57 protein-coding genes, 2 pseudogenes and 1 riboswitch (2 of these 60 running past the window's edge) are annotated in these 55990 nt (G+C 59.0%); of the genes and pseudogenes, 29 read left to right on the top strand and 30 right to left on the bottom strand.

The genetic code is table 11. From position 1 onward, the window contains the following. Positions 1-256, bottom strand: the 5' portion of a protein-coding gene (locus HW452_RS11810) for a hypothetical protein (RefSeq protein ID WP_224106301.1). 173 nt of this gene lie to the left of the window's left edge; 256 of the gene's 429 nt are visible here — the first part of the coding sequence; its start codon is at positions 254-256; its stop codon lies beyond the left edge, outside the window. Between the two features lie 17 nt (positions 257-273). Further along, the gene (locus tag HW452_RS11805) at positions 274-1209 is read right to left on the bottom strand and encodes a DnaJ domain-containing protein (protein WP_224106300.1); all 936 of its coding nucleotides are present in this window, start codon (positions 1207-1209) and stop codon (positions 274-276) included. Between the two features lie 112 nt (positions 1210-1321). On the opposite strand from HW452_RS11805, the gene HW452_RS11800 reads away from it, so the two are divergent. After that, positions 1322-2773: a hypothetical protein gene (locus HW452_RS11800; RefSeq protein ID WP_224106312.1), complete on the top strand. Its 1452-nt coding sequence runs from the start codon at positions 1322-1324 to the stop codon at positions 2771-2773. 70 nt (positions 2774-2843) lie between these two features. Here the strand turns inward: HW452_RS11800 and HW452_RS11795 are convergent, their stop codons facing one another. The 8 genes from HW452_RS11795 to HW452_RS11760 all read right to left on the bottom strand — a co-directional run bounded on the left by HW452_RS11795 (position 2844) and on the right by HW452_RS11760 (position 10960). Further along, positions 2844-3968 (bottom strand): aminotransferase class V-fold PLP-dependent enzyme, encoded by a 1125-nt coding sequence (locus tag HW452_RS11795; RefSeq protein ID WP_224106299.1) that lies wholly within the window; start codon positions 3966-3968, stop codon positions 2844-2846. A gap of 165 nt (positions 3969-4133) precedes the next feature. Next, positions 4134-4553 (bottom strand): cytidine deaminase, encoded by a 420-nt coding sequence (cdd, locus tag HW452_RS11790; protein WP_224106298.1) that lies wholly within the window; start codon positions 4551-4553, stop codon positions 4134-4136. A 24-nt stretch (positions 4554-4577) separates the two neighbouring features. Further along, positions 4578-5303, bottom strand: coding sequence for a purine-nucleoside phosphorylase (deoD, locus tag HW452_RS11785; protein ID WP_224106297.1), 726 nt, complete (start codon positions 5301-5303; stop codon positions 4578-4580). 32 nt (positions 5304-5335) lie between these two features. Beyond that, positions 5336-6580 carry a phosphopentomutase gene (locus HW452_RS11780; protein ID WP_224106296.1) on the bottom strand — a complete coding sequence of 415 codons (1245 nt, stop codon included), beginning with the start codon at positions 6578-6580 and terminating at the stop codon, positions 5336-5338. A 28-nt stretch (positions 6581-6608) separates the two neighbouring features. Continuing rightward, entirely contained in the window at positions 6609-7937 is a 1329-nt protein-coding gene (gene deoA, locus HW452_RS11775; protein ID WP_224106295.1) for a thymidine phosphorylase, read from the bottom strand. Between the two features lies 1 nt (position 7938). Further along, positions 7939-8730 carry a deoxyribose-phosphate aldolase gene (gene deoC / locus HW452_RS11770; protein ID WP_224106294.1) on the bottom strand — a complete coding sequence of 264 codons (792 nt, stop codon included), beginning with the start codon at positions 8728-8730 and terminating at the stop codon, positions 7939-7941. Positions 8731-8803: 73 nt separating this feature from the next. Beyond that, entirely contained in the window at positions 8804-10087 is a 1284-nt protein-coding gene (locus HW452_RS11765; RefSeq protein WP_224106293.1) for a NupC/NupG family nucleoside CNT transporter, read from the bottom strand. Positions 10088-10123: 36 nt separating this feature from the next. Continuing rightward, on the bottom strand, positions 10124-10960 hold the full coding sequence (locus tag HW452_RS11760) for an outer membrane protein OmpK (protein WP_224106292.1): 837 nt from the start codon (positions 10958-10960) through the stop codon (positions 10124-10126). A 266-nt stretch (positions 10961-11226) separates the two neighbouring features. On the opposite strand from HW452_RS11760, the gene HW452_RS11755 reads away from it, so the two are divergent. The 6 genes from HW452_RS11755 to cyoE all read left to right on the top strand — a co-directional run bounded on the left by HW452_RS11755 (position 11227) and on the right by cyoE (position 17086). Next, on the top strand, positions 11227-12021 hold the full coding sequence (locus tag HW452_RS11755) for a DeoR/GlpR family DNA-binding transcription regulator (RefSeq protein ID WP_224106291.1): 795 nt from the start codon (positions 11227-11229) through the stop codon (positions 12019-12021). A 276-nt stretch (positions 12022-12297) separates the two neighbouring features. Beyond that, positions 12298-13287 (top strand): ubiquinol oxidase subunit II, encoded by a 990-nt coding sequence (cyoA, locus tag HW452_RS11750; protein ID WP_224106290.1) that lies wholly within the window; start codon positions 12298-12300, stop codon positions 13285-13287. A 2-nt stretch (positions 13288-13289) separates the two neighbouring features. Continuing rightward, positions 13290-15266: a cytochrome o ubiquinol oxidase subunit I gene (gene cyoB, locus HW452_RS11745; protein ID WP_224106289.1), complete on the top strand. Its 1977-nt coding sequence runs from the start codon at positions 13290-13292 to the stop codon at positions 15264-15266. Further along, positions 15266-15880: a cytochrome o ubiquinol oxidase subunit III gene (gene cyoC, locus HW452_RS11740; RefSeq protein ID WP_224106288.1), complete on the top strand. Its 615-nt coding sequence runs from the start codon at positions 15266-15268 to the stop codon at positions 15878-15880. Before cyoB ends, cyoC begins: the two co-directional genes overlap by 1 nt. Position 15881: 1 nt before the next feature. Then, complete coding sequence (cyoD, locus tag HW452_RS11735) at positions 15882-16205, top strand: cytochrome o ubiquinol oxidase subunit IV (RefSeq protein WP_224106287.1); 324 nt, start codon at positions 15882-15884, stop codon at positions 16203-16205. Continuing rightward, complete coding sequence (gene cyoE, locus HW452_RS11730) at positions 16163-17086, top strand: heme o synthase (protein ID WP_224106286.1); 924 nt, start codon at positions 16163-16165, stop codon at positions 17084-17086. The genes cyoD and cyoE overlap by 43 nt, the downstream gene beginning before the upstream one ends. Before the next feature lie 89 nt (positions 17087-17175). Here cyoE and pta read toward each other — a convergent pair whose 3' ends face one another. Both pta and HW452_RS11720 read right to left on the bottom strand, forming a co-directional pair. Next, positions 17176-19368, bottom strand: coding sequence for a phosphate acetyltransferase (gene pta, locus HW452_RS11725; protein WP_224106285.1), 2193 nt, complete (start codon positions 19366-19368; stop codon positions 17176-17178). Next, positions 19365-20549: an acetate/propionate family kinase gene (locus HW452_RS11720; RefSeq protein ID WP_224106284.1), complete on the bottom strand. Its 1185-nt coding sequence runs from the start codon at positions 20547-20549 to the stop codon at positions 19365-19367. The genes pta and HW452_RS11720 overlap by 4 nt, the downstream gene beginning before the upstream one ends. A 153-nt stretch (positions 20550-20702) precedes the next feature. Here HW452_RS11720 and HW452_RS11715 point away from each other — a divergent pair, with 153 nt between their 5' ends. The 5 genes from HW452_RS11715 (at position 20703) to HW452_RS11695 (ending at position 24814) form a co-directional block, all read left to right on the top strand. Further along, positions 20703-21623 (top strand): EamA family transporter, encoded by a 921-nt coding sequence (locus tag HW452_RS11715; RefSeq protein WP_224106283.1) that lies wholly within the window; start codon positions 20703-20705, stop codon positions 21621-21623. A 77-nt stretch (positions 21624-21700) separates the two neighbouring features. Beyond that, positions 21701-22210, top strand: a complete 510-nt coding sequence (locus tag HW452_RS11710; protein WP_224106282.1) for a porin family protein — start codon at positions 21701-21703, stop codon at positions 22208-22210. Positions 22211-22418: 208 nt separating this feature from the next. Beyond that, positions 22419-23480, top strand: coding sequence for an HlyD family secretion protein (locus tag HW452_RS11705; RefSeq protein ID WP_224106281.1), 1062 nt, complete (start codon positions 22419-22421; stop codon positions 23478-23480). After that, positions 23470-24531 carry a DUF2955 domain-containing protein gene (locus tag HW452_RS11700; RefSeq protein WP_224106280.1) on the top strand — a complete coding sequence of 354 codons (1062 nt, stop codon included), beginning with the start codon at positions 23470-23472 and terminating at the stop codon, positions 24529-24531. Before HW452_RS11705 ends, HW452_RS11700 begins: the two co-directional genes overlap by 11 nt. Positions 24532-24562: 31 nt before the next feature. After that, the gene (locus HW452_RS11695) at positions 24563-24814 is read left to right on the top strand and encodes a CsbD family protein (RefSeq protein ID WP_425348109.1); all 252 of its coding nucleotides are present in this window, start codon (positions 24563-24565) and stop codon (positions 24812-24814) included. Positions 24815-24897: 83 nt separating this feature from the next. Here the strand turns inward: HW452_RS11695 and HW452_RS11690 are convergent, their stop codons facing one another. The 3 genes from HW452_RS11690 to HW452_RS11680 all read right to left on the bottom strand — a co-directional run bounded on the left by HW452_RS11690 (position 24898) and on the right by HW452_RS11680 (position 28017). Next, complete coding sequence (locus HW452_RS11690; protein WP_224106279.1) at positions 24898-26586, bottom strand: hypothetical protein; 1689 nt, start codon at positions 26584-26586, stop codon at positions 24898-24900. A 176-nt stretch (positions 26587-26762) separates the two neighbouring features. Continuing rightward, a complete protein-coding gene (gene tenA, locus HW452_RS11685) occupies positions 26763-27431 on the bottom strand; it encodes a thiaminase II (RefSeq protein ID WP_224106278.1) in 669 nt (222 codons plus the stop codon). Positions 27432-27517: 86 nt separating this feature from the next. Continuing rightward, positions 27518-27666, bottom strand: a riboswitch (TPP riboswitch). Between the two features lie 69 nt (positions 27667-27735). Then, positions 27736-28017: a site-specific integrase gene (locus HW452_RS11680; protein ID WP_224106277.1), complete on the bottom strand. Its 282-nt coding sequence runs from the start codon at positions 28015-28017 to the stop codon at positions 27736-27738. A gap of 201 nt (positions 28018-28218) precedes the next feature. On the opposite strand from HW452_RS11680, the gene HW452_RS11675 reads away from it, so the two are divergent. Both HW452_RS11675 and HW452_RS11670 read left to right on the top strand, forming a co-directional pair. Then, a complete protein-coding gene (locus tag HW452_RS11675) occupies positions 28219-29271 on the top strand; it encodes a GmrSD restriction endonuclease domain-containing protein (protein ID WP_224106276.1) in 1053 nt (350 codons plus the stop codon). Further along, on the top strand, positions 29261-29860 hold the full coding sequence (locus HW452_RS11670) for a HEPN domain-containing protein (RefSeq protein WP_224106275.1): 600 nt from the start codon (positions 29261-29263) through the stop codon (positions 29858-29860). The genes HW452_RS11675 and HW452_RS11670 overlap by 11 nt, the downstream gene beginning before the upstream one ends. 116 nt (positions 29861-29976) lie before the next feature. Here HW452_RS11670 and HW452_RS11665 read toward each other — a convergent pair whose 3' ends face one another. From HW452_RS11665 to HW452_RS11650, 4 genes are all read right to left on the bottom strand, one after another. Continuing rightward, the gene (locus HW452_RS11665; protein WP_224106274.1) at positions 29977-30231 is read right to left on the bottom strand and encodes a Txe/YoeB family addiction module toxin; all 255 of its coding nucleotides are present in this window, start codon (positions 30229-30231) and stop codon (positions 29977-29979) included. Beyond that, the gene (locus tag HW452_RS11660) at positions 30228-30479 is read right to left on the bottom strand and encodes a type II toxin-antitoxin system Phd/YefM family antitoxin (protein ID WP_224106273.1); all 252 of its coding nucleotides are present in this window, start codon (positions 30477-30479) and stop codon (positions 30228-30230) included. The genes HW452_RS11665 and HW452_RS11660 overlap by 4 nt, the downstream gene beginning before the upstream one ends. 265 nt (positions 30480-30744) lie before the next feature. Continuing rightward, complete coding sequence (locus HW452_RS11655; RefSeq protein WP_224106272.1) at positions 30745-31512, bottom strand: SDR family oxidoreductase; 768 nt, start codon at positions 31510-31512, stop codon at positions 30745-30747. A 110-nt stretch (positions 31513-31622) separates the two neighbouring features. Next, on the bottom strand, positions 31623-32114 hold the full coding sequence (locus HW452_RS11650; protein ID WP_224106271.1) for a TspO/MBR family protein: 492 nt from the start codon (positions 32112-32114) through the stop codon (positions 31623-31625). Positions 32115-32307: 193 nt separating this feature from the next. On the opposite strand from HW452_RS11650, the gene HW452_RS11645 reads away from it, so the two are divergent. From HW452_RS11645 to HW452_RS11635, 3 genes are all read left to right on the top strand, one after another. Further along, complete coding sequence (locus HW452_RS11645) at positions 32308-32772, top strand: pyridoxamine 5'-phosphate oxidase family protein (protein WP_224106270.1); 465 nt, start codon at positions 32308-32310, stop codon at positions 32770-32772. Between the two features lie 481 nt (positions 32773-33253). Continuing rightward, entirely contained in the window at positions 33254-34030 is a 777-nt protein-coding gene (locus HW452_RS11640; RefSeq protein ID WP_224106269.1) for a hypothetical protein, read from the top strand. Positions 34031-34187: 157 nt separating this feature from the next. After that, positions 34188-34748 carry an NADAR family protein gene (locus HW452_RS11635; RefSeq protein WP_224106268.1) on the top strand — a complete coding sequence of 187 codons (561 nt, stop codon included), beginning with the start codon at positions 34188-34190 and terminating at the stop codon, positions 34746-34748. A gap of 22 nt (positions 34749-34770) precedes the next feature. On the opposite strand, the pseudogene HW452_RS11630 reads toward HW452_RS11635, so the two are convergent. Further along, positions 34771-35777 (bottom strand): annotated as a pseudogene (locus tag HW452_RS11630) (IS3 family transposase). 234 nt (positions 35778-36011) lie between these two features. Beyond that, positions 36012-36500, bottom strand: a complete 489-nt coding sequence (locus tag HW452_RS11625; RefSeq protein WP_224106267.1) for a TspO/MBR family protein — start codon at positions 36498-36500, stop codon at positions 36012-36014. Positions 36501-36645: 145 nt separating this feature from the next. Here HW452_RS11625 and HW452_RS11620 point away from each other — a divergent pair, with 145 nt between their 5' ends. From HW452_RS11620 to HW452_RS17660, 7 genes are all read left to right on the top strand, one after another. Continuing rightward, a complete protein-coding gene (locus tag HW452_RS11620; RefSeq protein WP_224106310.1) occupies positions 36646-36867 on the top strand; it encodes a VF530 family DNA-binding protein in 222 nt (73 codons plus the stop codon). A gap of 101 nt (positions 36868-36968) precedes the next feature. Next, positions 36969-38003: an alpha/beta fold hydrolase gene (locus tag HW452_RS11615; protein ID WP_224106266.1), complete on the top strand. Its 1035-nt coding sequence runs from the start codon at positions 36969-36971 to the stop codon at positions 38001-38003. A 109-nt stretch (positions 38004-38112) separates the two neighbouring features. Continuing rightward, on the top strand, positions 38113-38745 hold the full coding sequence (locus HW452_RS11610; RefSeq protein WP_224106265.1) for a hypothetical protein: 633 nt from the start codon (positions 38113-38115) through the stop codon (positions 38743-38745). 308 nt (positions 38746-39053) lie between these two features. Continuing rightward, the gene (gene katG / locus HW452_RS11605; RefSeq protein WP_224106264.1) at positions 39054-41255 is read left to right on the top strand and encodes a catalase/peroxidase HPI; all 2202 of its coding nucleotides are present in this window, start codon (positions 39054-39056) and stop codon (positions 41253-41255) included. 142 nt (positions 41256-41397) lie between these two features. Then, the gene (locus HW452_RS11600) at positions 41398-41874 is read left to right on the top strand and encodes a DUF6985 domain-containing protein (protein ID WP_224106263.1); all 477 of its coding nucleotides are present in this window, start codon (positions 41398-41400) and stop codon (positions 41872-41874) included. 23 nt (positions 41875-41897) lie between these two features. Then, positions 41898-42557, top strand: coding sequence for a DUF2268 domain-containing putative Zn-dependent protease (locus tag HW452_RS11595; protein ID WP_224106262.1), 660 nt, complete (start codon positions 41898-41900; stop codon positions 42555-42557). 99 nt (positions 42558-42656) lie between these two features. Then, complete coding sequence (locus tag HW452_RS17660; protein ID WP_317986348.1) at positions 42657-43562, top strand: acetyltransferase; 906 nt, start codon at positions 42657-42659, stop codon at positions 43560-43562. Here the strand turns inward: HW452_RS17660 and HW452_RS11580 are convergent. The 6 genes from HW452_RS11580 to HW452_RS11555 all read right to left on the bottom strand — a co-directional run bounded on the left by HW452_RS11580 (position 43555) and on the right by HW452_RS11555 (position 48290). Further along, the gene (locus HW452_RS11580) at positions 43555-44118 is read right to left on the bottom strand and encodes a manganese efflux pump MntP family protein (protein WP_224106261.1); all 564 of its coding nucleotides are present in this window, start codon (positions 44116-44118) and stop codon (positions 43555-43557) included. The genes HW452_RS17660 and HW452_RS11580 overlap by 8 nt on opposite strands. Before the next feature lie 227 nt (positions 44119-44345). After that, the gene (modC, locus tag HW452_RS11575) at positions 44346-45434 is read right to left on the bottom strand and encodes a molybdenum ABC transporter ATP-binding protein (protein ID WP_224106260.1); all 1089 of its coding nucleotides are present in this window, start codon (positions 45432-45434) and stop codon (positions 44346-44348) included. A gap of 4 nt (positions 45435-45438) precedes the next feature. Continuing rightward, complete coding sequence (gene modB, locus HW452_RS11570; protein WP_224106259.1) at positions 45439-46137, bottom strand: molybdate ABC transporter permease subunit; 699 nt, start codon at positions 46135-46137, stop codon at positions 45439-45441. After that, positions 46134-46961: a molybdate ABC transporter substrate-binding protein gene (gene modA, locus HW452_RS11565; protein WP_224106258.1), complete on the bottom strand. Its 828-nt coding sequence runs from the start codon at positions 46959-46961 to the stop codon at positions 46134-46136. Before modA ends, modB begins: the two co-directional genes overlap by 4 nt. Positions 46962-47101: 140 nt before the next feature. Continuing rightward, on the bottom strand, positions 47102-47464 hold the full coding sequence (locus tag HW452_RS11560; protein WP_224106257.1) for a winged helix-turn-helix domain-containing protein: 363 nt from the start codon (positions 47462-47464) through the stop codon (positions 47102-47104). A 97-nt stretch (positions 47465-47561) separates the two neighbouring features. Further along, the gene (locus HW452_RS11555) at positions 47562-48290 is read right to left on the bottom strand and encodes a CDP-alcohol phosphatidyltransferase family protein (RefSeq protein ID WP_224106256.1); all 729 of its coding nucleotides are present in this window, start codon (positions 48288-48290) and stop codon (positions 47562-47564) included. 306 nt (positions 48291-48596) lie between these two features. On the opposite strand from HW452_RS11555, the gene HW452_RS11550 reads away from it, so the two are divergent. The 4 genes and pseudogenes from HW452_RS11550 to HW452_RS11535 all read left to right on the top strand — a co-directional run. Continuing rightward, positions 48597-49586 (top strand): zinc-dependent alcohol dehydrogenase, encoded by a 990-nt coding sequence (locus HW452_RS11550; RefSeq protein WP_224106255.1) that lies wholly within the window; start codon positions 48597-48599, stop codon positions 49584-49586. Positions 49587-49604: 18 nt separating this feature from the next. Next, positions 49605-50003 carry a 6-pyruvoyl trahydropterin synthase family protein gene (locus tag HW452_RS11545; protein ID WP_224106254.1) on the top strand — a complete coding sequence of 133 codons (399 nt, stop codon included), beginning with the start codon at positions 49605-49607 and terminating at the stop codon, positions 50001-50003. Beyond that, complete coding sequence (locus HW452_RS11540; protein WP_224106253.1) at positions 50000-51964, top strand: glycosyltransferase; 1965 nt, start codon at positions 50000-50002, stop codon at positions 51962-51964. The genes HW452_RS11545 and HW452_RS11540 overlap by 4 nt, the downstream gene beginning before the upstream one ends. Next, positions 51897-52832, top strand: a pseudogene (locus HW452_RS11535) (lysylphosphatidylglycerol synthase transmembrane domain-containing protein); the annotation flags it as partial. The gene HW452_RS11540 and the pseudogene HW452_RS11535, both read left to right, overlap by 68 nt. Positions 52833-52895: 63 nt before the next feature. On the opposite strand, the gene HW452_RS11530 reads toward HW452_RS11535, so the two are convergent. Beyond that, entirely contained in the window at positions 52896-53561 is a 666-nt protein-coding gene (locus tag HW452_RS11530; RefSeq protein WP_224106308.1) for a RibD family protein, read from the bottom strand. Between the two features lie 244 nt (positions 53562-53805). Between HW452_RS11530 and ribA the strand changes: the two genes are divergently transcribed. Beyond that, entirely contained in the window at positions 53806-54912 is a 1107-nt protein-coding gene (gene ribA, locus HW452_RS11525) for a GTP cyclohydrolase II RibA (RefSeq protein ID WP_224106252.1), read from the top strand. Between the two features lie 12 nt (positions 54913-54924). On the opposite strand, the gene HW452_RS11520 is transcribed toward ribA, so the two are convergent. Together HW452_RS11520 and HW452_RS11515 are read right to left on the bottom strand one after the other, a co-directional pair. Next, positions 54925-55701, bottom strand: coding sequence for a creatininase family protein (locus HW452_RS11520; protein ID WP_224106251.1), 777 nt, complete (start codon positions 55699-55701; stop codon positions 54925-54927). 56 nt (positions 55702-55757) lie between these two features. After that, positions 55758-55990 carry the 3' portion of an FkbM family methyltransferase gene (locus tag HW452_RS11515; RefSeq protein ID WP_224106250.1) on the bottom strand. It continues 556 nt past the right edge of the window, so 233 of the gene's 789 nt are visible here — the last part of the coding sequence; its start codon lies beyond the right edge, outside the window; its stop codon occupies positions 55758-55760.

Raw genomic sequence — 55990 nt, 5'->3', positions numbered from 1 at the left:
CCGGTGGCCGGGAGAAGTCGTTGGCCACATCGCCTTGCCAGTGCGCGCCGTGGGTAAGGCCTAGTCGCGCGCGCAGCTGGCCGATGTCGTTCAAGGTCTCGAGTGCTTGATGGTAGCTCTGACGATGGCTGGCCACGCCAAAGACGGCCTCGGCGTCCTGGCGCAGCGCGCTATTGGGGCAGCGGGCCACGGCTTGTTTCAGTTCTTCGTCGTTGGCCTCGGGTGATACGCCAAGGCGTTGGTAAAGGTCGCGCATGGAAGTAGGCCGGTTTTTTATTGATAGGTGTGCATCAGGTAATCATAGGCGCTCTTGATGCGCTGAAAACGTGCCGAAGCGAGCGCAATTCGGTGTTCGCTTTCAGTATAAAAGCGGTCCGGGTGGTGCATCTGCGCCATGCGCCGGTACGCCTTGCGCACTTCCAGCTTGCTCGCGCCGGGCATCAGCCCCAACACGGCCAGCGCTCGCGTGGTGCGGTCCGGCGGTGTGGCGCGGTAGGGCTGCTCGTGGTTGTGCTTCTTCTCCTGGTGTGACTGCCGATGGCGCCGGCTGCGTTCGCGTTCATGCTGCTGTTCGCGCTGACGGGCCTTTTCACGCTCAGCCTGCTCGCGGGCCTGATCGGCCTCCTGCTGGCGCTGTCTGGCCTGCTCGGCTCTTTGCTGTTCCTGCCGGGCCTGTTGGCGGGCGGCTTCGGCCTGGCGAGCCTGCTCGGCCTCGTACTTGGCATAGTGCTCGGCATCATGTATCCGCCAGTAGGCATCGCGGCTGGGGTCTTCAGGAGCGGTCAAGGCACGGCCCGTCAGTTCCTGAAACAGGGTAGCCAGTGTCGCCGGAGGAACATCGAACAGGTCGGCAAGAAAGCGCAGGATATAGTGATTGGCCAGCGACAGCTCGCCGGTATCGGTCGCGACCGCAATGGCCTGGTGCATCACGCCAAGGCCGTGCTCCCTGGAGCACTCCCGACGCAGCACCTCGGCGGCCAGCTGGATCGCCTGAAGATCCTGCTGCTGGGCAATCTGCATCACCGGTGCCAGCTCGTGGCCGTGGCGAAAGTGCACGGATACCTGGGCCAGGCGGCGTCGCCGCTGACCTTCGGACACCTGCTGGCGGTGGCATAGCACCCAGGCCAGCAGCAACAGCTTTGCCGTATCCACTTGGCTACGGCTTTTCAACAGCAGCAGCTCGAAGGGTGAAAAACGGGCAATGGACATTCCCAGGCTCCAGAAACGAAGAGGCGGGCCAACCCCGCGCTAAATGGCTCACCATGCTATTGAGTGCCATGGTATATCATCGTTGAAGGCAATAAAGCAGGAGATTGAGCAGGTGATCAGCGTCGAGCGCAAAAACAGCTTCCAGCTGCGCCTTACCCGGCGCCTCAAGGAAGAGACATCGCATAGGCTTGACGTCTATCTTTTCATGCCGGCGGAGCTGGGTTTGAACGCCCATGTCATTTCCGAAGAGGCATTTTATCACGCCTCGATCAACGTCTCGCGGACTTACTACAGCGATGCCTACCACCTGCCGCTGGTGCATAGCCGCCTTGCCAGCCGCAACCAGCTGGGCAGTGAATCCTACCGGTTGAACCTGAGCCTTTACGCCTATCAGTACGTCGTCGCCATGGAGCGCACGACCCAGGAACTCCTGATGGGCGAGCGCAAGCTGCGCGATGAGCGCCAGAAAGCGTCGGATGAGAATCACAAGAGCAGCCAGGCGCTTTGCGAACAGCTAAACGAGATGTGCGATCTCAGCGAGAGCATCCTGAAAAGGATGCGCCGTCACCAGCCGGCCGATGAGCGTCTCTACAAGTATTTTGCCAACATCGATAATTACCTCTCCTGGTTTACCGAACAGCAGCTGCTTGCCCTGGTGGCGCATATGCCCAGAGGCGGTGACTTCAGCGATATCAAGCGACGCTTCATCAGCATCTGTGAACATGAAGACGAGTACCGTCGCGAGCAGCAGTACAACGCCGAACGGGTCATGACGGACCCCACTCGCATGTCCAACAAGATGCGTTTGCTGCGCCGACTGATCGAGTATCCGATTACCCTCAAGCAGGAGTCGCTGGAACTTGGTAGCGGCGAGCAGAAAGCGGTCAAGGCACTGGCCACCGCGGTGGTCATGGCATGTGTCACGCTAGGCGTGCTGCGCGTGCGCGAAGTGGTGGGCGATATCACCGCACTGTTCGTGCTGGCCATGGCGCTGCTTTATGCCCTGCGCGAGGTGTTCAAGGATGATCTACGCAATACCCTGTGGCGCTGGCTGCGCCGCGGACGACCCAAGTGGCGGCGCCAGTACGTCGACCCTACCCGCAATGCCACGGTGGGCCGTCAGCTGGAATGGTTCGACTACAAGCGCTATGCCGCGCTCGACAAGGATATCCAGCAGATGCGGCGGCGTACGGTGGCCCAGCGCGAAGAGATGGTGCTGCACTACCGCTCCAGCTCGCGAATGTTGCCGACCCGGTTTTTAAGCGGCTATGAGCATACCCGGGAAACGCTGCATATCGATCTTTTGACCCTGACCCGCCTGATGAGCAAGGAGAAGCATCACATCTACCGGCTCAAGGATGGCCAGGCAGTGCGCGAAAGCGTGGAGCGCCGTCATCTGTTCAACCTTATCGTGCGTGAGACGGGCAGCGAAGATCACCCCTATCTGGCGCGCTGGAAGGTCGTGGTGAGCCGTTCGGGCATTGTCGATGTGGAAAAGGTCGCCGATAACATCCCCGGTGAGGAAGCGGCCAAGGAGTCCGTCACCGCAAGCCCGTCTCCATGAGCCCACCATGAAAAACCGCCTGGGCGGGGTAAGCGCGCCAGGCGGTTGATCAAACAAGCACAAAGCGCCGTCAACCGAGCGCGTTGACCGCCTGCTCAAGATTGGCGACGCTGCGCTTCGTCTCGTGCAGCTTGTCCAGGCCGAACAGGCCGATCCGGAAGGTCTGGAAGTCGTCGCCCTCATCGCACATCAGCGGCACGCCGCCAGCGATTTGAACGCCCGCCTGGGCAAACTTGCCCACAAGCCCCGCATCATCGGTGTAGCTGACCACCACGCCGGGCGCTTCAAAGCCTTCCGCCGCCACGCTGACGAACCCATGGCGCTTGAGCATGGCGCGTACTTCTCGGCCAATGGCTTGCTGCTCCTCTTTTACCTTCTCGAAGCCGTAATCGCGGGTTTCCTGCATGATATCGCGCAACTGGCGCAGCGCATCCGTGGGCATGGTGGCGTGGTAGGCATGACCGCCGTTCTCGTAGGCCTGCATGATGGCGTGCCACTTGGCTAAATCGCAGGCGAAGCTGTTGCTCTGGGTTTTTTCCAGGCGCTCCAGGGCGCGCTCGGAGAGCATCACCATGGCGCAGCAGGGCGAACCGCTCCAGCCTTTCTGCGGGGCGCTGACTACCACATCCACACCGAGATCCTGCATATCCACCCACAACGTACCGGCGGCAATCGCGTCCAGCACGAACAGGCCGCCAACCTCGCGGGTCGCCTGGGCCACGGTGCGGATATAGTCATCCGGCAGCAGCAGGCCGGCCGAGGTTTCCACCTGTGGGGCGAACACCACGGCGGGCTTCTCCTCGCGGATACGCGCGGCGGCTTCCTCGGCGGGCACCGGGGCGAAGGGTGACTGGCGGTCCGCCGGGTCGACGCGGCGCGCCTTGAGCACCGTGTGCTGGTCGGTCAGCCGGCCCATATCGATGATCTGGGTCCAGCGGTAGCTGAACCAGCCATTGCGAATCACCAGGGTGTTCTGGTCCAGGGCGAACTGGCGCGCCACTGCTTCCATGCCGAAGGTGCCGCTGCCCGGCACGATCACCACGGCATGCGCGTTGTAGACCTCCTTGAGCGTGGCGGAAATGTCGCGCATCACGTGCTGAAACTGTTGCGACATATGATTGAGCGAACGGTCGGTGTACACCACCGAGTATTCGAGCAGGCCTTTAGGGTCGACGTTGGGCAGTAGGGCCGCCATGGCGTTCTCCTTGATCAATGGGCGCCGGGAAAGCGCAGGGAAGTGGCGCACAGGATACGAGGAATCGTAGGGGGAGGCCAGCGGCGCCCGGGGGACGCCGGAGCAAACAAAAGCCGCCGTCAAAGACGGCGGCAGGCATTACCATGCACCCAGCATGCGGCTTATCTATTGCTGGCCCTGGTGCTTGGGCAGCTGTTCCGGGCCGAAGGCATCCGGCAGCAGCGTCTGCATGGTGTAGGTCTTGAGGACCTCGCCCTGGCGGGAGAGCACCATGATCTGCGTGTCAGGCGTGGCGAACTCGCGAATACGCTGACGGCAGTCGCCGCAGGGCGTGCACAGGTGCTCGCCGGGGCCCATGACATACACCTTGGCAAGCTCGCGCTGGCCGGCGCTGATCATGGCGCTGATCGCCGAGGCTTCCGCACACAGCCCCTTGTAGTGGGCAACTTCCACGTTGCTGCCCACGAACTGCTGGCCGTTCGGGCTTTCCATTACCGCCGCGACCGGGTGGTCGGAGTAGGGCGCATAGGCGTTGGCCAATGCGCTCAGCAGTGTCTCGACCAATGCAGGCTCTGCCTGGCTCATAGGTGACTCCTTTAGGTGATTCACTCAGGCGCTGGCCGCGTCATCGCGCAGCACGGTATCCAGCGCAATCACCATCATGTCGTTGAAGGTGGTCTGGCGGTCGGCGCTGGAGAGCGCTTCGCCCTTCAGAATATGGTCCGAGACGGTGCAGATGGTCAGCGCCCGGGCGCCAAACTCGGCGGCCACCCCGTAAAGACCGGCGGCTTCCATCTCGACCCCTACGATGCCGTAACGCTTCATCAGTTCGGCCATGTCGGCCTGCGGGTTGTAGAACAGGTCCGCCGAGAAGATGTTGCCCACCTTGACGGGCACGTTGCGTGCCTTGGCAGCGGCCACGGCGTGGCTTGTCAGCTCGAAATCGGCAATCGCGGCAAAGTCATGGTCGTTGAAACGCATGCGGTTCACCTTGGAATCCGTGCACGCGCCCATGCCGATCACCACATCGCGCACGTTGACGTCATCGCGTACCGCGCCGCAGGAGCCCACGCGAATGATCGACTTGACGCCGTAATCGGTAATCAGCTCCTTGGCATAGATCGACACGGATGGAATGCCCATGCCGTGGCCCATGACCGAGATCTGGCGGCCCTGGTAAGTGCCGGTATAACCCAGCATGCCGCGCACGTCGTTGACCTGGCGTACGTCGTCAAGGTAGGTGTCGGCAATGTACTTGGCGCGCAGTGGGTCGCCGGGCATGAGCACCGTATCGGCGAAATCACCCTTTTCAGCACTGATATGCGGAGTAGCCATAAAATGTTCCTTTTACACAGTCAACGGCACCATCAGGCCGCGTGGGATAGAAAGCTTTCGCCATCGGCCATGGCAGGCAGGTCGAAATAGTCTGCCAGGGTCTGGCCGATATCGGCAAAGGTGTCGCGCGCCCCCATGGCGCCTGGGGCGAATCCGGCACCGCTGACCATCACGGGGACATACTCCCGGGTGTGCTCGGTGCCTTCCCAGCTCGGGTCGCAGCCGTGATCCGCGGTCAGAATCAGCAGATCGTCGTTGTTCAGTGCAGCGAGCAGCTCCGGCAGGCGAGCATCGAAATGCTCGAGTGCGGCGGCATAGCCCGGCACGTCGCGGCGGTGGCCGTAGACCGAGTCGAAATCGACGAAGTTGGTCATGATCATGGTCGGCCGGTCGCTGGTGTCGGCTGCGGTGCGTGCCACTTCACCCAGCGTGGCGTCCATCAGCGCGTCATGGCCGCTGGCCTTGACCTTGTGGGTGATACCGCAGTGGGCGTAGATGTCGGCAATCTTGCCAATCGACACGACTTCACCGCCAGCCTCCTGAAGCTTCTGCAGCACGGTAGGCGACGGCGGCTCGATGCTGTAGTCGCGGCGATTGCCGGTGCGCGCGAAGCTTGTGCTGTTCTCACCCACGAACGGGCGGGCGATGACCCGACCGATGTTGTAAGGCTCTAAAAGCTCGCGCACGGTTTCGCACAGCGCATAGAGGCGCTCGAGGCCGAAGTGCTCTTCGTGAGCGGCGATCTGGAAGACCGAATCTGCCGAGGTGTAGACGATCGGCTTGCCGGTCGCTACGTGCTCGTCACCCAGCCGGGCGATGATCTCGGTGCCCGAGGCGTGGCAGTTGCCGATCACGCCGGGCAGGTCCGCTTCCTGAACGATCTTGTCCAGCAGTTCAGCGGGGAAGCTGTCGGTCTTGTCGGTGAAGTAGCCCCAGTCGAAGCGCACCGGCACGCCGGCGATTTCCCAATGGCCGGAGGGGGTGTCCTTGCCGCTGGAGACTTCTTGCGCGTGGGCATAGGCGCCTTCGAGCACGTCTGGCAGGGTAACGCCTTCGGCCACCGCGCCGGTGCTGTCCCGGTGGGCGTGAAACAGGCCGAGCCTGGCCATGTTGGGCAGCTTCAGGGGACCTGAGCGTTCTGCGGTATCCGCCTCGCCGCGCGCGCAGGCCGCCGCGATGTGGCCCAGCGTGTCCGAGCCTTCATCGCCGAAGGCGGCGGCGTCGGCGGCACTGCCGATGCCGAAGGAGTCGAGTACCAGCACAATGGCACGTTTCATAGCAGTTACCTCTTCATCAGTCGGCTGATTAAAGTGCTTCACCGCGATAGGTTTTCTGGAGCAGCTCGTCCACGCTCGCCTCGCCTTCACCGAGAGTGAACGCATCGCGCAACTGCTGGGCGGCGCGCTCGGCGGCGTCTTCGCTGCGGGCGTGCACGTAGGCGAGCGGCTGCTGGCGGTCCACCTGAGTGCCCAGTTCGACGATCGCGCTGAAGCCCACGCTGTGGTCGACGTCGGCATCGTTGCGCAGGCGGCCACCGCCCAGTTCCACGACACTCATGCCGACCGCGCGGGTATCGATACGCTGCACGGTACCGGCCTGCTCGGCGTACACGGGTTTGACCACATTGGCCTTGGCAAGGTAGCTGTCCGAGCGCTCCATGAAATCACTCGGGCCGCCCAGCTCGCGTACCATGCGGGCAAATACTTCCGCGGCGGCACCGGAGGTGAGGGCTTTGTCGAGCTGGCTCAGGGCGTCGTCACGGCTGGTGGCCAGTTTGCCGGCCATCAGCATTTCCACGGCAAGCTCACGGGTGACCTGCATGACGCGGCTGTTCGGGCGCTCGCCGCGCAGAAGTTCGAGAGTCTCGACGATTTCCACGGCATTGCCCGCGCACGGGGCCAGCGGCTGGCTCATGTCGGTGAGCAGCGCCGTGGTGGGCGTGCCTGCCTGGGTGGCAACGGAGGCGATGCTCTTGGCAAGCTCGTGGGACTTTTCCGTGGTGGGCATGAAGGCACCGCTGCCGACCTTGACGTCCATGACCAGCGCATCCAGGCCCGAGGCAAGCTTCTTGCCCAGAATGGACGCGGTGATCAGCGGGATCGACTCGACCGTGGCAGTCACGTCGCGCACGCCGTAGATGCGCTTGTCTGCCGGTGCCAGGTTACCGGTCTGGCCGATGATCGCCACGCCCGTGGACTTGACCACGTCGCCAAAGCGCTCCGGGGCGGGGTAGGGGTCATAACCGGGAATTGATTCGAGCTTGTCCAGCGTGCCGCCGGTGTGGCCAAGGCCTCGGCCTGAAATCATGGGAACGAACGCGCCGCAGGCCGCTACCCAGGGCCCGAGTACCAGCGACACCAGATCGCCCACGCCGCCTGTCGAGTGCTTGTCCACCACCGGGCCTGGCAGGTTGAGCGAGTCCCACTGCATGACATGGCCGGAGTCGCGGGTGGCGGTGGTCAGCGCAACCACTTCTTCACGGCTCATGCCGTTTAGAAAGACCGCCATGGTGAAGGCGCCGATCTGGGCGTCACTGATGCGGTCATCGGCAATGCCCTGGATGAATGTCTTGATATCCGAGGCTGCCAACGGCTGGCCGTCACGTTTTAAACGAATCAGTTCTTGCGGGAGCATATCAGTAGCCTCCTTGAGGGGCCGCGCTTTCCGCGCCACCCAGGGTGTTCAATAGATTGGCAAGCAGGCTCGATGCACCAAAGCGGAAGTGCGCGGGGGTCACCCAGGCGCTGCCCATGATGCGATTGGCCAGCGCTAGATAGTCTGCTGCCTCTTCGGAGGTGCGTACGCCGCCTGCCGCCTTGAAGCCTACGTCCTTGCCGCTTGCCTTGATGGCATTGAGCATGATCTCGGCGGCTTCAAGGGTGGCGTTGGTCGTCACCTTGCCGGTGGAGGTCTTGATGAAGTCTGCGCCGCCTTCGATGGCAAGCTCGCTGGCGCGTTTGATCAGCGCCGGGTCCTCGAGTTCGCCGGATTCGATGATGACCTTTAAGAGCGCCTGGCCTGCGCACGCGGCTTTGCACATTTCGACCAGTTCGAGGCCGGTGGCCTCGTCGCCGGCGATGAGCGCGCGGTAGGGGAAGACCACATCGACCTCATGGGCGCCCGAGGCAACTGCATCGCGGGTTTCACGAGCGGCGCTCATGATGTCGTTGCCGCCCGCCGGAAAGTTGGTGACCGTGGCGATCTTTACCAGCTCATCGAGCTTGTGGGCCGTCAGCGCCCGCTGGGCGGTAACGATGAACTGAGGATAGACGCAGACAGCGGCCGGGCTGCCGTAAGGTGTCTTGAGCTGCTGGCAAAGCGCTTCGATGGTCGCGTCGGTATCGCTGTCGTTCAGGCTGGTCAAGTCCATCAGAGAGAGCGCCTGGCGGGCAGCCTGGTTAAGTTCAATCGAGGTAGCAGCGGTCATGAAGTTCTCGCAAGTCAGGAAATATAAACGGGCACTGCGCAAGGCTGCGCAGTGCCCGGGACGTCAGACAGCATCAACTGGTAACGCTGCTCAACGCGATGAAAAAGCCGGCAATGGACGCAGACATCAGGTTGGACAGCGTGCCGGCCAGCACGGCCTTGACGCCAAAGCGGGCGATTTCCGCACGCCGCGTGGGTGCAATGCTGCCCAGGCCGCCCAGCAGAATGGCAATCGAGGACAGATTGGCAAAGCCGCACAGGGCGAATGACAAGATGGCCATGGTATGGGGCGTCATCAATTGACCCGTCGCAGCCACTACCTGTTCCCCGTCGATATAGGGGGCGAGGTTGATAAACGCGACGAACTCGTTGACCACCAGCTTCTGGCCGATGAAGGAGCCGGCAAGGGTTGCCTCTGCCCAGGGCACGCCGAGCATGAAGGCGAGCGGGGCAAACAGCCAGCCAAGAATCATCTCGAGGCTCAGCGCATCGAACCCGAACCAGCCGCCCACGCCGCCCAGAATACCGTTGATCAAGGCAATCAGACCGATGAAGGCCAGCAGCATGGCACCCACGTTGGCAGCCAGCATCAGGCCGGACGTTGCGCCTGAAGCCGCAGCGTCGAGCACGTTGGTGGGTTTGTCTTCTTGCTCCTGAAGCTCTTCATCCACCTTGGAGATGCTGTCGCTGTCGGTGGCGTCCTGGGTTTCCGGCATGATCAGCTTGGCGAACAGCAGTCCGCCGGGCGCGGCCATGAAGGACGCTGCCACCAGATACTCCATCGGGATACCCAGCGCCGCGTAGCCCGCCAGCACCGAACCCGCCACCGAGGCCAGGCCACCACACATCACCGCAAACAGCTGGGAAGGGGTCATGCGGGCAATGAAGGGGCGTACTACCAGCGGCGCTTCGGTCTGGCCCACGAAGATGTTGGCCGTGGCGGAAAGCGATTCGGTCCGCGAGGTACCCAGCGCCTTTTGCAGCGCGCCACCCAGGATGCGGATGACCCATTGCATGATGCCAAGGTAGTAAAGCACCGCAATCAGCGAAGAGAAGAAGATGATGACCGGCAGTACCTTGATGGCAAACACGAAGCCGACGTTATCGACTTCCGCCAGTCCACCAAACAGAAAGCCGATGCCATCGTTGGCGTATACCAGTACCTGGCTTACCCCGGCGGAGATGGTCTGCAAGACCGCCTGGCCAAACGGCACGTAGAGAACGAAGGCGCCGATACCCGCCTGGATGGCGAAGGCACCCAGTACCGTACGCAGGCGGATCGACTTGCGATCATAGGAGAAGATCAGGGCGATGATCACCAGCGTGACCATGCCAACCAAGCTCATAAGGAGTGTCATATGGGGATCCTTTGAGTCCGCGAGGCGCGCCTCGGGTTAGAGTAAGTTGAGCTTGACGGAGTAGATCATCGCATTCTGATAATCGTTGGGCGTACCCAGCTTGTTATCGGAGTAGCGGTACTGTACGCCGGTGGTGATCAGATCGGTCGGGTGCCACCACAGGCTCAGCGCGCCGTTGGTGCCCACGCTTCCTGCCTTGTCGCCGACATAGTTCTGCTCCAGGTAGTCATCGTCGCGGCCGAAGGTCTGCTCGTGCCAGTTGGTCACGCTGAAGTTCTGGTCGAGGGCGGCAAAATCATAGCCCGCGACCCAGCCGGCCATGTAACCGTTCATGCCGGTATAGGCATCGCTTTGCACGCGTGCAGCACCAATGAAGGGTTTGAACCACAGGCCGTTGGCGAACGTGGCGCGATACCCCAGGCCCAGGATCTGATCCTGCTCGCGGCTGTCATAGCCGTAGTCGCGGAAATCGTACACGTGGGCGTAGAGTGAAAGCGGGCTGTCGCCCAGGTAGATGTGCGAGGTGACCTTGCCGGCAGTGCGGAAGTTGTCCTTGCCGCCGCTCGATTCATCGAACTGATCGTTGGTCGGGTTTTCGAAGTCAAAGAATCCGTAGAACTCGCCCCAGCTGAAGCCTGCGCCACCCTCGATCTCAACGTAGGTAAAGTCACTCTTGGCCGCGTTGCTGGCGGTACGGCGCTCGGTGCCGTTGGACCAGTCGAGGTAGTTGACCGAGACGTTGGCAAAGGACCATAGCCGATCGAGCGGCTGCGGCGCGGGCTCGTTGGCCAGCGCCGGGGTCGTGCCCGCCATTAATACGCCAGCACTGAGGGTGACGAGAGAAAAAGTACGCATACGGGTTGGAGCAGTCATGTAAACCTCAAGGAATGATCGCGATCTAGTGTCAAGTTGGAATTGTGTGGGCTGGCGTGAGTGTGAGAATTATAACATTACGTGTTATTTTTTTAACGCCGAATTATAACAATACTGGCTAACGTTATTTAAATGCGGTTGTTCAGGGTCAGATGAGGCAAGAGGATTGCCCCTTGAAAAACTGCCCTTGAAAGAAGTGGTAATTGCGCGGCTGCTCACGCAGCATGCTAAAAAATGCATAATAATGCCCAGTAAGGAGAGCCTGCATGAACGACCGCAGTGCCCAGCGTCTGGATCTGATCGAGCAAACGCTGGCCAGCGGCGGTACGCTGCATCTGCGCGACGCCGCCATTTTATGCGGTGTTTCGGAAATGACCATACGCCGCGACCTTTCAACGCAGCCTTCGGCCCTGGCGCTGTTTGGTGGCCGATTGGTGATGACCCGTTACCCGGGCGCCCCGGTGTATGATCTCGATGAACAGCAGGCCAGTTACCATGCGGTGAAGCGTGCCTTGTGCGAGCGGGCAGCAAGCGTCATTGAAGAAGGCGATACGCTGTTCATCGACTGCGGCTCGACGCTCATTCTCCTGGTGAGCCAGCTTGGTCGTTTTGACGACCTGACGATCGTCACCTATGCGCTCAATGTCGCCTCGGCGGTTGCCGCTTTGCCCAATGTGCGGCTGGTCCTTCTCGGTGGGGTCTACTGCGGTGCGTCTCAGTCCTTCGATAACGATGACGTGGAGAGCGCCATCGAGCGAATCGGCATCAACAAGGCATTTATCTCGGCCGCCGGGGTCGATGGGGAGCGTGGCGTGAGCTGCTTCCATTTCCATGAGGTCGCGCCCAAGCAGGCAGCCATTGCCTCGGCCCAGCAGCGTTTCCTGGTCGTGGATGCGAGCAAGTTCGGCGTTGTTCGTCCGGCCTGCTTCGCGTCATTGAACGATTTCGATACGATCGTGACTAATGAGGGGCATATGCCCGAGCTGCTCGCTCGTTTTACCGGACAGACGCTTCTGGTCGGCTTGCCTCCTGCCTCAACCTGCCCGATGTCTCACTGCTAGGTCGCACCTGGGTGCGTCAAATCGTCGCTTTGCTTCACTGTTTGGTTAAAAGGAAAATACGTCCGCTAGAACTGGCCTCCTTAGATGTTAGGATGTTGGCTCATTCCGCTACCTGCTTCCTACCCGGTAGCGCATATTTTTCCCGGAGCAAGGCCAGTTCATGCTGGCAGCGTGTTCTGGGAAAAGTATGGGGTGATAGTTAGTTGGCATATGGCATATCGTTTGGCTTGCTGTGTGGCGACTAGTTTTGTAACGCAACTCTGACGAGATCGCACCATGCAACAACCTTCCTACTGGCGCAGGACAGGCACTCTGGTGCTCATTGCGCTTTGCTTGCTGCTCGCAGGCTGTAGCTCGGCCTTGATGGACCCGAAAGGCGTGATTGGTGAAACGCAGCGTTCACTGATCCTGAGTTCCTTTGGCCTGATGCTGATCGTGGTCATCCCCGTTATTGTCATGACGATAGTGTTTGGCTGGTACTATCGCCGTAGCAATACGATGGCTGAATACCTGCCCGATTGGGCGCACTCCAACTGGATCGAAGCGATCGTCTGGCTGGTTCCGGTCGTTATTGTCGCTATCCTCGGCATGATCGCCTGGAAGAGCTCTCACGATCTCGATCCTCACCGCGCGCTCGAGAACGAAGAAGTGGCCGAGCTCGAGATCCAGGCCGTGGCGCTCGACTGGAAATGGCTGTTCATTTATCCCGAGCAAGGTATTGCAACGGTCAATGAAGTCGCCTTCCCGGTGGATACGCCCGTTCGTTTCCGGGTGAGCTCGGGGTCTGTCATGAACTCCTTCTTCATTCCTCAGCTGGGTAGCCAGATCTACGCCATGGCGGGAATGGACAACGACGTTTATCTTGAGTCCAACGAAATCGGTACCTACAGTGGTCGCTCGACCAACTATAGCGGTGCTGGCTTCTCGGGCATGGTCTTTGACGCCCATGTCACTTCAGAAGCGGATTTCGAGGCCTGGGTTGCTGAAGTTGCGCAGTCACCCGATACGCTGACCTACCCGGAGGGTTACTCCGAACTGGCGGAGCGTTCGTCGTTCCACCCTGTCGAGTACTTCTCCGACGTTACACCTGAGTTCTATGAGCGCCTGGTGTCGAGCTTCCATACCGGCAGCGACCCTGACACCGACACTCAGGATGCGCCTCGCGCGCCCGCAGTCGATAGCAATGAAGCCTATCAAACGACCGACAACCAAGCAGATGGCGAGGCCGAGGATGGCCAGGCCGTCAGCAATGAGGCGGGAGAATAACCGTGTTCGGTAAACTAAGCTTAGAGGCTTTTCCTCTCCACGAACCCATTCTAGTCATATCGGCTATCGTGGGGATCATAGGCGGTGCTGCCCTGTTGGGTGCGCTGACCTATTTCCGTAAATGGGGCTGGCTGTGGAACGAGTGGTTCACGTCAGTTGACCATAAAAAGCTCGGTATCATGTATTTCATCGCGGCGCTCATCATGCTGCTGCGCGGTTTTGCCGATGCCTTGATGATGCGTACCCAGCAGGCGATCGCGGCGGGTGGCTCGGCGGGTATTCTGCCACCGGACCACTACGACCAGATCTTTACCGCTCACGGCGTCATCATGATCTTCTTTGTGGCCATGCCGATGGTCATCGGTCTGATGAACCTGGTCGTGCCGCTGCAGATTGGTGCGCGCGACGTTGCGTTCCCGTTCCTGAACAACCTGAGCTTCTGGCTGTTCGCGGTATCGGCGGTGCTGATCAACATCTCGCTGTTTGTCGGTGAGTTCGCAACTACCGGGTGGTTGGCCTATGCGCCATTGTCGGGGATAGAGTACAGTCCCGGGGTAGGGGTCGATTACTGGATATGGGCATTGCAGATATCCGGTGTGGGTACCACGCTGACGGGTATCAACTTCTTCGTCACCATCTTGAAAATGCGCACCAAGGGCATGACCCTGTTCCGCATGCCGATCTTTACCTGGACCGCCCTGTGCTCCAACGTAATTATCATTGCCTCTTTCCCGATCCTGACCGCTACCGTGGCCATGTTGACCCTTGATCGTTACCTGGGGATGAACTTCTTCACGAACGACATGGGCGGCAACGTCATGATGTACGTCAACCTGATCTGGGCGTGGGGCCACCCCGAGGTCTACATCCTGATCCTGCCGGCCTTCGGTGTATTCTCTGAAGTCATTGCCACCTTTGCCCGCAAGCGCCTGTTCGGTTACCACACCATGGTATGGGCAACGATTGCCATTACCGTCCTGTCGTTCATCGTCTGGCTGCACCACTTCTTCACCATGGGCGCCGGTGCCAACGTCAACGCCTTCTTCGGCATCATGACGATGATCATCGCGATCCCGACCGGTGTGAAAGTCTTCAACTGGATCTTCACCATCTTCCGTGGTCGTCTGGAGTTGACGTCACCGGTACTGTGGACGCTTGGCTTCATCATCACCTTCACCATTGGTGGTATGACCGGTGTCATGCTGGCCCTGCCGGCGGCCAACTTTGTACTGCACAACAGTCTGTTCGTCATCGCTCACTTCCACAACGTCATCATCGGCGGCGTGGTGTTCGGCATGATGGCCGGTCTGACCTACTGGTTCCCGAAAGCCTTCGGCTTCGTGCTGGACGAGAAGTGGGGCAAGCGGGCCTTCTGGTGCTGGCTCATCGGTTTCTACGTTGCGTTCATTCCGCCGTACATCCTGAGCTTCTACGGTGCCGTGCGTCGCATGCAGTCCTATCCGAATGCTGAGTGGCAGCCGTACATGATCATCGCGTTCATTGGTGCGCTGATCATTGCAGCGGGTATTGCATGTACCCTGATCCAGGTCGTCGTGAGTGTTCGCAACCGCAAGGCCTATGAAGACGTGACGGGCGACCCGTGGGATGGCCGTACGCTCGAGTGGTCTACCTCCTCACCTGCACCGTTCTACAACTTTGCGCACCTGCCGGTGGTTGGCGATATCGACAGCTTCTGGACGCAAAAGCAGCGCAGCAACGAGCAGGCAGAGAATACGCCCTACACCGATATCCACATGCCGAAAAACACCACGGCTGGTCCGATCATCAGTGTCTTTGCGCTGATCTTTGGTTTCGCCATGGTATGGCACATCTGGTGGCTTGCGGCATTCGGCGCCGTCGGCATGCTGGTAAGCTTCCTGGGTCGTGTATTCAATGACGATATCGATTACTACGTACCGGCTGCCGAAGTCGAGCGGATCGAGCGTGCCCATCAACAACGTGTGGAGGCGCAAGCGTAATGGCGACTGAAACGCTACATCACGATGCTCATGCCGATGAGCATGAACACCATCATGATGCCGGTGCTACCAAGGTATTTGGTTTCTGGGTCTACCTGATGAGCGATCTGGTGATCTTCGGATCACTGTTCGCCACCTACGCCGTGCTCATGAGGGGCACGGCGGGCGGGCCGACCGGTGCGGACATTTTTGAACTGCCGCTGATTCTTTTCGGCACCTTTGCCCTGTTGATCAGTAGTTTCACCTTCGGCATGGGCGTGCTGGCGATGAACGCCAACCGTGTCGGCCAGGTGAAGATGTGGCTGGTGGTCACCTTCCTGCTGGGTCTGTGCTTTCTGGGGATGGAGGTCTATGAATTCCATCACCTGATCCATGAAGGCTACGGCCCGGACCGCAGCGGCTTCCTGTCGGCGTTCTTCACGCTGGTAGGTACCCACGGTCTGCACGTGACCTTCGGCATGATCTGGATTCTGGTCATGCTGGTCCAGCTGTCCACCAAAGGTCTGAATGACAAGACACGCCCGCGTATCCTGTGCTTGAGCCTGTTCTGGCACTTCCTGGATATCGTCTGGATCTGTGTATTCTCCTTCGTCTACCTGATGGGAGTGCTGTGATATGAGTTCTTCTAGCCAACCGTCCGGTCACGGATCGGTAAAGTCCTACGTCACGGGCCTTATCCTGTCGCTGGTACTGACCGTCATTCCCTTTGGCGCTGTCATGCTGGGCTCGTTCAGCCTGCCAGTGAACGTGGGCATTATCGTTGTAACGGCCATCTTGCAGATCCTGGTTCAGCTGGTCATGTTCATGCACCTGGACTTCAAGACTGAAGAGGGTTGGAACATGCTGTCCTTCGTCTTCACGGTGGCGATTCTCGCCCTGGTGGTAGGAGGTTCGCTGTGGATCATGCAGCATCTGCATCTCAACATGATGATCGGCTAACTCGCATGCCCAACCGGTGGCACGATCTGCTTGAGTTGACCAAGCCAGGCATCATTGGCGGCAATCTGATTGCCGCCCTTGGCGGCTACTTTCTCGCCGCGCATGGTGAGTTCGACCTGGTGACGTTCGCCTCGGTCATGCTGGGGATTGCACTGGTCATCGCGTCAGGTTGTGCGTGTAACAACGTGATCGACCGCGATATCGATGCACTGATGGCGCGTACGCGCCATCGTCCCCTGGTACGCGGCAGCGTGTCGATCACTCAGGCACTGGGTCTGTCTGCGCTGCTGGGTATCAGTGGTGTGGTCTGCCTGGCGTTGGGTACCAACGGGTTGACCGTGGCACTGGCAGTGATTGGCTGGGGCGTTTATGTCGGGGTGTATAGCCTCTACATGAAGCGCCACTCCGAGTACGGCACGGTGGTAGGCAGCCTTTCCGGCGCCATGCCGCCGGTGGTGGGTTACTGCGCAGTAACCGGCACCTTCGATAGCGGTGCCATCGTTCTGCTGCTGATCTTCTGCCTGTGGCAGATGCCGCACTCCTATGCGATTGCGATCTTCCGCTATGCCGACTATCAGCGCGCCTCGATTCCGGTGCTGCCGGTAGTGCACGGCATCAAGCGGGCCAAGCATCACATCCTGGGCTATATCGTGGCGTTCATTCCGGCGTCGCTGGCCCTGGTGCTTGCAAGCCAGGCGGGTACCGGTTACCTGTGTGTCGCGCTGACCATGGGCGGCTACTGGCTGTATCTTGCCATCTGCGGCTATCGCCTGGATGACGACGTGCGCTGGGCCAAGCGCGTCTTTGGTGTATCGATCCTCACCATCACGGCAATGAGCCTGGTGATCGTGCTGGAGTCCATGGTGCCGATGTGGACCTGATCGATTCACACCGCTAGGCGGTTGAATCAAAAAGCCCCGGACAGCTTGGCTGTTCGGGGCTTTTTCTTGCCTTGAATCTTGCCTGAACGTTACTCGTCAGCCATCGCTTCCCGCTGGCTTGCCTGAATGGCGGTCAGCGCGATGGTGTAGACGATGTCATCCACCAGCGCGCCGCGGGAAAGATCGTTCACGGGCTTGTTCAAGCCTTGCAGCATGGGGCCCACACTTACCACGCGAGCGCTGCGCTGCACCGCCTTGTAGGTAGTGTTGCCGGTATTGAGATCCGGGAACACGAATACCGTGGCACGGCCTGCCACGGGGGAGTCCGGGGCTTTTTGCTTACCCACGCTCTCGATGGCCGCCGCATCGTACTGAAGCGGGCCGTCGATCAGAAGATGCGGGGCGCGCTCCTTGGCAATGCGCGTGGCTTCACGCACTTTATCCACATCGGCACCCGTGCCGGAATCACCGGTGGAGTAGCTGATCATGGCTACCCGCGGCTCGATGCCAAACGCTTCTGCGGAACGGGCACTTTGCAGAGCGATTTCGGCAAGGGTGTCGGCATCCGGGTCCGGGTTTACCGCGCAGTCGCCGTATACCACCACCTGTTCGGGCAGCAGCATGAAGAAGATCGACGATACCTGGCTATATTCAGGGGCGGTCTTGATCAGTTGAAACGCCGGACGAACGGTATTGGCGGTCGTGTGAATGGCGCCGGACACCAAGCCATCCACCTCATCGAGCTGGAGCATCATGGTGCCGAGCACCACGTTGTCCTGCAGCTGAGCTTCGGCGGTCAGCTCATTGAGCTTGCCACGCCGCCGCTCGACCATAGGAGCGATATAGTTCGCGCGGGTGCTTTCCGGGTCGATGATGGTCAAGTCATCAGGCAGCGTGAGGCCCCGGTTGCGGGCGATCTCCTCGATGCTTTCCCGGCTGCCCAGCAGTACGCAGTTGGCAATGCCGCGGCGCTGGCAGATGATCGCCGCCTCCACGGTGCGTGGCTCGTCGCCTTCGGGCAGCACGATGCGCTTGTTCGCCTGCTGGGCCTGCTTGACCAGCTGATGACGAAACGCCGACGGCGACAGACGCCGCATGTAGCTATGGCTCAGGGTAGCCTTGAGCCACTCGAGATCCATGTGAGCCGCCACGTAGCGGGCGACCTGTTCGGCACGCTCGAAGTCGTCGATGGGGATTTCGGTGTTCAGCTCGCTCAGGTGCTGGGCGGTGGTCAGGCTGTCGGTTTCTACCGCCAGCACGGGCAGGCCGGTGCGCAGCGCCGGCCGGCACATCTCGATCATGTTGTCGTTGGGCAGAAAGCCGTTGGTCAGCAGCACGCCGGCCAGCTGGGTGCCATTCATGGTGGCGAGTGCCGAGGCCAGCACCACATCGTCCCGGTCGCCGGAGGCCACGACCAGGCTGCCCGGCGTGAAGATATGCAGCGCGTTGGCCGCACTGCGCGCACACAGGCTGGTAGAAAGTACCCGCCGGCTGGCCGCTTCGCCTTCGTTCAGCAGCTTGGCATTGAGCGCACGGGCCACGTCCAGGGTGCGCGGAGCGGTCAGCGTCCGGCTTTGCGGCACGATACCGATCAGGTGAAAGCTTTCCGTGGCAAGCGACGGCGAGTAGCGGCGCAGCTCCGCCAGCACCGGCTCTTCAAGCTGGGGCTTGATGGTGCCAGGCGCGGCGGAAAGGTCGTCCTCCTGGCCGTAGGGCAGATTCTTCATGCGCATCAGAATGCCGCCCAACGTACGCGCCGAACTGACACCGCCAAAGCTTCGCGCGTGCATGTCCAGCTCTTCGGCCAGGCGCTGGGGTTCGTTCAGGTCGCCAGTGCCCACCAGAATGATGCGCGCATTGAGGGCGTGAGCCAGCTGGGCATTGGTTTGGGTAGCATAGGTAGTGTGCTGGGTAGGCACCACGCCTTCCACCACCACCAGATCGAGCGCATGGCTGTCGCGCTCGGCCTGCTGCACTACCTGATCGAAAAGCTCGACCACATTTTCCATCAGCTCATCGGTCTGATCATCGCGCAGCAGGCGCTCCAGCCGGGCCTGAGAAATGGGCGAGGGCGGGCGCTGGTTCAGGGTGCGCGACACCAGCGCCGTCGAGCGGTCGAGCCCCGGCCCGTTCAGCTCGTTTTGCATGAACGGTTTCAGGAATCCTGCCTTTAGGCCGATGGTATCCAGCGCCTGAATCAGGCCTAGGCAGGCTGAGGTCAACCCGGCGCCCACGCTGGTGGGCACCAGGAGAATGGCTTGCGGCTGGGTCGACGCGCTCATTGGGTGTCCTCCAGGCAGCGGCGGGTTTCCATGGCGATCCGGCCCTCTTCATCGGTCGGGATGACCCACACCTCGGGGCCTGCATGATTATCGCTATCCAGCTTGCCTTCCTGGCCGCGAATCATGGCATCGTTGCGCATGTCATTCAGGGCAAAGCCGAAATGGGGCAAGAGGTCGATCACCCGGCGGCGCACGATGGGCGAGTTTTCGCCGATGCCTCCGGTGAAGATCACCCCGTCAAGGGTAGGCAGGGCGCAGGAGAGGGCGGCCAGGGATTTGGCGATGCGGTAGCAGAAAACATCCAGCGCCAGCGTGGCGCCTTCGTGGCCCTGTTCGGCGGCCTCTTCCACTTCGCGCATGTCGTTGGTCAGCCCCGATAGGCCAAGCAGCCCGCTCTGCTTGTTGAGCACATCGTCGATCTTGTCCAGCGACCAGCCAAGCTGACGATGCAGGTGGGCGTGCAGGCCCGGGTCCACGTCGCCGCTGCGGGTGCCCATCACCAGGCCTTCGAGCGGGGTAAGCCCCATGCTGGTGTCCTGACTCTGGTTGTTCCAAACCGCACAGGTGGAGCAGCCGTTACCCAAGTGAGCGGTCAGCCAGCCGCCCGCGCCGCGTGCGCTGAGCGTTGCGGCGCGCTGGCTGACGAAGGCATGGCTGGTGCCGTGAAACCCGTAGCGGCGAATACCGTGTTCGGCGTACAGACTTTCCGGCAGGGCGTAGCGGTACGCGGTGGGCGAGAGGCTCTGATGAAAGGCGGTGTCGAAGACCGCCACCTGGGGAAGGTCGGGAAATACCTTCTGCGTCGCGGCGATACCGGCCAGGTTGGCGGGGTTATGCAGCGGCGCCAGCGCCGCGGTGGCTTCGATGGCGCTGACGACGCTTTCATCGATCAACGCGGCCTGGGTGAACTTCTCGCCGCCATGGACGATGCGGTGGCCGATGGCGCCGGGCGTGCGGCCTTCCAGGTGCTCGAGAATCGCGCTCAGCGCCTGGGTGTGGTCGGCATTGGGCAGTGCCTGTTCAAAGCGCTTGCCGGTACTCGTCTTCCCCTTCAGGCAAGCATCGACGCTGCCCAGGCGTTCGGCAATACCGGCCAGGCGCGGCGCGTCCGGGTCAGTATCGATCAGCGCATACTTGATGGAGGAAGAACCACAATTGATGATCAGCACCGGTACATTCATAGAAAAGTATCTGCCAGGAAAGTAGGGGTTAAGTTTGTACTTTAGTTTAACTAGCGGCAAGGGACATTAATGCACGTCAGTATTTGTTTAGCCCTCTATGTACAATGCAGGCTCTGTTAGCCGTTTGTTGCGTCCACTTGCCGCCTGGTGCCTATGTCCGATTCGTCCATTTCCCGTTCACTGCCACGCCATCTGGCCATTGCATTACTGCTCACCGTGGGCACCATGTTTGCGGCCAATCACGTCTCGGCGCGGCTGGCGTTCGATAACGGCACGGGGCTGCTGCTCGCCGTACTTACCCGTTCTGGGTTGGCCTGTATCATCCTCATCGTACTGGTTACGGCACAGAAAAAAAGCCTGCGGCTGCCGCGGGGAGCCTGGCCCTGGCAGCTGGCGGTGGGTCTTTTGATCACCATTCAAAGTGTGAGCCTCTACTCGGCGGTGGCGCGGCTGCCGGTGGTGATTGCGCTGCTGCTGGTGAATACCTTTCCCATTCAACTGGCGCTGTTGAGCTGGGCGTTGGGCGGGCCGCGACCAACCCTGCGCAGCAGCCTGATCATGGGCACCATCTTGATCGGGTTATTGATCGTGCTGGATATCCCGGCCTGGATGACCAGCGCGGAGGCCATGGGGCCTGAATGGCTTGCCGGCATCGCCTTCGGGCTGACCGCCGCGTTCGTGTTCGCCTGTGCGCTGTGGATTACCGAGCACCGCCTGGCCCGGGTGGGCAGCACGCTGCGCAGCCTGTTGACCATGCAGACCGTGTTCTTCGCCATGGTGATAGGTGGCGTTCTGGGTGTAGTGCCGGGCGGCATGAGCCTGCCGGATAACAGCCAGGGCTGGATTGGCCTTGGCCTGCTGGCGCTCTTGTACGCGACCGGCTTCTCGACGCTGTTCATCTTCGTGCCGCGCTTGAACATGGCCCGCAATGCGCCGGTCATGAATATCGAGCCGGTGGCCTCACTGGTGATAGGCTACTTCGTGCTGGGCCAGATGCTAAGCCTTGGCCAGCTGATAGGCGGCGCCATGGTCGTGAGTGGTATCGTCGCGCTCAGCGTGTCTCGGCAGCAGTAGCAGTTGCGTTCTTTCCAAGGATCGATCACAATGGATTTTTGTAAGGAAACACTGTTTTTTAACTGAGGTTCAATGCTATGAAGATGACTGTATCATCACTCTCCGCTGCGGCACTGCTGGTAGGCGCCAGCGTATTCGCGGTATCGGCACAGGCTCAACAGGCATTTGGCTATCCGGAAGGTTACGTGGCGGGTGATGCCATGTTCTGGAGCCTGGACCCGGACCGCGGCTCATCGCGCGATGATGTAGGCCTGCGCCTGCGCGGTGGCGCGCAGTTCAACGATTATTTCGCGCTCGAAGGTCACCTGGGTACTGGCGGCTCTGACGGCGGCGCCGAGCTCGACTACCTGATTGGCGCCTATGCCAAGGGTATCGCACCGATTACCCCCACCGCGCGCGTGTACGGCCTGGTGGGTATGACCGAGGTGGATTTTGACCTCGATCGGGAAAGCGGCTTCTCCTACGGGGCGGGCGGCGAGGTCGACGTGGCCAACAACCTGTCCATCAGCGCGGACTACATGCGCTATCTGGACAAGTCGGCCTACGATTTCGACGCGGCGAGCGTTGGCTTGCGCTACCGCTTCTAACGCCACGCCAAGCGTTCAGCGCTATATGACCCCAGGGCCTGCGCCCTGGGGTTTTTTTATGCCTGGCAAGGGGCAAGGAGGAAGCGGCAAGGCAGCAGGATTATTGTTAGCTTGCTAATTGTTTGTTAGACTAAAGTATTCAATTGCACCCGCGCCAATAATAAGCGCCCGTGGCCTGAGAGCTACGAGAGATAACGAGTGAATCCCCATGTCCCCTGATCAACGCTTTGCCCGCTGGGTAAAAGTAGCGCTGGCCGCTTTTGCCCTTGTGTTTGTCTATTTTCTGGTTGCCGACAGCTTCATGCCCATGACGCCGGAGGCACGGGTAATGCGCCCGGTAGCGCGCATTGCTCCTGAACTTAGTGCGCCAGTCAGCGAGGTGGTGGTTCGCGACCACCAGCAGGTCGCCAAAGGCGACGTGCTGTTTCGCCTCGATGCCGAGCCCTTCGAGATTGCGCTGGCGCAGGCACGGCTTGAGCGTGAGCAGGCTCAGCGCGAAAACACCCGCCTGGAAGCCGAGCTAGCCGCCGCCCGTGCTGTGCTGGCATCGGCCCAGGCCACTGCTGAAGAGCGCGCCGGCGAGCGCCGCCGTGGCGAAGCGCTGATCGGCCGGCAGAGCATTTCTCGTCAACAGTACGATCAGCAGGTAGCGGCAGAGCATACCGCCCAGGCAGAAGTGGCCTCCGCGCGCGCCAAGATCGAAAGCCTGGAAGTACAGCTGGGCGAAGAGGGCGACACCAACCTGCGCCTGCGCCAGGCAGATATCGCCCTGGACAAGGCCCGGCTTGACGTTGCCCGCACTGAGGTACGCGCGCTGGAAGCCGGACAGGTCACCAATCTTCAGCTGCAGGCCGGCGACTACGTGCAGGCCGGCCAGCCGGTGATTGCGCTGGTCAGCCAGCGCGTGGATATCATCGCTGACTTCCGTGAGAAGAGCCTGCGCCACGTGCAGCCGGGCGACGAGGCGGCGGTCGTGTTCGATGCCTGGCCCGGGCATATCTTTGAAGGGCGGGTCAGCGCCTTTGATGCCGGGGTACGCGAAGGCCAGCTGGCTGCCGACGGGCAGCTTGCGGATATTCCCAACTCCGACCGCTGGGTGCGCGATGCCCAGCGCCTGCGCATTCATATCGCCCTTGACGAGCCGCTGCCGACGCCGCCCCCCAGCGGCGCCCGCGCCACGGTGCAACTGCTGCCCGGCGAACACCTGCTGGCCCACCCGTTTGCCTGGCTGCAAACCCACCTGATCAGCTGGCTGCATTATGTTTATTAAGGCCAGGCGTGAGCCGACGGCTCACGCCCACCCGGGGCTGAGCGAAAACGGCCTGCGCCAGTGCCTGCGCGTGGCCGGGGGTGGCACGCTGGGGTTTGTCATCAGCCAGGTGATGGGCTGGAACTACGGCGTCTTCTTTACCGTGTTTCCCATGTTTCTACTTGGCATGGTGCCGATCCTGAATGGCAGCATCATTCGCCAGTTTCTTGCCAACGTCTCGTTCAATGCGCTGGAAGTCAGCCTGGTCGTGGGGCTTTTGAAGCATATGCCGGTGGTGATGACGCTGGTGGTACTCTGCCTGTTCCTGTTGCGTTTCAACCTGATGGCCAAGGGGCCGCTGTTCCTGTTCGGGGCCAACGGAGTGCTGACGCTGAGCATCCTGCTGCATTTCGCAAGCTACCCAAGCGTCGATTTAAGCGACTTGATCACCTCCAACGTCGTGGCAAGCGTGCTGGCCGTGTTCATCGCCATGCTGATGCATACGCTGTTCCCCGACGCGGAGCCGCGCGAGCCTCCGCCAAGAGGCACCAAGCCCCCGGCGCAGATACGCCACGAGACACTGATCGGCGGCATCACTGCCACGCTCTCGTTTATCGTCTTTCAAGTGTTCGATCTGCAGGGCTCGCTCTCAGCCCAGATGGCGACCATTCTGGTGCTGTTTGCCATGGGGTATGCCGGTGCCCGGGTGTCGGCGCGCAAGCGCGCCATCGGCACGCTGCTGGGCTGTAACCTGGCGCTGGTCATGCAGCTTTTACTGTATACCCAGAGCAATCACTTTCTGCTGGTCATCATGCTTTACTGGCTGGGGCTCATGCTGTTTGGCCGCGAACACATCAAGGAAGGCGGCGGCTCGGGCATCGGCTTTGGTGGGCTGACGACGCTGGGTATTCTGTTTGGGCAGTCGCTTGGCCCCAGCCAGGACCTGGTGTACAGCGCGCTTTACCGTTTTTCCTCCATGAGCGTGGCGTTGGTGGCAACGCTTCTAGTCATGGCGTGCCTGCACGCACTGCTAGATAGCTGGGCCCCCACAAAAATTTCTGCCACAAATTGAGGAAACTTTTTTTAAAAAGACTATTCTGATAATGCAGCTGCAAGGGAAAAGACACCACATCGTCACCCGCAGCGTGTTCCCTACTAACGGATTAGAGGTATATGTCATGAGTGGAAACGACGATAAAGCAAAAGGCGCCGCTAACAAGGCCGCAGGTAAAGTCAAGGAAGCCGCTGGCAAGGTAACCGGCAGCGACAAGACAGAAGCCAAGGGCAAAGCCCAGCAAGTAAAAGGCGAAGGCCAGAAAGCGAAAGGCGATGTGAAGAACAGCCTGGATAAGTAAGCTTTCGACCGTAGCGTAACACGTCGACAACAGGGGCCTTCGGGCCCCTGTTTGCGTTTTGTATTCAGCCTACCGGCAATCGATCACTCGTCGGTTACTTCCAGGGAAAAACCGATTTCCAGGCCCGCATCGTCGACCTTGAGCCAATACTCCATCAGCTCGTAGAGATCGCCATAGCGGCGGAACGTCTCGATATCCGTCGCGGAAAACTGCTCGTCCGGCACCACGGTGGCAATGTCGGCAAGGGCGTGGTAGAGGTCCCCGGAAAGATAGGCGTACGCTAGCAGGTCCTGATTCGATTCGCCCGCCTGTAGCCCCTCCTTCACGTGTGAGGGATTCTCGAGGCCCACGCCCACCGCCAGGGCCGACTCTGACATCGCCGCGTAGACGTCCGGCGTTTCCGGCGGCAGCAGGTAGCTTTTGACCCGCTTGGCTTCGCCGCCGGGTACCAGCCCCAGCTCGCCAAGTTCCGGCAAGAAGGCGCTGGCGGTCTGCAACAGGGTCATCGGATTGGGCGAGGCCAGTGTAAGAAGCCCGGTGACGGCGGGCATGCCGCGCTCGGCGTAGAGACTGTCCAGGCGCACGTTGATACCCGAAAACGACGGCGCGATCATCATGGCCATGGGGTTGCTCAACAGGGCGCTTGCGTCATCCCAGGAGTGGTTGAGTGCCTGCAGCTCGTCGCAGCCAAAGGGGTTTTCACGCAGTTGGCGCGAGTAGAGCTGAACGGTTTCCAGCAGTGCCGGCAGGCTCAGGCCAAGCCCCAGGCTCGCCAGGCCGCTCTGCTCGCCAAGCCCTGGTACCGGAGTGACGAGCTGGCGCAGGTTGCCAACGATCTCGTCGTCGGTTTCGATGATGAAGCTGAATTCCGAACGCCCGCTCAGATCGTAGGCACGGGTGCCCATGGCCACGCCAGGCAAACGAGTGGTGATCCGATCAATATCCGCCTGGCAGGAGGAGAGGTCCAGCGGCTCTTCGTCGATGGCTGCTATCAGCGCCCGCGTACCCGCGTGAGTGGGCGAGCCGAGCTCATCGAGCACGCGGGCGGTATGGATCTGGCCCGTGCCGTAGGGTGTGAAACCGTGGCGGCTCTCGATCTCGACAAGCTCGCCGGAATCCTCGAGGCTGTCCTCGGGCAGTGTCTTGCCCATTACCATTGCAAGCAGTTCGTCGCTTGGCTCGCGCGGCACCAGCGCCAATAGCGCCTGCTCGTCGACGATGCTCATGATAACCGCGAGATCGCCCTGCGGGTTCAGCACCCAGTAGTCGAGGCCGTCGGTGGTTGCCATCTGCGGCTGAAGCTCGGCTCTGGTCAGCACCCGTTCGAGGGTTTCACGAAACGCCGCGCCATCCTCGAGTTCGAAACGCAGTACCGGCAGCATGCCAAGGCCGTAAAGGGCGGCTTTCGGCGAAAGATTGAGCCCCCGTTCGTGCAGGTCGTCCAAGGTCTCGACCCCCTGCAGCTCTTCGCCCATGGCGATGATCAGCGACAGAAACGCGCGCTCTTCGTCGGCATCCGACGCTTGGCGCATCTCGCGCATTTTGTCGAGCTCTTCGTCGAGGGCGCCGTCGAAGATCATCGAGCGCTGGTAGAAGTCGAACACGTCCTGCTCCGGCAGCGTTTCCCGCGCGGCCACGAAGTAGGGAGAATCCGCCGGAATGTAATCCAGCATCGAAACGCTCGAAGGCGCTTCGCCATCGTTGCCGCAGCCGCTCAAAAGACCGGCGCTGATCAGCGCAATCGACGCTGCCAGGTAGGTTTTTCTATTCATCACGAAGTCACTTTAGGAAAAGGAGATCCAAAGAATATCTAATTTTGCTGAAAGGCTCTAGCGTAAGCGGTGACTGATCGACGACAGCAGGAGTTCACGAAACGGCACGCGGATATCTGGCCGCGTGCCTTCGGTGTATACCAGCCGCAAACCGGAAAACGCAGCAATGCCGCGCATCAATCGGCCAGATCCAGGCCCATCTGCCAGAAGTCGATCTCCAGGCGGGTGGCATCGCGAAATATCTTGGCAAGCTCTGCAAAGCGCGCAGGGGTGACATCGGCCAGGCGCGTATTCAGCCACTCAAGCTCCGTGCGCATCGCCGCTTGAAACTCCTCGCCTTCGTACATGGCAATCCACGCATCGAACGGGTTATCGCCACCGCGCACCGTCGAACTCTGGGCGTTCAGCCAGTTGGCGATCTCGCCGTAGCCCACCAGGCACGGTGCCAGCGCCACGTGTAAATCGAGCAGATCACCGCGGCTGCCGGTATCCAGCACGTAGCGGGTATAGGCCATCGTCGCCCGAGCTTCAGGGAGCACGGCCAGTTCCTCTTCCGAAATGCCCCACTCGCGACAAAAGCCGATATGCAGCCCAAGCTCCACATCCACGATGGCTTTCATGCCCTCATGGGCCTGGCGCAAATCCGCAAGGGTGGGACTCTTGTAGGCCGCCAACGCGTAGGCGCGGGCGAAGTGGATCAGAAACAGATAATCCTGCTTCAGGTAGTGGCGAAAGGCGTCTTCAGGAAGCGTGGCGCTTCCCAATTGGCGGACGAAATCGTGCTCGATGTAAGCGCGCCAATCATCCTGGCAAGCGGTGGTCAGGTCGGTAAAGCAGTAGCCCATACATCCTCCGGTGGTGATGATCCGAAGGGCAGGCGAGAAGATCGAGGGAGTGGCGCGGAGGAGGCATGAAGTGCATAGAGAGCGAGCCGGCGCCATCGCTTGATCCCTACGCCGGTACCCGCGCTTGTTGAACAAGCGCATTAGCCGGATCAGGTTCAGCGGGACCAGCGCTTGGAAGCTTTAAGCTCGCCCTGCGCCATCTCAGCCGGATTCACCGGCACCCCGTCAAGCAGTTGTCTGGGGGAGTCTAGGGTGGGGCGGGGGGAGATGCAAGTTGCTTTAATAGCCGCACACAAGGAAGCGATTAGCCTAGTGGGCTTCTAATTTTCGCAAACCCATTTCCCAGCACGTGGCGGTAGAGAAAAACGATCGCGTTGAATGTCTGATTCTGTGTGGCGGCTGCCAAGTGCCTTTCTGTCGCCAAATGCTCCAGAAACTGCTTTACCTTCACCCCTGTCATAATGATGGGATGCTGCATGCCCTGAAAATGGATGAAGAAGCGAATCCAATAGCAGTAGGCTTTCTCGGCGCGTAGGCTATAGCGCTTTACCCGCAAGATAGACCTGACTCTGTCCATCAGCTTCATGTGGTTGCGCCATTGCTGTCCTGTTAATGTGTTTTTATACAGTATTGTTGAGAATTGCAAATCATGTCAGCACGCGAAAAGGGGATATTTTGCCAAAATTTGCTTTGCCTTATTTGAGATCAATGCGGTAGATTTGTTCGTAGCCGCTGCATAATCACTGTTATGTATATTGAATTGAAAATTTTAATATAAGGAAGTCAAGTGACTGAAAATATTGAGGATAAAACCCTAAACCTCTATCCGATCGACTACCCATTTGAGACGCTTGTAAACAGGATTCAGTCAACCCCGCCGAAGTTGAAGTTGGATCCAGACTTTCAAAGAAAGTACAAATGGGACAAAGATGGCTGGGTACGATCTTCAAGGTTCATAGAGTCATGCCTCATGAGGATACCTCTCCCATCATGCTATTTCGCAGAAGATGAAGATGGACGCCATATGGTAATTGATGGTGTTCAGCGACTCACAACGATAGCCCGGTTTTTCAATGATGAATTTGCATTGGAGGGTATGACTACCTTCAAAGAATTAGAGGGAAAAAAGTTCTCTGAGTTAGGTGCACTGCAGACAGAGTTAGAAACTACAACGATACGATGCATCATTCTAAGAAAGGAAAATCCAAAGAGCCTTGTTCGGGAAATATTTTCACGACTAAACCAAGGAGCTGTAGAGCTTTCAGATCAAGAAATTCGGCATGCTCTATATCCAGGTACTCTGGATGAGCTTTTGGTTGAGCTCGGGGAAACTCCCTTTATCGCAAGGTTCGGCCTAGCCGAAAACTCTGATGTTAACAGGAATAGTTTAGAATCGGAGGAGCAGGTTCTGCGCTTTTTCGCCTTTTCTGAAGATCCGGAGCTAACTGGTTTTAATACTAATCTCAAAGATTTCTTAGATGACTATATGGAACAAAATTCAGAACTTGATGACGATGCACTAGGTGAATATCGAGAGAGCTTTAATAAGGCTCTTAAAAATTGCATAGAAGTTTTCGGCGACAACGTCTTTACCAATCCTGCAGCAGAAAGAAAAAGGAAGGGACTAGTTCACTATGATCTTTTGATGCCAACCGTAGGGCGATTGGATTTTGAAATTGCGAAAGAAAACAAAGAAAATATAAGAGGTGCCTATTTAACCCTTTGTCAAAGTGACGATTTCAAAAGAACGCTTTCTGGCGGATTACAGAATAGATCATCTATTCTTAGAAGAAAACAGAGCTGGTCAGAGCTTTTGGAGACTGCGATTAATGGAGGATAAAGTTGATGAGCTGTTCGGAAGATATCAAAGCCTATATGACAATTTGTTTGAAATTATAGAGCTATCTGAAGATCGTGTTTTATCTGAAAATCCAGATAATCTTTTCTCAGATAACGTTAACTTTTTCGTAAAGTCATACATGATAAATATTTGTTCATACTTAGAGGCTTACCTTCAAGATTTGGCTTATGAATATGCGAAAGAAATCAATCGCAGAATAAGGATTGCCAGAATTCCTCACAACTTCATTTGTTGGAAAGCATCTAGGGACCCAAAAGATAAGGACCTTGCTTTTGAGAATGCTGATTATCCCTCGAGCAAGAGGGACATCTCTGATGGGCTGTCTGCGAATCCATACAAGACTCTAAAAGCTTATCGGCTTTTAGGAATTGATCTTTCGAAAGAAGATGGATTTAATAAAAATAAGGATTTAATCAATACTGTAGTTAACAAGCGGAATAACATTATTCATCATAATGACAATGCTATAGATGTTTCTTTTTCTGATCTTTCCTCAAATATTAAAGTGTTTAAGTTATATATGGGTGCCATAAGAAACGCCGTATTATTTGCTTCAGGAAATACATAGCCAGCTGCTGTTGTCGGACAGTTTCTCCATCGCTTAGCGGTGGAGAAATTGGCGCAAAGCCGGGCGTTATGCAACCCCGAAATTCAGTGAATAATATGGGTGCTCCCGGCAGCGAATCAATAATAATATCGAAGTTGGGCAATCAGCAGCCAATCAACCGCCACCTTATAAACGATCCGATGTTCGTCGTTGATTCGCCGAGACCAGTAGCCCGCAAAGCCATGCTTGAGCGGTTCGGGTTTTCCCACTCCCTCGAAGGGCTGCCGTTGAATTTCCTTGATCAGCTTGTTGATGCGGCCAAGAATCTTCTTATCGGTTTTCTGCCAGTACAAGTAGTCTTCCCAGGCGTTCTCGGCAAAAACGAGTTTCACTCAAGCAGCTCCTTTTCCTGACCGCCGCCTTGCTCCAGCTCGGCCATGGAGTCCATCAAACGGCGTGCGTTATTGGGTGAACGCAGTAGATAAGCGGTTTCCTGTAGCGCTTCGAAATCTTCAAGCGAAAGCATGACCACCGAAGGCGCTTTGCTACGCGTGATGATGACAGGTGAATGATCCTCGCACACCTGTTCCATGGTCTTGGCCAAGTGGCTTCTGGCGGCGGTATAGCTAATAGCATCCATAATAATACTCCTGTACGTAATATTGTACTGTACGGATTGTCGTACATGGATAGGCGGTAGACAACAACTTTCTACTCACGCGCTTACTTTAACGCCAGTCAGATGCTTTGCTTGGGGCGCTTGATCATTCAACGGCCCGAGTCGACTTATCTCCGGGCTGGTACCGCCCCAACCATCCAAGCGTTATGAGCACGGCAAACTGCACCGCGAGCCCCGCCGATGTCGTATTTCCATCGCCGCCGAAGGTTGCCAGTCAGCAATCGCGTCACGAGTGATAAACCTGACTGCGACCACCATCAATCAAGATATCGGTGGCATTGATAAAGCGTGCTTCGTCGCTGGCGAGAAACAGCGCCGTGTTGGCGACCTCCTCGGCCTCACCGATGCGTCGGCACGGCAGCAGGTCCACCTGGTGTTGGCGTTCGGCTTCGGTTAGTCCGTCCAGCCAGGCCTGAGCGGGCGGCGTGCGAATCAGGCCGGGTGAAATGGAATTGACGCGGATACCGCGCGCCGCATATTCGATGCCCAGTGAGCGGGTCAGGCCGATCAGGCCGTGCTTGGCGACCGGGTACGGGAAGGCGCCGGGGATAATCTTGTGCCCGTGAACCGAGGCGATATTGACGATATGGCCGTACTCGCGGGCCAGCATGCCGGGTAGCGCGGCCTGAATGACTCGCCATGCGCCTTCCAGATTGATCGACAGGCAGCGCCGCCAGGTGGCGTCATCGGTTTCGAGCGGATCTGAGAAAACGTTGACCCCGGCGGCATTGATGACAATATCGATCCGCCCCAAGGCATCGCCGACCTGAGCGACTGCATGATCGATGGCTGTCGCGTCAGCTACATCAGCCTCTAGACCTATCACCGTCGCGCCGTTTTCGCGCTTGAGCCGATTGCATTCCCTGGTCAGCGCATGTCTATCCCGGTCCAGCAGTGCCACGCTCGCGCCTTCGCAAAGAAAGCGTTCGACCGTTGCTAACCCGATTCCGCTGGCTCCGCCGGTAATGAGAGCTGTACGTTGCTTGAGTCTCATGCGTGATAATCCCCCTATTTATAGTTGAAGTGGTCAGTTGGGTGCTTCAGGAAGCTGTGGCCGACCTCTGTTTAGAGATTATTCCGTCCAACGTCACGCTCAGGCGCTCATTACCCGAATACCTGCGGATTGAGCTGCCACACGCTCCAGGTCAGCGCGCAGGCAAGGCTCACCCAGGCGAGATAGGGCACGAGCAAAATGCCCGCCAACCTCTTGAGCCGCCAGAACATCAAGAGCGTCACCAGAATCAATACCCATAGGACCAACGTGGCGATGAAGGAAATGGCGCCCAAATTCCAGACGAAAAACAGCCAGCTCCACAGCGCGTTGAGCGCCAGTTGCACCACGAAGACGGTTAACGCCGGCCGCGCACCGCGCTCGCGCCAGGCAAGCCAGGCGGCGATGCCCATCAGCCCGTAGAGCGTCGTCCACATCGGCCCGAAGAGCCAAGTGGGCGGCGCCCAGGCGGGCTGCTGGAGGCTTTCGTAAAACGCCGCCGCGTTGATGGAGGCCACCGCGCCAATGGCGGCGGCAAGGTAGGCCAGTACCAGCCAGCCGATAAGGCCCAGAATCTGTTTCTTGCGGGAGAGTGTGCACGTCATATGAGTGCCTGCTAAAGTGGAAAAAACGGCTTCAATGGTAATGCAGTGCGAAAAGCTCTGCATGACTACTGCTGGCGTGTAACGTCAGAACTCGTAATATAGTTCTAACAAGGCATTTCAGTGATTAGCTGTCATGCCAAGCAGCATCGATTAGCGGTGCGAGCCGCACACAAACAAGAGACAATACAAGACTATGCTCCGTCTGCTGACTGATGATGTCCAAGAAGCCATGCAAAAAAGCGTGCTCTGTTGGTTGGCCACCTGCGATGAACAGGGCCAGCCGAACGTTTCGCCCAAGGAAATATTCGCGGTGGCAGATGACGAGCACATCGTTATTGCCAATATCGCCTCGCCGCAGTCGGCCCGCAATATCCGGATCAATCCGCAGGTATGTCTGAGCCTTGTGGACGTGTTCGCGCAAAAGGGTTTCAAGATCGTGGGCGAAGCTACCGACATCAGGCGCTCAGCCTCAGAGTATTCGCATTGGGTAAAGCCGCTTGAAGCGATGGCGGGAGAGCGCTACCCGATCCGCAGCGTGTTCGTCGTGTGTGTCACCGAGGTCGCGCCCATCGTTGCCCCGAGTTATCTCCTTTATCCCAATGAAACAACTGAAGAGGCTCAAATCGCGTCTGCGCTCGATACCTATGGCGTTAGGTAGCGCTTAATATAAGGTCCCGTATGATTGAAATAGCTTTTATGCTTTGGCCTCGCAGGCGAGTACCATGTCCAAGTATTTAACTAGTATGCTTGCGTGTATCATTTGTTGGAGTCAGTGTTGAAGAGTCCACAAGTGGACGGCATGTGGGAAAATTCACGGAAGAGCCGTTCCAAAAGCCCTGCTTGAAAGGTGTCTTGGTCAGGCCACTCAAGCTAGCGATTTAACCAAATATACCCAACAGTACGATAACGGCGGCAAAACCTTTATCGTGCAAGTGCAAAATGATCTGAGCACAATGCTTTTGCCATCAAGCGCGGTTCTCGTAATTTGATTCTTTATGCGAATGTAGGTCGTGAATGTGGTTTATGATTTCAAATGGCTGAAATCACAACTTCATGTATACTGAGCGCATACGATGTTTTACTCAAGGAAGCAAAACAACTGATCAAGTCAAGCGAGGAATGTGTAGGTGGAGAAGCATGTGGATGATTCAGCCCAGCAACCTAATAACTATATAGACATGTCGGTGGCGAGGCCGGTCAAGTATGTCACTAAGCCAGTTAATCGGCTACTTTTACGCTCCCTTATTGTATTGCCCTTTCTGCTTGTTATAGGCTTTCCTGCCTACATAATATCTCTGTTGTTTTTTCCATTAGACCTTGCCTTTCTAATTGCAGTGGTAGCTTTTGGTATACCTGTAGGATTGTTTTTTTTCTGGGCAATCTCTTCAATGATACTGGTGTCGCTCTTTGGTGCTACATGTAAGGCTAAAAGTATGGCGATGTTCCTGCTTATGATGGCGATCTGGCCAGTATGCTTTGCTATGTCTTTAGCAGATACACTGCCTATTTTACTGATACCGCATGATTATGCTGTTTACGTTTTCATTTCAATAATCATTGGTGCATATGTTTTTGGTTTTTGGTGGGTGTTTAAAATTCCGGATGATACGGTGAACCCTGTTCCCATCAAGGTTCATGCCCAATCAATATTATTCGTGCTAGTACTTCTTGTGTCTGTTTCAGAGATATTTTACCCCTATCCTGAAACCGTCATCACGGATGTCGCTTTTGATGAGTGCGAAGTAAAAAAGTATCGCTCCAAGCGTTCGGCGCTTACTGAGTCGTCAACGATTTGTCGTGCGAGATTTGAAGAGAATGGTGTTGAGCGAACGTTTTATCTTTCACGCGGAAAAGATGAGGTAATAAGAATTCGCCATGGCCTTGTTAACCATTATCGCTCCAAGGTCTCTGGTTAAATAAAGTATTGCATTCAATGCTCAAACTATCATGCGAAAATGAGTAATAATTCGAACGATATAGCGTTTAAAACGGTTTAGTTCGTTCAAGTGTGGTCTTGTGAATCTATGGTTGGTAGCTATATACTATATAGATAAAATTTAAAGAACAGGTTTTATGATGAGAATTAGAACGATTGAAGCACTTAAAAAGTATGTAAATGGCGGTAATAATATTAAATACTTGTTTTTCTGGGGGCATCAGAGGAAGGGCGCTGAGGTTTCTAAAACCTGCTTTAGTCAATGGTACACATCGGCTTTTGAGACTGATGGCGTGACGTATTTGACCGCCGAACATTTTATGATGGCTGAGAAAGCGAGGTTGTTTAATGACTCTGAGACGCATGAAAAGATTATTCATGCATCTAATCCCGGTAAGGCAAAGGCATTAGGTCGTGAGATCAGAAGCTTTGATGAGTCAGTTTGGATAGAGCACCGATTTGATATCGTAGTTAAAGCCAACTATTTAAAATTTGATCAGAACCATGATCTCAAAACGTTTCTGTTAAACACCGGCGATAGAGTATTGGTTGAAGCAAGCCCCGTTGATAATATTTGGGGCGTAGGCCTGGCCGTTGACCATCCCGATATTGAAAATCCAAACCGATGGAGCGGCCTGAATCTATTGGGATTTGCATTAATGGAGGTGAGAGATATCCTCCGCCATTCAAACGAATGATGAGTGAATCGCCCCGGATATTCTAGACACCCGTTAGGCTCTTAAAGTAACGCCTTTCATACTCCACCGGTGACAAGTTATCACTTGTGCCGTGTCGGCGCGTTGGGTTGTAGAACATTTCAATGTAATTGAACACGTCGCGTCTAGCCGCTTCGCGTGTCGAATACATCTATCGCTTGATTCGCTCTCGCTTGAGGAGTTGAAAGAAGCTTTCAGCAACGGCGTTGTCATAACAGTTACCCGTCGGTTCATGCTGCCCACCAGGTGATTAGCTTTCAAAAAGTTTTGCCAGTCTCCACTGCTAAACTGGCTTCCTTTATCCGAATGCACCATCACCGTTCCTTGTGGCTTGCGTCGCCAGACTGCTGATAACAAAGCATCCAGTACCAACTCAGTGGTACATACGTGACTTCATCGACCAGCCAACCACTTGACGAGAAAACAGGTCGATAACTACCGCTAAGTAAAGCCAGCCTTCGTAAGTGCGGATGTACGTGATGTCCGTCACCCAAGCAATATTTGGCGCTGTTACTTCAAACTGACGGTCTAAATGGTTAGGGGATACAACCGCCGGTTTTCCACCGCCATAGTAGCCAGGGCGTCGTCGATAGCCGGTCTGAGAGCGTAAATCTTCTCTACGCACCAGGCGGACCACTCGGTGCTTACCGCAGGCTTCGCCAGCCTCACGCAAATCCTGGTAGACCTTGCGATAGCCATATACATCCCCGCTTTCAAGCCACGCATGCTTGATCAGTCCCAAAAGGCGCTGATCCTCCCGGTCTCGATTAGACAGAGCTTTTTTGCACCATGCGTAGTAGCCGCTAGGGTGCACGACCATCATGCGGCACAAGTGACATACCGGATATTGGCCCGCATGCTTTTGAATAAAGCGTACCTCAATCGGACTCCCTGGCGAAGTACGCTGTACACGCCTAACCGCTCAGCGACCTCGGCAACGCGATGGCCACGCTCTACCATCTGCTTAACGGCTTCGATTTTGAATTCTTCAGTGTAACGGGGACGGCTCATGGATCCTCCTAGATGCCTTTAGTATAAGGCCTGGAAGTGTCTACGAAACCCGGGGCGATTCAGAGTCATGAACGGTTAGGCGCTATGGCCATGGCTGTGAGTTGCCAGCTTTAGCTTGTTGATAGAGCTGCCCTGATTTTGCCCTCTTTAGTTCTTGACGAGATAGAAGGGAAAGAGGGCTGTTTACCCCTTGTCTAATAACGAGCATATGAATACATCAATACAACTGCGCAATTATCCGAAAACTTGTGGATTCAGCTGCCAGACGCTCCAGGTCAGCGCACAGGCCAGGCTCACCCAGGCCAAGTAAGGCACCAGCAACACCCCGGCCAACACCTTCAGTCGCCAGAACATTCCCAGCGTCACCAGTATCAATACCCACAGCGCCACTGTGCCGATGAATGAAATAGCGCCCAGATTCCAGACAAAGAACAGCCAGCTCCACAGCGCGTTGAGCGCCAGTTGCACCACGAAGACGGTTAACGCCGGCCGCGCACCGCGCTCGCGCCAGGCAAGCCAGGCGGCGATGCCCATCAGCCCGTAGAGCGTCGTCCACATCGGCCCGAACAGCCAAGTGGGCGGCGCCCAGGCGGGCTGCTGAAGGCTTTCGTAAAACGCCGCCGCGTTGATGGAGGCCACCGCGCCAATGGCGGCGGCAAGGTAGGCCAGTACCAGCCAGCCGATAAGGCCTAGAATCTGTTTCTTGCGGGAGAATGTGCGCATGAGGATGCCTGCCGGAGGTAATGGAAACTGTTTCAATGGTAATGCAGCGGCGCAGGCTCGACCATGGGCGACTTTCGTAAGCTCTGAAGGCTTCTCTGTTAAAATATCCCATTGGCCCTTTGGCATACACACCGGAAATGACTTGATGACCCTTGCGCAACCCAACAACCCCTTGCACGGTTTGACGCTTGAAAAGATCGTGACCCGCCTGATCGAGCATTACGGCTGGGAAGGCTTGTACGAACGAATTCGCATTAACTGTTTCTACAACGATCCCTCCATCAAATCCTCGCTGAAGTTCCTGCGTAAAACGCCGTGGGCGCGGGATAAAGTAGAAGCGCTGTATATCGATACGTTCAGGAAGTAAGACGTTTTGCCGGGTTTTGGGGCGGGGCGTTCCAGGCGCATTCATTCCAGGCTTGCCATACTCATCGGTGTAACCCATTCATGGATGAGAGGATATTTCCAATGGCAAGCCCCACCTTCCCCCGCGCGCTGCTGGCAAGCGCTATCGGCGCCGCCCTTGCAGTAGGCACGACCGGCAGCGTTTTTGCTGACGATACTCCCACGTTCGACGGCGAACTCTCCGGCTTCGACTACGCCTACCCGGTCGAGCGCTTCGAGTTCGAATCCCAGGGCCAGGATATGCAGATGGCCTATCTGGACGTTCAACCGGAAGAGGGCAGCGCCAACGGCCGTACGGTGGTGCTGATGCACGGCAAGAACTTCTGCGCGGGCACCTGGGAGGCCACCATCAAGGCGCTGACCGGTGCCGGCTATCGCGTCATCGCCCCGGATCAGATCGGTTTCTGCAAATCCACCAAGCCCGAGCACTATCAGTTCAGCTTCCATCAGCTTGCTCACAACACACACTCGCTACTCGACGAGCTGGGCATCGAAAACGCTACCGTGATGGGCCACTCCATGGGTGGCATGCTCGCTACCCGCTTCGCGCTGATGTACCCGGAGCAGACCGAGCTGCTGGTCATGGTCAACCCGATTGGCCTGGAAGACTGGAAAGCGCTGGGCGTGCCGTATCAAAGTATCGATGATGGTTACGCGAGCGAGCTCGAGACCACTGCGGACGGCATTCGCGACTACCAGCGCTCCACCTACTACGTCGACACCTGGGAGCCCGAGTACGACCGCTGGGTCGAGATGCTGGCGGGCATGTACGCCGGTGAAGATGGCGAGCGCGTTGCCTGGAACCAGGCGCTGACCTCGGACATGGTCTTCACCCAGCCGGTCGTGCACGAGTTTGGTGAGCTCCAGGTGCCCACGCTGCTGCTCATTGGCGAGCAGGACAATACCGCCATCGGTAAAGACCGGGCGCCGGAAGAGGTGCAGGATACGCTGGGCCGGTACGAGGTATTGGGCGAGCAGGCGCGCGATGCCATCCCTCAGGCGACGCTGGTCGAGTTCCCGGAGCTTGGTCACTCCCCGCAGATTCAGGCGCCGGAGCGCTTCCATGACGAGCTGCTGAAGGGTTTGGAAAGCCAGTAAGGGCAGAGAAACCCGGTCTGCGATAGTTCTGCTAAGGTTAATGAACGCTGTGCCTGTTCTTGAGTCATGCAGGCCAGCGTTGGATAACCTTCTCGAAAAGGAATTGTTCATGATCAGAACCATCATGGTGGAACTGTCCACGATAGAAGCCGCCGCTTACCGTCAGAAATTGCGGGGCGGCCATTCGGGCGTCGTCATCATGCGCTACGATACTGACCAGCCAGGCATGGCGACCGTCAACCGCAAGTCGGGAGAGCCTGATCCTTCCCACCATACCGACCTGACGCTGTTTCCCCTTGAAGCCTTTCAGGAAGCCATGGAGCTGACCTCGGGCATGCCCTATTCGCGGCGCGGCAAGGTCAAGCTCAGCGGCGAGAAAGAAGACGCAAGCGCTCAGGAGGAAACCGAGGAAGAGCTTGCCACCGTGGATAGCGCCGAGTATGAGGCGATCGTGAAGGCCTATACCAACCGCAAGGGTGAGCTCTCCTATGAGTTGCTCAACAAGGATTTCATCCAGTTCGCCAAGGGCAGCAAGGTGATTTCTGACATGGTGGCCAACCATGCTTCGGAAGAGGAAATTCGCAACCATGTGGTCAAGGTCAAGCTTGAAAGCCTGACCGGCAACCGCGAGCTGACGACCGCGCAAACCCAGCGAATTGTCGAAATGCTTGATGAGGTCAGCCCTCGTCATGTGTTCCGGGAGCTGAACGACGAAATCAGAAAGATGCTCGCTAACCGTTGAATGATGGCGGGGCCAGTGCTTTTGTCTTGCTTATAGCCTGCATTGGCCTTCGCTGATCCGTTGTGCGGCATTCCTTGTGGGCCGTTTTCGAATGGCTTACTTAACATTGATCACCTTGACGCCCCCGTTGTTGAATCCTTCACTGTAAGTGGATGGTTTCAAGGTCGAATCCTTCATTAACATGACGGCTTGCAAAGCCTTTCAGTGCATTCTGCCGCAGCTCTGGCGGTGTTGACGGTTTCTGAAAAATCCAGACCCATCGGCATGAACACTTGGGTAAGCCCCATCATCTAGTCGAGGAGAGTAACGTGTCCGAGCAAACGCCTAAACGCCAGGAGTGGGGCGCGCGTACCACGCCGCGCCTGCAGGGTAACGAGCACTGGTGGCCCGACCAGCTCAATCTCAATGTTCTGCACCAGAAACACCCCGACGCCAATCCCTTTGGTGAAGGTTTCCGCTACGGCGATGCGTTCGCGAAGCTCGATGTGGATGAACTCTGCGCCGATGTGGATGCGCTGATGACCGACTCCCAGGCCTGGTGGCCGGCGGACTGGGGCCACTACGGCCCGTTTTTCATCCGCATGTCCTGGCACGCGGCGGGCACTTACCGGGCGATCGACGGCCGCGGCGGCGGCGGTACCGGCGCCCAGCGCTTCGCCCCGCTCAACAGCTGGCCGGACAACGGCAACCTGGACAAGGCGCGCCGCCTTCTGTGGCCGATCAAGAAAAAGTATGGCGAGTCGCTCTCCTGGGCGGATCTGTTGGTACTCGCCGGCAACCGGGCGCTGGAAACCATGGGCTTCAAGACCTTCGGGTTCGGCTTTGGCCGCTCGGATATCTGGGCGCCGGAGGATGACATCTACTGGGGGCCGGAAGCCGAATGGCTGGGCACCAAGGATGAGCGCTACACCGGCAGCTTCGAAGAGGATAACCGCCTGCTCGACAACCCGCTTGCCGCCGTGCAGATGGGGCTGATCTACGTCAACCCCGAAGGCCCTAACGGCGTGCCGGACGCGGCGAAGTCCGCCAGGGACGTGCGCGAGACCTTCGCCCGCATGGGCATGAACGACCGCGAAACCGTCGCACTCACCGTGGGCGGGCACACCTTCGGCAAGATGCACGGCAACGGCCCGGCGGATGCCGTGGGCGGCGCGCCGGAAGAGGCCAAACTTCATGAGCAGGGCGTGGGCTGGGCCAACAAGCACGAAACCGGCCTTGGCGAGTACACCATTACCTCCGGTCTCGAAGGTGCCTGGACGCCCACGCCCACCAAGTGGGACAACACCTACCTCGAAACCATCTTCTCTCACGAGTGGGAGGTCACGAAGTCTCCCGCTGGCGCCAACCAGTGGCAGCCGGTGGAAGTGAAGGACGGCTTCTGGGTGCCGGATGCCCACGTGGAAGGCCGAAAGAACCCGCCGGTGATGACCGCCGCCGACATGGCGATGATCGTCGACCCGGACTACCTGAAAATCTCGAAGGAGTACCGCGAAAACCCGGACGTGCTGGCCGACGAGTTCGCCCGCGCCTGGTACAAGCTTTTGCACCGCGACATGGGCCCGCGCGAGCGCTACCTGGGCCCGCAGGTGCCTGCGGAAATGCTCGTCTGGCAGGACCCGGTGCCCGAGCACGAAGGGCCTCTGGTGTCGGACGAACAGATCGCCACGCTGAAACGCCAGATCGCCGATACGGGGCTGAGCGCCAGGCAGCTCGTCGGCACCGCCTGGGCCTCGGCGTGTACCTACCGCCAGACCGATCACCGCGGCGGCGCCAACGGCGCACGTATTCGTCTGGAGCCGCAAGCCGGCTGGGACATCAACGTGCGCTCCGGCGTGCCGCAGGTGCTCGAACAGCTCGAGTCGATCAAGGCGAGCGCGGAGGCCAACATCTCGCTGGCGGACCTGATCGTGCTGGCCGGCAGCGTGGGCGTGGAAATGGCTGCAAACGCCGCCGGGCATACGCTCACGGTGCCGTTCACGCCCGGGCGTACCGATGCCACCCAGGAAATGACCGAGACAAGCACCCAGGCGTATCTCGAGCCTCGCCACGATGCGTTTCGTAACTACATGCAGGCGCAGTCCACCTCCATCCCCGCCGAGCACCTGATGATCGACCGGGCGTTCATGCTGAACCTGAGCGCTCCCCAGATGGCGGCACTGGTGGGCGGCCTGCGGGTCATTGGCGCCAACGCCGGTGACGACAATACCGATGGCGTCTTCACCGACCGCCTGGGCCAGCTGACCAACGACTTCTTCGTCAATCTCGTCGACATGGGTACCGTCTGGGAGCCGATGGATGACGAGGAAGAGCGCTTCGTGGGCCGTGACCGCAACAGTGGTGAAACCAGATGGACCGCTTCACGGGTGGATCTGGTCTACGGCTCCAACTCGCAGCTGCGTGCCATTGCCGAGGAGTTCGCGGCCAACGGCGGCGAGCGCCACATGATCGACAAGTTCGTGTCTGGCTGGGTCAAGGTGATGGAGAACGACCGGTTCGATTTGCATCGCTAAGGTTCAAACCAGAGCGGATGAAAAAGTGATTGGCAAGCGCGGCAGGGGCAGTCCTGACCGCGCTTTTCTATTAGCATGTATGGCGTTCGACAAGACGCCTTATAAGACAGATTTACTGGTAATACTTGCACGGGAGTGGAAGATGACGCAGCACATGTCGCAAGAGGACATTCGCCTTACTGAGGGCGAGGATGGCCTGGAAGGGAAGGTGTACAGCGCCCTGTTCGATCAGGTCGTCACACTTTTCGCAGCCGATGCTGACCTCGTATTCGCCAGGCGCTGCGCCGTGCATCTAAACCAGTTAAGTGATGAGGTCGTCGAGCATCTGTGTCGATCCACGGTGCATTACTGCGACGCTTTTTTGAGCGAGGTGGGTGAGCCGTTGATCGAGTTCGCTGCCCCGCGGGACGTACTGAAGCTCGTCACACCGCAGGTGCTGATCGTGCCCTGCCCGGAAAAACAGACGCCGGTGGTGCATCTGGAGCTTGAGTGTGACTGGGAACCCGAGCACGGCCTGGAATGGGTGGTGCGCGAAGACAAGGTGCTTTACGTCGGCCCCTTCAACGACGAAGACCCTTGGGGGAGTTTCACTCCTAAAAACGTATGGAACTTCGCTTAGTCACAGGGCTTGAAAGAATTTTCATGATCACACCGCTGTTTCTGGATACCCGCGATCAACGCCACTTCTCGGACGAGGCACGCCACGCCATCGAGTCGGTTTGCGCCGCCACGGGCTCTCTGGTGCACGCGCATCTGCCCATGTTGGCGAAAGATATCGAACTTGCCTGCGAAACCGGCAGGCTGGTGATCCCCGAAACCGGCGAAATGGGCCTTGCGATTTCCGCCACTCGCGTCGGCTGGACGGTAGACCCTGACCGGGAGGAGAGCATCGCCAGTATTGCTCGTGAACAGCTTCGCTATACGCTGTTTCACGAGCTGCATCATCTGGCCAGAGGCTGGGTGATCTACCGCGACGAGCCGCGCACGACCTTTATGGAAGGCGTGGTCAGCGAAGGCTTGGCCACGGTGTTCGAACGTGACGTGGGCGGTCGCTCGGCACCTTGGGGCGAATATCCGAATAATGTCCGCGACTGGGTCGATGAGCTGTTGGCACTTCCCGTCACGGCGCCTTACTACCCGTGGATGATCCAGCACGAGGATGGGCGGCGCTGGATCGGCTACCGCGCGGGCACTTTTATCGCTGAGCAGGCAATTCGCGCCTCGAACCGTTCCGCCGCCGATCTGGTACATGTGCCTACCGAGGAAATACTGGCAATGGCTGGTATCCGTTTGAACAAGTAGCAAGACGTTGCCAACCTTGATCTGGCTATCATCTCGCTACTCTCTCAGATACTCTCCCAAGTAATCTCCCCAAGTACTCTCCCAGAAAGAGAAAGAAAAGTGCTTAACCCCGTCATTCAAGAAGAAACCACTGGCTGCGGCATCGCCTCGGTCGCCAATATTCTGGGCAAGACTTATCCCGAGATGAAAGCCATCGCCAACGAGATGGGCATTCACGCCGAGGATGAGTCGCTTTGGTCCGATACTCACTATGTGCGGAAAATGCTGGCACAGGCGGGTGTAAACACATCGTCGCAGGAAATCCCGTTTGAATCTTGGCAGACCCTGCCGGATTTAGCGCTTTTAGCTATAAAACCGCATCAAGTAGCGGGCAAGCACTTCTGGCACTGGGTAGTGTTCAAGCGCGTAGGCGGCCAGCCGTTAGTGCTGGATTCCGCCAGCTACCTGCCCAGCAATATTCGTACCGACTTCGACGCCATGCACCCGGCCTGGTTTATCGAAGTGAAGCCGCCCTCCAAAGCAGCCATCAAGGCGGACAACATCGAAATAGAAACGGCCAGGCAGGCGGACTACCCGGCGCTGATCGCGCTCTGGGAGGACTCGGTACGCGCCACCCACGATTTTCTCGCCGAAGAGGATCTGTTGATGCTCAAGCCGCTGATCTTCGAGCAGTTCATCACTACCCTGACGTTGCAAGTGGCACGCGCGCCCGGCGGGGAAATCAAAGGCTTCAGCGGAGTAGGTGGCGACAAGCTCGAAATGCTGTTCATCGACCCGTCTGCACGCGGCCAGGGTATCGGCACCGCGTTGGTCGAGCATGCCATTGACGTTCAGGGCGTACGCAAGGTCGATGTGAACGAGCAAAACGAGCTGGCGCTCGGGTTCTACCGCCATCTGGGCTTTGAGGTGAGGGACCGCTCGCCGGTGGACGGGCTGGGCAAGCCTTATCCGCTTTTGCACATGGCGCTTTCCTCGATCGACGGACCTGAGTCCCGCCTCAGCTAAAAACCCCCGTGTGTTCCGCCAGCACCGTGCAACCGATGCCGATCAGCACCACGCCGCCGATCAGCTCCGCCCAGTGGCCGACGAACTTGCCCAGCTTATGGCCCAGGAGTGTGCCGGCCGAGGCCATCAGGGTGGTCGCCAGGCCAATGGCGAGACTCGTGACGATGATATCGGCATCGATGAAGGCGAGGCTCGCGCCTACCGCCATGGCATCGATGCTGGTGGCCGTAGCGGTGAGTACCAGCAGCCAGAGCGTCTGCTTGCGATGCGCTATCGTCTCCTCTTTCTTGAGGCCTGCGCTTATCATATGCGCGCCGATGGCCGTCAGCAGCGCAAAGGCCACCCAATGATCCCAGGCTTGCACGAAACGCTGGGAGGCTACCCCCGCTACCCAGCCAATCATTGGCGTGATCGCTTCGATCACACCAAATACCAGGCCAATGCCCACGGCATGACGAAACCGCGGACGTTTCAATTCCGCCCCTTTACTGATAGAGGCGGCGAAGGCATCGGCAGACATGGAAAACGCGAGAAAAACCAGGGCAAAAGGCGTCATGGGCAACTATTCTCGTGGTGACATGACGGCGCCTGGCGAAGGATATGAGGCGCCTCTAGAGGCGTGGAATCCTAGCACGCTTTTTTATTTTAAAACGCTAAGTCATTAAAAAATAAAGTTTATATATGCCAAGTAACATAGCCATGGCTAACAATGTCGCTAGTGGGTCATGTCGGTAAGCAAGCGTGACAACAGGCCGGTTATGCCCAACCGCTTGAAGGAAAAGGTTAAAGCGGATTGAACGACACACTGCGAATAAGCGCGGTGATGTTCATGCCTTTTGCCAACCCCATGTCGTCCCAGGATTTACGCGTCAGCCGGGCACGCAAAAACCGCGTTCCGATGCGCAGGCGCAGCTCTACCGTGTGCGGTGCCTCGGGAAGCACGGCGGTGTCGACGATGGTGGCGTCGAGCTGGTTGCGGTAGCTGGTGCCGGGAGGCGGGGTGAGCGCCAGCGCGATATCCCGGGCCAGGATACGCAGACGCAGACGACTGCCGATGGGCGCGGCAGTGCCGGGGAGGGTCAGTCGATGCTCATCATCCAGTGCCAGATAGGTAAGACCGTAGGCGTGGTCGTGCGCAACGACCTCGCCTTCGAGCAGCGAGGCGGCATCAAAGCCACCAAGCCCATGGGTCAGGTCGAAGCGGTGCAGCAGGGTGTGAAGCGCATCGCTTGCCTCGACACGGCCAGCTTTCAGCACCACCAGATGATCGGCAATGGTGGTGATCTCTTCGGCATCATGGCTGACGTACACCACCGGGATATCCACCTGCTGGGTGAGCCGTGTGATATAGCGCAGAAGCTCCTCCTTGCGCGGGCCGTCGAGCCCGGTGAGTGGCTCATCCATCAGCAATAGCTGCGGCTCGCTCAACAGTGCTCGGCCGATGGCAACCCGCCGAGCCTCGCCGCCAGATAGCGTGCCTGGCATGCGCGTAAGCAGCGCCTCGATACCCAGCAGCTCGACGATTTCGGCAAGCCGCCCGGGCGCGGGGTGGGGCATGCCGTAGGTCAGATTACCGCGCACACAGTAGTGCGGAAAAAGCCGAGCTTCCTGGAATACCACGCCAATACGTCGCTGGTGCGGAGGCGTAAAGATGCCGCGCTGGGTATCCAGCAGCACCTGCTGGCCCAGCTTGATATGGCCCTGTTGAGGGCGGTCGAGCCCGGCAATCACCCGCAACAGGCTGGTCTTGCCGCTGCCTGAAGCACCGAACACGCCGCTGACACCATCGCCGGGCAAGTCGAGCCTGACGGCGAGCTTGAAATCTCCCTGTGGCTGTTCGATGTCAAGCGTCAGGCGGGGGGGGGTGGTCATCACGTCAGCCATCGCGTTCCTGCAAACGTTGTCGGGTGCGCCGTGCCAGCCACTCGGACGCCACCAGTGAGATCAGGGCAATCACGACGGCGATCAGGCACAGGCGTGCCGCGGCCGACTCCTGGCCTGGCGATTGAATAAGCGTATAAAGCGCCAGCGGAAGCGTGCGGGTTTCGCCGGGAATGTTGGAGGCAAAGGTGATCGTGGCGCCAAACTCCGAAAGCGCTCGGGCAAAAGCCAATACGGTGCCGGTCAGAAGTCCAGGCACTGCCAGCGGCAGGGTGATGGTGGTAAATACCCGCCAGCGGCCTGCCCCCAAGGTACTGGCAGCGGCTTCAAGCTTTGGGTCCACCGCTTCAAGGGATAGCCTGAGCGCGCGTACCAGAAGCGGAAAGGCCATCACGCCGCTGGCCACCGCTGCCCCTTGCCAGGTAAACGGCAGCGACAGCCCGAACGTCGAGTAAAGCCACGCTCCGATAACGCCCTGCCGGCCCAGCGCTACCAGCAGCAGATAGCCCACTACCACCGGCGGCAGCACCAGCGGTAGATGAATCAGTCCATCCAGCACCGCCTTGCCGCGAAACTCATGCCGGGCAAGCAGCCAGGCAACGCCGATCCCCAAGGGCAGAATCCAGGCGACCGCGGCCAGCCCGATCAAAAGGCTCAGGCGGATGGCTTCCCACTCGGCGGGTGAAAGACTCACGGAGCTTTAGTTTCCGCAACTGATTCATCCGCAACTGACTCATCCGGAGCTGAGTCATCCGGAGTAAAGCCGTAGCGGGTGAATATCGCCAAGGCTTCTTCACTTGCAAGCCAGGCTCTGAGCGCCACGGCAGCTTCTTTTTGTTCGGCATCGATCAGGGCAATCGGGTAGGTGATGGGGGCATGGCTATCCGCCGGAAACAGACCCAGTATGCGCACCGCGCCGCTTGCCAGCGCATCGGTCTGATAGACCACGCCCACGGGGGTTTCCTGGCGCTCTACCAGGGTGAGGGCGGCGCGGACGTCGTTCCCGCGGGCAAGTCGTGGCGCGAGTTCACTCCATTCGCCCAGGGCTTCAAGCGCCTGTTGGGTATAGATGCCTGCCGGTACGTGATCCGGGTCGCCGACCGACAGGCGCTCCTGGTCTTGAAGCAGGGAAACCACGGGGGCCCCGCTGCCGGGGGTAAAGTGCTCGGGCAGCGTGTCGCGGGCGGACACAAGCGCCAGGCGGTTGTGCAGCAGGTCGAGGCGCTGTTGAACGTTTACGCCTTGATTCTCGAGCCAGTCCATCCACACGACGTTGGCCGAAAGGAAAAGGTCGGCAGGGCTGCCGTTGGCGATCTGGCGGGCAAGGGTGGACGAAGAGGCGTAAACGGGAGTTACCTGGACATCGTGCTCGGTTTCGTAGACATCAATGGCTTCGTTCAGCGCATCGGTGAGCGACGCAGCGGCTGCAATGTGAAGGCGTTCCGTCGCCTGGGCAAGGTTCGGTAGCCATACCAAAGCGGTGGCCAGTATAGCGCCGTGAATTACGTGATTGTTCATCGTTATTCCGCTATTTCCATTTGGATATAACGGAGACTACACAAAAGCACGGGGCTGCTCAACGTAAATGACACAGCCCTCATGTGACAAAAGGTCCGAAAGGTTGGTGTGCAAAAAAAGAGCGGACTAAAGGAGCAAGCCTAGCGGGTATCCATCAGGGCAAGTAGCGCCTGGGCATCCATGGAGTGTTCAGGACTAAGCTGCTTTTCCAGGGCGCGATAATGGGCAAGCACCTGTTGCCCCAGCTCGGTCAAATGAGCGCCACCACGCTCGTTGCCGCCCGAGCTTGTGGCCACCAGCGGCGATGGGAAGTGATGGTTCATGGTTTCGATCAGGTGCCAGGCCTTTTTATAGCTCATCGTCAGCGAGCGGCCTGCTGCTGAAATGGAGCCAGTCTGGTCGATCCTTTCCAGCAGATCGGCCTTGCCAGGGCCGATTACCACGTCGCGATTCAGCGCCAGGCGCAGCTGAAACGTGGGAGTTGTGTGAAGAGTACGTGTCATTGTGCAGTCCTGGAGCAATCGTTTCGCGCAGTTTACCAGCCACCGGGCCTCGAGGCGCCCATGGCGAATCCCGTTTTCTCCATGCGCAGAGCGCCGCCTAGCGCCGAGACTGCTTGTACAGCCACCAGCTATCCATTCCAAACGAGTAGGCGAGTGACGCCAGCGCACTGAGCGCCAGCAGGCTTGCCAGAAAGGGGTGGGTCAATGGTGTCAGGGCCAGCAGCAGCGCAGACACCTGCCATACGCAGACGAGCTTACGCCGAAAACTTGCATGAAGCGGCTGTGAGAGCCAGCTGAAATACCAGCCCGCCGCCACGAACAGATAGCGCATCACGCCGATCAGCAGCACCCACAGGCCCAGCGACTCCAGGCGAATCAGGCCGATACATAGAAGCAGAATCAGAAGTGCATCGAGCTCCATGTCGAAACGGGCACCGAAGGAGCTGAAGCTTCTGGTACGCCTGGCCACCCAGCCGTCCACGCCATCCAGCAGTAGCGCCACGGTGGCCACTCCCAGCCAAAGCCAGATGACCTGGGCAAAGCTATCGTAGGCCAGTGCTCCCGCTACCAGGGCAACCAGCACCGCACGAAGCAGGGTAATCCGGTTTGCCCAGCCGAGGGACCCCTGCGACCAGCATATGAGAACGAACAGGCCAATCAGTGCGTAAGCCGTATAAGCCAACCCCCAGTGGGCGCTTTGAGGTATCAACTGGGGAAACACACTACCCAGCGTCAGCAGCAACACGCTGCCCACAAGAAGCTCAACGACAGTGTAAATGCGATTAGGAAGCGCATGAACGGGGCGTGCGGTAAACAATCGACGCATGGTGTCTCGCAAAGCGGCCGCGCTGCCCGCGGTAAATTAATTAGTGCAAACTTTTTTATATGTACCATTTTTGTACATTATGCCCGGTTCGTCCATTTTATTCCCTAGCCCCTTGATGCCATTGAAAAGTCACCCAGAAGCTTCAGACCTTTTCGAATGAAATTGGCCGCCTGCATTCATCGACCAATGGTATTTCTACGCTACGCTATAAGAAACATCATAAAAAAATTCTGGATGAGCGTGTGGTATGGCGCATCAGTGCTACCAGGTTCATTGGATGAAAACACCAATAAATAGGGAAATGCCATGTCGGCGACCGATACCGCCACCGCCTTTTGGGTCGTTCACCCAGGCGTTGGTGAGCTTAGAAGTGAAACGCTAACCGCCGTTGGCAATGAAGAGGTTCTGGTTCGTGCGTTGTATAGCGGCATCAGCCGGGGCACGGAATCCCTGGTATTCAATGCGCGTGTGCCGGAAAGTGAATTCGAGCGCATGCAAGCACCGTTTCAGGCGGGGCAGTTTCCTGCGCCGGTAAAGTACGGCTACTGCAATGTTGGCCGGGTAGAGCAGGGGCCGGAGCATCTGCGGGATAAAACCGTTTTCTGCCTGTTTCCCCATCAGGACCGCTACGTGGTGCCAGCCGCCATGGTGCTGCCCGTGCCAGAAAATGTACCCGCCGCGCGCGCCGTGCTGGCGGCCAATATGGAAACCGCGATCAACGGCGTGTGGGATGCCGAGCCAATGGTAGGCGAGCGCATCACGATCATCGGCGCCGGGGTCGTGGGCTGTCTGGTGGCTTATCTCTGTTCCCAGGTAGCCGGTGTCCAGGCCACACTGGTGGATATCGACCCCGAGCGTCAGGCAATCGCCGAGCATCTGGGAATTGCCTTTTGTAGACCGGAAAAGGCGCCTGTCGATCAAGACTGTGTGATCCATGCCAGCGGGCACCCTGAAGGTTTGCGCCAGGCTCTGAGTCAGGTAGGCAGCGAAGGCCGCGTCATCGAGATGAGCTGGTTTGGTGAGGGCGAGGTCAGCCTGCCACTGGGCGGCGCATTTCACTCCCAGCGCCTTAGCCTGCGGGCGAGCCAGGTAGGTCAGCTGCCCGCCAGGCTACGCCCGCGCTGGGATTACCAGCGCCGCTTGACGCTGGCGTTACGCCTGCTGGCCGACAGCCGCCTGGATGCCCTTGTCAATAGCGAAAGCGATTTTGACGCGCTACCCGAGCTAGCCCCAGCGCTTTTTGCCGCAGGCAGCCCGGTGCTGTGTCACCGCCTCAATTACCCCACTTCTCATTAATCAACGCCAGGAGCGTCTATGTACCGTTTATGTGTTCGTGACCACTTCATGATTGCCCACAGCTTCAAAGGGGAGATCTTCGGCCCCGCCCAGCGCACCCACGGCGCTACCTACGTGGTGGACGTGACCTTCCAGCGCCCCGAGCTCGATGAGGATGGGCTGGTGATCGACATCGGCCTGGCAAGCGAAACGCTCAAGGACGTGCTCTCGCACCTGAACTACCGCAACCTGGATGACGAAGACGAATTTGCAGGCAAGAACACTTCTACAGAATTCATGGCGGGGGTCATTTTTGGTCGACTGGCCGACGCCATCGGCGAGGGCACCATGGGCAAGACCGCCCAGGGGATTACTCGGATGGAGGTCAAGCTCCACGAATCGCATATTGCCTGGGCAAGCTATGAAGGCGATCTATGAGCGAGCCGTTGACCCTCATTGTTGCCGGGGAGCTTGAGCAGCGTACCGGCGGGTATATCTACGATACGCGCATGGTAGAGGCGCTGCGCCGCCAGGGGCATCTTGTCGAGGTAATCAACCTGGCAGGCTGCTTTCCTGCGGCAGACGCCGAAGCGGCCGAGCAGTTGGCGGGCGCACTCGCGGCGCTGCCCGAGGCCGCTCGGGTCATTATCGATGGTCTGGCCATGGGCGCCTTGCCGGACGTCATTGCCGAGCACGCCGAGCGTCTGGAAATGACTGCACTGGTTCACCACCCCTTGGGAGACGAGCAGGGCCTGAGCGAAGCCGAGCAGCGCCAGTTCCATGAAAGCGAGCTTGCGGCGCTGGCGGCCGTTTCGCGCATCATCGTGACCAGCCGGTTCACCGAGCGCCGACTGCAGGTGCTGGCCGATGAATACGCCATGCCCTTCAAGGCGTTCGTGAGCGTGGTGGAGCCGGGCGTGGAGGCGGCACCGGCAAGCGATGCGCCAGGGCTCAATGAGCCCATTCGCCTGCTGTGCGTGGCCACCTTGGTGCCGCGCAAGGGGCAGGATTTGCTGGTGCGTGCGCTCGCGGGCGTTCCCCACGGCGCCTGGCAGTGTGACTGCTACGGAAGCCCTCGGGATGCAGCGTATGCAGAGCGGGTTCGCCAGCTTATCGACGCCAACGGGCTCGACGCGAAGGTGTTGCTGCACGGCGAGTGCGACGAGGCCACGTTGATACAGGCGTACCAGAACGCCCATGCGCTGGTGCTGCCTTCCTGGTACGAAGGTTATGGCATGGTGGTCACCGAGGCGCTGGCCCATGGCCTGCCGGTGATTACCACGACCGGAGGGGCGCTGGATGAAACCCTGCCGGAAGGTGCGGGCCTGAAAGTTCCCCCCGGCGATGTCGTGGCCCTGGAACGGGCAATCAGCCGCTTTTGTACCGATGCCGAACTGCGCGCCGAGCTGCGTACCGGTGCTCTGGCCACCCGCGAGGCATTGAATGACTGGCAAGCGGCCGGGGCAGCCTTTGCCGCTGCACTGACGCATCCGGTGGCTGAGGCGCAAGCCAGCTTTAGCGCAGGCAGCCAGTTTGCGGCGGACTGGCTGAGTCTGCGCGAAGCAGTGGATTTCAATTTTCGAAGCAAGGAGTTGCCGCGCAGCGCCGCCAAGTGGCTGAGCGCGCGCACCCCGGCGCCAAGGCTGGTTGACCTGGGGGCGGGCAGAGGCAGCAACCTGCGCTTTCTGGCGCCGTTGCTACCCATGCCCCAGCACTGGACGCTGATCGATCACGATGCCGAGCTTTTGGCCGAGGCGAGCGCAAGCATCGAGGCGTCGGGCCACAAGATGATAACGGTGCAAACCCTGCAGGCCTCGCTTGATTCCTTGAACCATGCGCCCCTGCAAACCGCGGACCTGGTCAGTGCCTCGGCGCTGCTCGATCTGGTCTCTCAACGCTGGATCGACATGCTGGTGGATCATTGCGTGCATCACCAGCAGGCGCTGCTGATGGCGCTGAGCGTCACCGGTGAGTGGGGCTTTACCGATACCGAGGGAGAGCCACTGATCGATGACGAGGATCACTGGCTGCTGGCGCTGTTCATGGCGCACCAGCGGCGTGACAAGGGGCTGGGCGATGCCTTGGGTGGCGAGGCCCATAACGCCTTGGTAGCGGCGCTGGAAGAGGCGGGCTACCGCGTCGAACAGGCCAGCACGCCCTGGCAGCTGGGTGCCGGTAACCAGGACCACCGAGCCTTGATGCAGGCATTGATCGAAGGCTGGGCGGAAGCGGCAACCGAGCAGGCCCCGGAGGCCGCCTCACGGATTGCCCAGTGGCGTGAACGGCGAGCGCGTGCGATTGCTGAAGGCGAAGTGGGTATCTGGGTGGGCCATGCCGATCTGTTGGCGCTGCCCGGTGCAGGTTCATCGCCTGACGATACACAAGCGGGTGAGGTTTAGCCCTATGACCATCAAGTCGGTACTACGCTCGCCTTGGGTACAGCGGCTATTGATCAGCGCCGGTTTGCTGGCGACGGTGGCGCTGTTTGTCGAGCCGCGGGAAGTCATCGCACAGGTAGAGCGGCTATCGGCGGGCTGGATGGCACTGGCGCTGTTGATCAGCGTGTTTCAGGTCATGCTGAGCGCTTGGCGCTGGCAGTTTACCGCCCGGCAGGTGGGCGCGCCGCTGCGCTTCACCTACGCCTGGCGGGAGTACTACCTGGCGCTGCTGGTCAACCAGCTGCTGCCCGGCGGCATTCTCGGCGATGCCGGGCGTGCCCATCGCCATGCCCGCCAGGCGGGCTCGCGTGGCAGCGCCTGGCGAGCGGTAATCATCGAGCGTACCTCAGGACAGGTGGCAGTGGTATTGCTGAGCCTGGCTGCACTGCTGCTCTCGCCGCTCTGGCATGCGGTGCTGGGCTGGCAGGTAAGCCTTTCGATAGTGGGGGGGCTGACACTTCTGGGCGTGGTGCTCTGGCAGGGGCTTGCGCGCCTGCCTTCACGCAAGCTGCCCAAGTGGTATCACTCCATGGCCATCGATATCAAGCGTGGACTGTTCAGCCCCGGCGTATGGCATCTGCAGCTGGGGTCTTCGCTGGCAATCGTGGTGAGCTATGGCCTGGTAATGATATGCGCCGCGCGAGCGATTGGCGTGGAAATCGCCGCCATCGATCTTCTGGCGCTGGCGCCAGTACTGCTATTGGCCATGCTGGTGCCCCTCTCGGTCGCGGGCTGGGGGCTGCGTGAAGGGGCGGCGGCAGGCACCTGGGTGCTGGTGGGGCTGCCTTCCGCCCAAGGGGTGGCGATTTCGCTCGCCTATGGCGTGCTGGTACTGCTTTCAAGCCTGCCGGGCATTTGGGTAGCGCTTGACCGGCGCCACCGCGCCCAGCCTTCAGGCGAAGGCGGCGGCGCGCAGCAGCACGTCAAACAGCGTGTCGTCACCGCACCGGAATCGGCGCATGGACGGGCGCAGCGCACTCTCGAGCGTCTCGATGGGCGTCATTTCAAGCCCTGGTCGGCCAGAACCAATCAGCAGGGGCGCGACCAGCAGGTGCAGGCGATCAATGGCGCCCGCTTCGATGAACTGGGACACCGTAACGCCACCCCCCTCGACCAGAATACGCGCAAGGCCGCGTTGGTTGAGCAAGGCAATGACATCGCCAGGCGCGAACTGCCCATTGGTGTCGAGCGGCAGTACACAGCGGCTGGCTCTCCCGCTCGCCGGCGCGGGCGACACCTCCGGCCCCACGATGTGCAGGGTAGCGGCCGAGTCTTCATGAAACAGCTTGAGGTCGGCGGGCACACGGCCGCGTGGGTCCAGCACTACCCGTGTCGGGTGGGGGCCGCTGACATGGCGTACCGTGAGCTGGGGATCGTCGGCGCTGGCAGTGCCGGCGCCCACCACCACGGCATCCGCCAGAGCGCGAAGGCGATGCAGGTGTACCAGGCTTTCAGGACCGTTGATGTAGTGCGAATGACCGCTTTGCGTGGCAATGCGCCCATCGAGGCTCTGGCCAAGCTGGGCGATTACCCACGCCGGGCGGCTTGCCAGCGGCATCAGGCACTCCATCAGCTCGACCGCCTCAGCGGTTGCGTCGTGTTCGAAGGCCGCACTGGTGCTGCCCTGACGCAGGCTCAGCAGCTGCTCCCAAGCGCTATCCAGCGTCAGCCGTGTAGAACCATTTTCACCAGGGGTGTCAGGCATAACGCCTCCACGTTGAAAAAGACGTCTTATCTTGCGGGGCAGCCTGGCTCAGCGCAAGCGTACTCTATCTGCTGTACCGGGCAATTAGGAGGCCTATATGTATCACATTGAACGCGCTATTTTCGATATTCGCCGCGGGTTGCCGATCGTGCTCAATACGGGCGAGCAGCGGCTTCTGGTGCAGGCGCTGGAAGGCAGTGACTCGGTCGATACGCTGGCCAGACTGGCAGGCACGCGCCCATCACTGATACTCACACGCCACCGGCTGGAAGCCATGGGCATGTCGCTGACCGCGGACGCCGCTTGCCTGCCGCTGGTGGAAAACATCAGCGAAAGCGACCTGCAGACGCTGGCAGTCATGCAGGGGAATCACCGGCCCTCGCATTCACTGCTGAGCGGCCTGAAGCCGGCAGGCCCCGGCGAGCGTGGAGCAGTTACCTTGATGCGCCGAGCGCTGTTGATTCCGGCAGCGCTGTGCGCTGACATCAGCGAACGGGCTGCACAAGCCGTGGCCGACGAGATCGCCTCGGGCAAGCTGCTTGAAATCGATGCTCAGGAGGCAGAGAAATGCCTGGCGGGCGCGCCGGGAATGCTCAAGCGTGTCAGCGAAGCGCGGATTCCCCTGGAAGACGCGGCTGAAAGCCGCTTCGTACTGTTTCGCGAGCCCGATGGCCTGCGCGAGCATGTGGCGGTAGTGATTGGCCAGCCCGAGAACATGCAGGGCGCGGTGCCGCTTCGCATGCACTCGGCCTGTCTGACCGGCGATTTGTTCGGCAGCCTGCGCTGCGACTGCGGCGAGCAGCTTCGCAATGCCGTGGCGGATATTCAGGCCATGGGGGGCGGGGTACTGCTGTACCTGGCACAGGAAGGTCGCGGCATTGGCCTTGCCAACAAGCTGCGCGCCTACACGCTGCAGGACGGCGGCCTGGATACCGTGGACGCCGACCAGGTGCTGGGCTTTGGCGACGATGAGCGCCAGTACGCGGTAGCGGTGGATATGCTCAACGCCCTGGATATCTCGCAGGTGCAGCTGTTGACCAACAACCCGCTGAAGATTTCGGCCCTGCGCGAAGGCGGTATCGATGTGGTATCGCGCCAGGCTCTCTACGGCAGCGTTACCGAGCAGAACCACCGCTATCTGAGTGCCAAGGCTAGCCGGGCTGGGCACTTCCTGGGGGACGTGCTGGAAAAGACCGGCCGCTGAGCGGCCAGTTGACTACTTGTCCGTGAAGGCTGGCAGCCGGGCGGTTTCCGCCACGACGTCTGCCAGCTGGGCGGCGTAGTGATGTACCAGCCGTTTGCCAAGCGCAGCATCTGCCTGTCGGGCATCGCCTGCCACGCCATGCTGGCTCAGGTCCTCGGCAAGCCAGGCAAAGGCGGCGGCGCCTTCCGGGCCTACCAGCGGGTTATCAGGCAGGGTGCCTAGCGGCGCGCTCTGGTAGCCCTCCAGATCAACCAGGGCGGGCGCCAGATAATGCATCATGGCGGTTTCCAGCAGCCCGCCATGTAGGCCGTAACGCAGCTCGCTTGCATCAATGGCGCCTTTCAGAGGCGGTAGCCGGGTGTAAGTCGCCTTGACCACCCGCATGTTGAAGCGTTTGCGAAGCGTCAGTGCCGCCAGGTCCATGATGGCCTTGTTGCCACCGTGGCTGTTGATCAGTACCAGGCGCTGGATGCCCGCCCGCGCGACGCTTTCGCCATAGGCTTCAAGCATGGCAATGGCCAGCGGTGCCGGCAGGCTGAGCGTTCCGCCAAAGCCTGCATGCTCATCGCTGGCGCCGACGGCAATGGTCGGCAGGCAAACCACTTCCAGCGCCGGGTCAAGCTTGTCACGCAAAGCGTTCATCAGCCCCTCACCAATGATCAGATCGGTGCCCAACGGCAGATGTGTGCCGTGCTGCTCGATGGCACCCAGTACCAGTAAGGCCACCGGGTCGCGCTCGGCAAGGTCTGCCAGGGCGGGGGCGGTCAGCGTTTGCCAGTCATGAATCATGCGAATCAGCCCCTTGAAATAAGCGTTTGGAATCTGTCAGGTTAGCACTTGAAGAGCTATCGAGCGCTTGTACGGCTCACCGCCGGATGGTCGGCCCGACAGGCGTAAAGATCACCCGAGGCCAGGCCATCGGCCTGGCGAGTGAACCACTCACCGATGGCCTCGGGCGTTTGCCAGGTTGACCAGTGAAACTCGCGCTGCTCGCCGGCAATGGCATTGAAGCGGTAATCCCCCAGCCTGTTTAACTGGGCAACGCAGGCGTGGCCAACATCGAGCGCCCCGGCCACGA

Origin of the sequence: Vreelandella aquamarina (assembly GCF_020075495.1) — a bacterium.
Taxonomy (GTDB): domain Bacteria; phylum Pseudomonadota; class Gammaproteobacteria; order Pseudomonadales; family Halomonadaceae; genus Vreelandella; species Vreelandella aquamarina_A.
The sequence above is the reverse complement of the archived record's forward strand: the minus strand, read 5'-3'. Positions and strand labels throughout refer to the sequence as shown.

Coding starts and splice junctions, on each gene's coding strand:
- HW452_RS11755 (WP_224106291.1), top strand. CDS start 11,227: ATGAACGACCGCAGTGCCCAGCGTCTGGATCTGATCGAGCAAACGCTG.
- HW452_RS11595 (WP_224106262.1), top strand. CDS start 41,898: ATGATCACACCGCTGTTTCTGGATACCCGCGATCAACGCCACTTCTCG.
- HW452_RS11615 (WP_224106266.1), top strand. CDS start 36,969: ATGGCAAGCCCCACCTTCCCCCGCGCGCTGCTGGCAAGCGCTATCGGC.
- HW452_RS11655 (WP_224106272.1), bottom strand. CDS start 31,512: ATGAGACTCAAGCAACGTACAGCTCTCATTACCGGCGGAGCCAGCGGA.
- HW452_RS11795 (WP_224106299.1), bottom strand. CDS start 3,968: ATGGCGGCCCTACTGCCCAACGTCGACCCTAAAGGCCTGCTCGAATAC.
- deoD (WP_224106297.1), bottom strand. CDS start 5,303: ATGGCTACTCCGCATATCAGTGCTGAAAAGGGTGATTTCGCCGATACG.
- HW452_RS11695 (WP_425348109.1), top strand. CDS start 24,563: ATGCAGCTGCAAGGGAAAAGACACCACATCGTCACCCGCAGCGTGTTC.
- cdd (WP_224106298.1), bottom strand. CDS start 4,553: ATGAGCCAGGCAGAGCCTGCATTGGTCGAGACACTGCTGAGCGCATTG.
- HW452_RS11700 (WP_224106280.1), top strand. CDS start 23,470: ATGTTTATTAAGGCCAGGCGTGAGCCGACGGCTCACGCCCACCCGGGG.
- HW452_RS11705 (WP_224106281.1), top strand. CDS start 22,419: ATGTCCCCTGATCAACGCTTTGCCCGCTGGGTAAAAGTAGCGCTGGCC.
- ribA (WP_224106252.1), top strand. CDS start 53,806: ATGTATCACATTGAACGCGCTATTTTCGATATTCGCCGCGGGTTGCCG.
- HW452_RS11650 (WP_224106271.1), bottom strand. CDS start 32,114: ATGACGTGCACACTCTCCCGCAAGAAACAGATTCTGGGCCTTATCGGC.
- HW452_RS11635 (WP_224106268.1), top strand. CDS start 34,188: ATGATGAGAATTAGAACGATTGAAGCACTTAAAAAGTATGTAAATGGC.
- HW452_RS11600 (WP_224106263.1), top strand. CDS start 41,398: ATGACGCAGCACATGTCGCAAGAGGACATTCGCCTTACTGAGGGCGAG.
- HW452_RS11540 (WP_224106253.1), top strand. CDS start 50,000: ATGAGCGAGCCGTTGACCCTCATTGTTGCCGGGGAGCTTGAGCAGCGT.
- deoA (WP_224106295.1), bottom strand. CDS start 7,937: ATGCTCCCGCAAGAACTGATTCGTTTAAAACGTGACGGCCAGCCGTTG.
- HW452_RS11710 (WP_224106282.1), top strand. CDS start 21,701: ATGAAGATGACTGTATCATCACTCTCCGCTGCGGCACTGCTGGTAGGC.
- HW452_RS11715 (WP_224106283.1), top strand. CDS start 20,703: ATGTCCGATTCGTCCATTTCCCGTTCACTGCCACGCCATCTGGCCATT.
- HW452_RS11530 (WP_224106308.1), bottom strand. CDS start 53,561: ATGCCGCTGGCAAGCCGCCCGGCGTGGGTAATCGCCCAGCTTGGCCAG.
- HW452_RS11625 (WP_224106267.1), bottom strand. CDS start 36,500: ATGCGCACATTCTCCCGCAAGAAACAGATTCTAGGCCTTATCGGCTGG.
- pta (WP_224106285.1), bottom strand. CDS start 19,368: ATGAGCGCGTCGACCCAGCCGCAAGCCATTCTCCTGGTGCCCACCAGC.
- HW452_RS11545 (WP_224106254.1), top strand. CDS start 49,605: ATGTACCGTTTATGTGTTCGTGACCACTTCATGATTGCCCACAGCTTC.
- HW452_RS11670 (WP_224106275.1), top strand. CDS start 29,261: ATGGAGGATAAAGTTGATGAGCTGTTCGGAAGATATCAAAGCCTATAT.
- HW452_RS11765 (WP_224106293.1), bottom strand. CDS start 10,087: ATGACACTCCTTATGAGCTTGGTTGGCATGGTCACGCTGGTGATCATC.
- modC (WP_224106260.1), bottom strand. CDS start 45,434: ATGACCACCCCCCCCCGCCTGACGCTTGACATCGAACAGCCACAGGGA.
- modA (WP_224106258.1), bottom strand. CDS start 46,961: ATGAACAATCACGTAATTCACGGCGCTATACTGGCCACCGCTTTGGTA.
- HW452_RS11645 (WP_224106270.1), top strand. CDS start 32,308: ATGCTCCGTCTGCTGACTGATGATGTCCAAGAAGCCATGCAAAAAAGC.
- cyoD (WP_224106287.1), top strand. CDS start 15,882: ATGAGTTCTTCTAGCCAACCGTCCGGTCACGGATCGGTAAAGTCCTAC.
- HW452_RS11760 (WP_224106292.1), bottom strand. CDS start 10,960: ATGACTGCTCCAACCCGTATGCGTACTTTTTCTCTCGTCACCCTCAGT.
- HW452_RS11610 (WP_224106265.1), top strand. CDS start 38,113: ATGATCAGAACCATCATGGTGGAACTGTCCACGATAGAAGCCGCCGCT.
- HW452_RS11805 (WP_224106300.1), bottom strand. CDS start 1,209: ATGTCCATTGCCCGTTTTTCACCCTTCGAGCTGCTGCTGTTGAAAAGC.
- HW452_RS11580 (WP_224106261.1), bottom strand. CDS start 44,118: ATGACGCCTTTTGCCCTGGTTTTTCTCGCGTTTTCCATGTCTGCCGAT.
- HW452_RS11690 (WP_224106279.1), bottom strand. CDS start 26,586: ATGAATAGAAAAACCTACCTGGCAGCGTCGATTGCGCTGATCAGCGCC.
- HW452_RS11780 (WP_224106296.1), bottom strand. CDS start 6,580: ATGAAACGTGCCATTGTGCTGGTACTCGACTCCTTCGGCATCGGCAGT.
- HW452_RS11680 (WP_224106277.1), bottom strand. CDS start 28,017: ATGAAGCTGATGGACAGAGTCAGGTCTATCTTGCGGGTAAAGCGCTAT.
- deoC (WP_224106294.1), bottom strand. CDS start 8,730: ATGACCGCTGCTACCTCGATTGAACTTAACCAGGCTGCCCGCCAGGCG.
- tenA (WP_224106278.1), bottom strand. CDS start 27,431: ATGGGCTACTGCTTTACCGACCTGACCACCGCTTGCCAGGATGATTGG.
- cyoC (WP_224106288.1), top strand. CDS start 15,266: ATGGCGACTGAAACGCTACATCACGATGCTCATGCCGATGAGCATGAA.
- HW452_RS11520 (WP_224106251.1), bottom strand. CDS start 55,701: ATGATTCATGACTGGCAAACGCTGACCGCCCCCGCCCTGGCAGACCTT.
- HW452_RS11560 (WP_224106257.1), bottom strand. CDS start 47,464: ATGACACGTACTCTTCACACAACTCCCACGTTTCAGCTGCGCCTGGCG.
- HW452_RS11620 (WP_224106310.1), top strand. CDS start 36,646: ATGACCCTTGCGCAACCCAACAACCCCTTGCACGGTTTGACGCTTGAA.
- HW452_RS11550 (WP_224106255.1), top strand. CDS start 48,597: ATGTCGGCGACCGATACCGCCACCGCCTTTTGGGTCGTTCACCCAGGC.
- HW452_RS11660 (WP_224106273.1), bottom strand. CDS start 30,479: ATGGATGCTATTAGCTATACCGCCGCCAGAAGCCACTTGGCCAAGACC.
- HW452_RS11555 (WP_224106256.1), bottom strand. CDS start 48,290: ATGCGTCGATTGTTTACCGCACGCCCCGTTCATGCGCTTCCTAATCGC.
- HW452_RS11720 (WP_224106284.1), bottom strand. CDS start 20,549: ATGAATGTACCGGTGCTGATCATCAATTGTGGTTCTTCCTCCATCAAG.
- cyoA (WP_224106290.1), top strand. CDS start 12,298: ATGCAACAACCTTCCTACTGGCGCAGGACAGGCACTCTGGTGCTCATT.